At 38.3% G+C, this 57,671-nt stretch carries 46 protein-coding genes and 2 pseudogenes (1 of these 48 running past the window's edge); 33 read left to right on the forward strand and 15 right to left on the reverse strand.

The genetic code is table 11. The features are described from left to right. Positions 1 to 415, forward strand: a pseudogene (locus HMPREF9455_RS03855) (ATP-binding protein); the annotation flags it as partial. Between the two features lie 65 nt (positions 416 to 480). Further along, positions 481 to 1,926 (forward strand): annotated as a pseudogene (locus HMPREF9455_RS03860) (glycoside hydrolase family 15 protein); the annotation flags it as partial. A gap of 69 nt (positions 1,927 to 1,995) precedes the next feature. On the opposite strand, the gene HMPREF9455_RS03865 reads toward HMPREF9455_RS03860, so the two are convergent. The 7 genes from HMPREF9455_RS03865 to HMPREF9455_RS03895 form a co-directional block, all read right to left on the reverse strand. After that, complete coding sequence (locus HMPREF9455_RS03865; protein ID WP_006798294.1) at positions 1,996 to 2,616, reverse strand: class I SAM-dependent methyltransferase; 621 nt, start codon at positions 2,614 to 2,616, stop codon at positions 1,996 to 1,998. 16 nt (positions 2,617 to 2,632) lie between these two features. Then, positions 2,633 to 3,547 (reverse strand): phospholipase A, encoded by a 915-nt coding sequence (locus tag HMPREF9455_RS03870; protein WP_245532164.1) that lies wholly within the window; start codon positions 3,545 to 3,547, stop codon positions 2,633 to 2,635. 68 nt (positions 3,548 to 3,615) lie between these two features. Next, positions 3,616 to 3,804: a YgaP family membrane protein gene (locus HMPREF9455_RS03875; protein ID WP_006798296.1), complete on the reverse strand. Its 189-nt coding sequence runs from the start codon at positions 3,802 to 3,804 to the stop codon at positions 3,616 to 3,618. A 2-nt stretch (positions 3,805 to 3,806) separates the two neighbouring features. Further along, positions 3,807 to 4,118, reverse strand: coding sequence for a P-II family nitrogen regulator (locus tag HMPREF9455_RS03880; protein ID WP_006798297.1), 312 nt, complete (start codon positions 4,116 to 4,118; stop codon positions 3,807 to 3,809). Between the two features lie 2 nt (positions 4,119 to 4,120). After that, positions 4,121 to 7,327: an efflux RND transporter permease subunit gene (locus HMPREF9455_RS03885; RefSeq protein WP_006798298.1), complete on the reverse strand. Its 3,207-nt coding sequence runs from the start codon at positions 7,325 to 7,327 to the stop codon at positions 4,121 to 4,123. A 4-nt stretch (positions 7,328 to 7,331) separates the two neighbouring features. Beyond that, positions 7,332 to 8,414 (reverse strand): efflux RND transporter periplasmic adaptor subunit, encoded by a 1,083-nt coding sequence (locus tag HMPREF9455_RS03890; RefSeq protein WP_006798299.1) that lies wholly within the window; start codon positions 8,412 to 8,414, stop codon positions 7,332 to 7,334. Between the two features lie 22 nt (positions 8,415 to 8,436). Continuing rightward, positions 8,437 to 9,747, reverse strand: coding sequence for a TolC family protein (locus HMPREF9455_RS03895; protein ID WP_044215541.1), 1,311 nt, complete (start codon positions 9,745 to 9,747; stop codon positions 8,437 to 8,439). A 191-nt stretch (positions 9,748 to 9,938) separates the two neighbouring features. On the opposite strand from HMPREF9455_RS03895, the gene HMPREF9455_RS03900 reads away from it, so the two are divergent. Genes HMPREF9455_RS03900 through HMPREF9455_RS03910 form a run of 3 tightly spaced genes read left to right on the forward strand, consistent with a single transcriptional unit; the run spans position 9,939 to position 11,032 of the window. Continuing rightward, a complete protein-coding gene (locus tag HMPREF9455_RS03900; RefSeq protein WP_006798301.1) occupies positions 9,939 to 10,340 on the forward strand; it encodes a DUF134 domain-containing protein in 402 nt (133 codons plus the stop codon). Beyond that, the gene (locus tag HMPREF9455_RS03905) at positions 10,341 to 10,667 is read left to right on the forward strand and encodes a NifB/NifX family molybdenum-iron cluster-binding protein (protein ID WP_006798302.1); all 327 of its coding nucleotides are present in this window, start codon (positions 10,341 to 10,343) and stop codon (positions 10,665 to 10,667) included. It abuts the gene before it with no gap. After that, on the forward strand, positions 10,664 to 11,032 hold the full coding sequence (locus HMPREF9455_RS03910) for a NifB/NifX family molybdenum-iron cluster-binding protein (RefSeq protein WP_006798303.1): 369 nt from the start codon (positions 10,664 to 10,666) through the stop codon (positions 11,030 to 11,032). The genes HMPREF9455_RS03905 and HMPREF9455_RS03910 overlap by 4 nt, the downstream gene beginning before the upstream one ends. 54 nt (positions 11,033 to 11,086) lie before the next feature. Here HMPREF9455_RS03910 and HMPREF9455_RS03915 read toward each other — a convergent pair whose 3' ends face one another. Then, positions 11,087 to 12,115, reverse strand: a complete 1,029-nt coding sequence (locus HMPREF9455_RS03915) for a TQO small subunit DoxD (protein ID WP_006798304.1) — start codon at positions 12,113 to 12,115, stop codon at positions 11,087 to 11,089. Between the two features lie 922 nt (positions 12,116 to 13,037). On the opposite strand from HMPREF9455_RS03915, the gene HMPREF9455_RS03925 reads away from it, so the two are divergent. The 13 genes from HMPREF9455_RS03925 (at position 13,038) to HMPREF9455_RS03985 (ending at position 27,807) form a co-directional block, all read left to right on the forward strand. Then, a complete protein-coding gene (locus tag HMPREF9455_RS03925; protein WP_006798305.1) occupies positions 13,038 to 14,042 on the forward strand; it encodes a tyrosine-type recombinase/integrase in 1,005 nt (334 codons plus the stop codon). A gap of 362 nt (positions 14,043 to 14,404) precedes the next feature. Next, positions 14,405 to 14,992, forward strand: a complete 588-nt coding sequence (locus HMPREF9455_RS03930; RefSeq protein WP_006798306.1) for a DUF3575 domain-containing protein — start codon at positions 14,405 to 14,407, stop codon at positions 14,990 to 14,992. Positions 14,993 to 14,998: 6 nt separating this feature from the next. Beyond that, entirely contained in the window at positions 14,999 to 16,471 is a 1,473-nt protein-coding gene (locus HMPREF9455_RS03935; protein WP_006798307.1) for a DUF3868 domain-containing protein, read from the forward strand. Positions 16,472 to 16,553: 82 nt separating this feature from the next. Continuing rightward, positions 16,554 to 18,215, forward strand: a complete 1,662-nt coding sequence (locus HMPREF9455_RS03940) for an Mfa1 family fimbria major subunit (protein WP_006798308.1) — start codon at positions 16,554 to 16,556, stop codon at positions 18,213 to 18,215. Between the two features lie 93 nt (positions 18,216 to 18,308). Further along, a complete protein-coding gene (locus HMPREF9455_RS03945; protein WP_006798309.1) occupies positions 18,309 to 19,292 on the forward strand; it encodes a FimB/Mfa2 family fimbrial subunit in 984 nt (327 codons plus the stop codon). Positions 19,293 to 19,328: 36 nt separating this feature from the next. Continuing rightward, positions 19,329 to 20,639, forward strand: coding sequence for a fimbrial protein (locus tag HMPREF9455_RS03950; protein ID WP_006798310.1), 1,311 nt, complete (start codon positions 19,329 to 19,331; stop codon positions 20,637 to 20,639). Positions 20,640 to 20,649: 10 nt separating this feature from the next. After that, complete coding sequence (locus tag HMPREF9455_RS03955; RefSeq protein ID WP_006798311.1) at positions 20,650 to 21,591, forward strand: fimbrial protein; 942 nt, start codon at positions 20,650 to 20,652, stop codon at positions 21,589 to 21,591. A gap of 47 nt (positions 21,592 to 21,638) precedes the next feature. Beyond that, a complete protein-coding gene (locus HMPREF9455_RS03960) occupies positions 21,639 to 25,115 on the forward strand; it encodes a T9SS type A sorting domain-containing protein (protein ID WP_006798312.1) in 3,477 nt (1,158 codons plus the stop codon). A 415-nt stretch (positions 25,116 to 25,530) separates the two neighbouring features. Continuing rightward, on the forward strand, positions 25,531 to 25,974 hold the full coding sequence (locus HMPREF9455_RS03965; protein WP_006798313.1) for a hypothetical protein: 444 nt from the start codon (positions 25,531 to 25,533) through the stop codon (positions 25,972 to 25,974). A 137-nt stretch (positions 25,975 to 26,111) separates the two neighbouring features. Beyond that, a complete protein-coding gene (locus tag HMPREF9455_RS03970) occupies positions 26,112 to 26,300 on the forward strand; it encodes a hypothetical protein (protein ID WP_006798314.1) in 189 nt (62 codons plus the stop codon). A gap of 443 nt (positions 26,301 to 26,743) precedes the next feature. After that, positions 26,744 to 26,989 (forward strand): hypothetical protein, encoded by a 246-nt coding sequence (locus tag HMPREF9455_RS03975; protein WP_006798315.1) that lies wholly within the window; start codon positions 26,744 to 26,746, stop codon positions 26,987 to 26,989. Between the two features lie 38 nt (positions 26,990 to 27,027). Further along, positions 27,028 to 27,366 (forward strand): RteC domain-containing protein, encoded by a 339-nt coding sequence (locus HMPREF9455_RS03980; protein ID WP_006798316.1) that lies wholly within the window; start codon positions 27,028 to 27,030, stop codon positions 27,364 to 27,366. Between the two features lie 120 nt (positions 27,367 to 27,486). Continuing rightward, positions 27,487 to 27,807 (forward strand): helix-turn-helix domain-containing protein, encoded by a 321-nt coding sequence (locus tag HMPREF9455_RS03985; protein ID WP_006798317.1) that lies wholly within the window; start codon positions 27,487 to 27,489, stop codon positions 27,805 to 27,807. A 50-nt stretch (positions 27,808 to 27,857) separates the two neighbouring features. On the opposite strand, the gene HMPREF9455_RS03990 is transcribed toward HMPREF9455_RS03985, so the two are convergent. After that, a complete protein-coding gene (locus HMPREF9455_RS03990) occupies positions 27,858 to 33,524 on the reverse strand; it encodes an N-6 DNA methylase (protein WP_006798318.1) in 5,667 nt (1,888 codons plus the stop codon). Continuing rightward, a complete protein-coding gene (locus HMPREF9455_RS03995) occupies positions 33,514 to 33,957 on the reverse strand; it encodes a DUF1896 family protein (protein WP_006798319.1) in 444 nt (147 codons plus the stop codon). Before HMPREF9455_RS03995 ends, HMPREF9455_RS03990 begins: the two co-directional genes overlap by 11 nt. Before the next feature lie 337 nt (positions 33,958 to 34,294). On the opposite strand from HMPREF9455_RS03995, the gene HMPREF9455_RS04000 reads away from it, so the two are divergent. Continuing rightward, positions 34,295 to 34,945 carry a GNAT family N-acetyltransferase gene (locus HMPREF9455_RS04000; protein ID WP_006798320.1) on the forward strand — a complete coding sequence of 217 codons (651 nt, stop codon included), beginning with the start codon at positions 34,295 to 34,297 and terminating at the stop codon, positions 34,943 to 34,945. A gap of 1 nt (position 34,946) precedes the next feature. On the opposite strand, the gene HMPREF9455_RS04005 is transcribed toward HMPREF9455_RS04000, so the two are convergent. Continuing rightward, positions 34,947 to 37,055 (reverse strand): type IA DNA topoisomerase, encoded by a 2,109-nt coding sequence (locus HMPREF9455_RS04005; RefSeq protein ID WP_006798321.1) that lies wholly within the window; start codon positions 37,053 to 37,055, stop codon positions 34,947 to 34,949. Between the two features lie 56 nt (positions 37,056 to 37,111). Then, positions 37,112 to 38,671 carry a DUF3945 domain-containing protein gene (locus HMPREF9455_RS04010; RefSeq protein ID WP_006798322.1) on the reverse strand — a complete coding sequence of 520 codons (1,560 nt, stop codon included), beginning with the start codon at positions 38,669 to 38,671 and terminating at the stop codon, positions 37,112 to 37,114. Positions 38,672 to 38,982: 311 nt separating this feature from the next. Between HMPREF9455_RS04010 and HMPREF9455_RS04015 the strand changes: the two genes are divergently transcribed. Genes HMPREF9455_RS04015 through HMPREF9455_RS04030 form a run of 4 tightly spaced genes read left to right on the forward strand, consistent with a single transcriptional unit; the run spans position 38,983 to position 46,258 of the window. Further along, positions 38,983 to 41,001 carry an ATP-dependent nuclease gene (locus HMPREF9455_RS04015; protein ID WP_006798323.1) on the forward strand — a complete coding sequence of 673 codons (2,019 nt, stop codon included), beginning with the start codon at positions 38,983 to 38,985 and terminating at the stop codon, positions 40,999 to 41,001. Further along, positions 40,998 to 42,986 carry a UvrD-helicase domain-containing protein gene (locus HMPREF9455_RS04020; RefSeq protein ID WP_006798324.1) on the forward strand — a complete coding sequence of 663 codons (1,989 nt, stop codon included), beginning with the start codon at positions 40,998 to 41,000 and terminating at the stop codon, positions 42,984 to 42,986. Before HMPREF9455_RS04015 ends, HMPREF9455_RS04020 begins: the two co-directional genes overlap by 4 nt. Before the next feature lie 57 nt (positions 42,987 to 43,043). Then, on the forward strand, positions 43,044 to 45,140 hold the full coding sequence (locus HMPREF9455_RS20600) for an AAA family ATPase (RefSeq protein ID WP_006798325.1): 2,097 nt from the start codon (positions 43,044 to 43,046) through the stop codon (positions 45,138 to 45,140). Further along, a complete protein-coding gene (locus HMPREF9455_RS04030; protein ID WP_006798326.1) occupies positions 45,137 to 46,258 on the forward strand; it encodes a hypothetical protein in 1,122 nt (373 codons plus the stop codon). The genes HMPREF9455_RS20600 and HMPREF9455_RS04030 overlap by 4 nt, the downstream gene beginning before the upstream one ends. Positions 46,259 to 46,327: 69 nt before the next feature. Here HMPREF9455_RS04030 and mobC read toward each other — a convergent pair whose 3' ends face one another. Beyond that, a complete protein-coding gene (gene mobC / locus HMPREF9455_RS04035; RefSeq protein WP_006798327.1) occupies positions 46,328 to 48,340 on the reverse strand; it encodes a conjugal transfer protein MobC in 2,013 nt (670 codons plus the stop codon). 192 nt (positions 48,341 to 48,532) lie between these two features. On the opposite strand from mobC, the gene HMPREF9455_RS04040 reads away from it, so the two are divergent. Then, positions 48,533 to 49,426 carry a DUF5677 domain-containing protein gene (locus HMPREF9455_RS04040; protein WP_006798328.1) on the forward strand — a complete coding sequence of 298 codons (894 nt, stop codon included), beginning with the start codon at positions 48,533 to 48,535 and terminating at the stop codon, positions 49,424 to 49,426. A gap of 3 nt (positions 49,427 to 49,429) precedes the next feature. Here the strand turns inward: HMPREF9455_RS04040 and mobB are convergent, their stop codons facing one another. Further along, positions 49,430 to 50,683, reverse strand: a complete 1,254-nt coding sequence (mobB, locus tag HMPREF9455_RS04045) for a conjugal transfer protein MobB (RefSeq protein ID WP_006798329.1) — start codon at positions 50,681 to 50,683, stop codon at positions 49,430 to 49,432. Between the two features lie 2 nt (positions 50,684 to 50,685). Beyond that, positions 50,686 to 51,105 (reverse strand): conjugal transfer protein MobA, encoded by a 420-nt coding sequence (mobA, locus tag HMPREF9455_RS04050; RefSeq protein WP_006798330.1) that lies wholly within the window; start codon positions 51,103 to 51,105, stop codon positions 50,686 to 50,688. A 64-nt stretch (positions 51,106 to 51,169) separates the two neighbouring features. On the opposite strand from mobA, the gene HMPREF9455_RS21310 reads away from it, so the two are divergent. The 9 genes from HMPREF9455_RS21310 to HMPREF9455_RS04090 form a co-directional block, all read left to right on the forward strand. Continuing rightward, on the forward strand, positions 51,170 to 51,352 hold the full coding sequence (locus HMPREF9455_RS21310; protein WP_148401841.1) for a hypothetical protein: 183 nt from the start codon (positions 51,170 to 51,172) through the stop codon (positions 51,350 to 51,352). A 539-nt stretch (positions 51,353 to 51,891) separates the two neighbouring features. After that, on the forward strand, positions 51,892 to 52,644 hold the full coding sequence (locus HMPREF9455_RS04055) for a ParA family protein (RefSeq protein WP_006798331.1): 753 nt from the start codon (positions 51,892 to 51,894) through the stop codon (positions 52,642 to 52,644). A gap of 6 nt (positions 52,645 to 52,650) precedes the next feature. Then, on the forward strand, positions 52,651 to 53,085 hold the full coding sequence (locus HMPREF9455_RS04060; protein ID WP_006798332.1) for a DUF3408 domain-containing protein: 435 nt from the start codon (positions 52,651 to 52,653) through the stop codon (positions 53,083 to 53,085). Between the two features lie 31 nt (positions 53,086 to 53,116). Then, positions 53,117 to 53,482 carry a DUF3408 domain-containing protein gene (locus HMPREF9455_RS20940; protein ID WP_006798333.1) on the forward strand — a complete coding sequence of 122 codons (366 nt, stop codon included), beginning with the start codon at positions 53,117 to 53,119 and terminating at the stop codon, positions 53,480 to 53,482. Between the two features lie 3 nt (positions 53,483 to 53,485). Next, a complete protein-coding gene (locus HMPREF9455_RS04070) occupies positions 53,486 to 54,232 on the forward strand; it encodes a hypothetical protein (RefSeq protein ID WP_006798334.1) in 747 nt (248 codons plus the stop codon). Between the two features lie 168 nt (positions 54,233 to 54,400). Next, entirely contained in the window at positions 54,401 to 54,703 is a 303-nt protein-coding gene (locus HMPREF9455_RS04075) for a DUF4134 domain-containing protein (RefSeq protein WP_006798335.1), read from the forward strand. Positions 54,704 to 54,748: 45 nt separating this feature from the next. Then, entirely contained in the window at positions 54,749 to 55,084 is a 336-nt protein-coding gene (locus tag HMPREF9455_RS04080) for a DUF4133 domain-containing protein (protein WP_006798336.1), read from the forward strand. Continuing rightward, positions 55,077 to 57,569, forward strand: coding sequence for a TraG family conjugative transposon ATPase (locus HMPREF9455_RS04085; RefSeq protein ID WP_006798337.1), 2,493 nt, complete (start codon positions 55,077 to 55,079; stop codon positions 57,567 to 57,569). Before HMPREF9455_RS04080 ends, HMPREF9455_RS04085 begins: the two co-directional genes overlap by 8 nt. A gap of 12 nt (positions 57,570 to 57,581) precedes the next feature. Beyond that, a protein-coding gene (locus tag HMPREF9455_RS04090) for a DUF3876 domain-containing protein (RefSeq protein ID WP_006798338.1) crosses the window boundary here: on the forward strand, positions 57,582 to 57,671 show its beginning. 225 nt of this gene lie beyond the right edge of the window; 90 of the gene's 315 nt are visible here — the first part of the coding sequence; it begins with the start codon at positions 57,582 to 57,584; its stop codon lies beyond the right edge, outside the window.

Below are 57,671 nucleotides of genomic sequence, written 5' to 3' on the forward strand. Positions count from 1 at the left end.
CATATGTCCATAGGGCTGGGGATTAAGCTTGCCTGGAGGGCTATACGGTCTTTTTACTTCCGTACCGCGACTGCTTACACAAATCAGGGAATGCAGGTCTCAAAAAAGTCTCAGGCAGCTTGAAATGCGCTTCCAGAGATACGATATGGTCATCTGTGACGAGTTTGGATATGTCTCTTGTGATAAGGAAGGAGGAGAACTGCTCTTTAACCATCTGTCCCTAAGAGCCGGTAAGAGGTCTACAATCATTACAACAAATCTTGCTTTTGACAGATGGGGGGAAATAGTAAAGGATAAAGTTCTCGTGGCTGCCATGGTAGACAGACTCACGCATAAAGCATATCTTATCAATATGAATGGACAATCTTACAGAGTTAAAGAAACTAAAAAAATGTTACAATCTAATGAGGAATAAATATCTTTAACCAATCTCGTCCGAGACACTTAGTGGTATACTTTTCAATTACTAAGTGGACTACTTTTCAATTATATTATACACCTGTAATGAATTACGCCAGAGATTCAGTCATACATAAAAAGTTTACTGATTTTATAAGAACATTTTCTTTAGTAGATGGGACTGATAACATCTATTTATATTCAAGTATTGACTTTGATTCCATATTAAATCAAGAAGAAATTATTCTGGAGCAGGATCAGTACATGCTATTGTCGTATAGTCAGAAATTAGCAAATATAGATATCGACCGTGCTTATCTAGAATATCAGCGTACAAAAATTTACTGGTTGAACTGGAATAACCGTTCCCGAAAATTTGTAGAATATAATGACTATATCTGTCGTAGCTTGTTGGCTCTTAAATTGATGTGTTATGAGTCATCTGGAGCTATTATGGCAGCTCTGACCACCAGTATTCCGGAGACAATAGGTGAAGTCCGCAATTGGGATTATCGATTTTGTTGGATTCGTGATGCATCTATGTCTATAGAAACGCTCATAGAGCTTGGACATCATTCGACAGCGAAACGGTTTATGGCTTTTGTAAAGGATATATTGAAATCTAAATCAGATTCTTTACAAATTATGTATGGAATAGATGGTAGCCGTACGTTAAAAGAAGAGATATTACCTCATTTGGCAGGATATGAAAATTCCCAACCGGTAAGAATCGGCAATGCTGCATATTTTCAAAAGCAAAATGACACCTTCGGATATCTGATGGATGTTATACATAGCTATTATTTCCGTTTTCCAGGGACATTGGGCGAGTTGGAAGAGATGTGGGAAGTCGTAAAATCGATTATTAGAACAGTCTATATGGTTTGGCGAAATCCAGATCAGAGTATATGGGAGTTCCGTAACATCGAAAAGCATTTTGTCTTCTCTAAGGTAATGTGCTGGGTGGCTCTAGACAGAGCAATAGCGATAGCTAAACTTTTAAATCAGATCGACTATGTATCAGCATGGCAAAAAGAAGCGATGGCTATAAAAGAAGATGTGATGCTGAATGGATGGAACGATCAGATTCAAAGCTTTACTCAAGCCTATGACAATACGCATATGGATTCATCTTTACTTTTGATGGAACAGTATGGTTTCATAGATGCAGGTGATGATCGCTATATAAAAACGGTAAAGCGTATAAAAGATGAATTATATCATAATGGATTGATGTATCGATATAAAGTCGATGATGATTTTGGTTTACCGTCTTCTGCTTTTACTATCTGTACTTTTTGGCTAACTCGTGCATTGTTTATGATTGGTGAGAAAGAGGAGGCTAGAAAAATATTTGATCAGCTACTGACATATTCTAATCATCTGGGATTATTTAGTGAAGATCTGGATTTCGAAACCAAACGTATGCTGGGGAATTTTCCTCAGGCGTATTCCCATCTGGCGTTGATAGATACTGCTTTATTATTCTCAGAAGAACGAAAATATATTAATTTTATTAAACCTTAAGACTGAATCAGTAGAGTTTAATAAGCTATACAATAGAGGCACAGGTAATGAGAACCTGTGCCTTTGTTTTTATTTATATCTTTTCCCTACAAAGCGTATAACAGAAGCTTTCCCATTATGGCCTATACCTTCTGCCAGTTTTATTTCTTTTTCTTCTAAAAGATCGATCTCTAAAGAGCCAAAGATTGAGATAATTTCTTGCTTCGAATACATCATATCCACATGTGGAGGACCTCCAGCCATCGGGTTTTGTTGCTGGTATTTTACATGCTCTTTACTGAATCCTTCGATAATAATATACCCTCCAATTTTCAAAAAAGGTAATAATGATCTGTGATATTTTGTTTTTAACTGTTCCGGTAAGTGAACATAGGTAAGAGCGATTGCATCATAAGAGTCTACACTATAATTTTCATAGATGTCTTCGAAATCAATCACTTTGAATGAAATATCCACACTATTTTTTTGAGCCAAACGCAAGGCTTTCTCTTTAGCTTGCAGGCTTTGGTCGAAAGCGTCTACACTCCAGCCCCTTGTCGCTGCGTATACACCATTTCGTCCCTCTCCATCAGCCGGAAGAAGTATCTTTCCTATTGGAAGCGTATCGATGATTTGCTTGAAAAATAGATTCGGAGCTTCTCCATAGCGATATTCTTCCATATTGTAACTTTCGTCCCATTTATTATTCATAGTTATTCATTTTTAATTAATATGCACTGAAGAAATCGGGCTTTATGGTAAATCCTAACCTTACCTGATTTGTATATTTTTTGTAATTCAGCAACCCTTCTCCATAACCGGCATAATAATCCAAAGTTAGGTATTGGTTTGAATTTTTCGATACTCTAAATGATAAAGATGTGTGTAAATTAGGGTTTATAAACTTATCCCGTGGGATTATATTAAGACTGAACCACCATAAATTTTTACTATCAATATAATTAACCGAAAAGATACCATAACCTTTATAACGTAACAAATCTTTATTATTACCTCCATCCACATAAGGTAGATACACTTGAGCTTTAGCCGATAAGCGCATATTATAGAAATATTTGGCTGACAGATTCAGATAGTTCCAACTACGAGAATCTTCTCCTGCTTTTCCATTCGATTCATGTTCCAGAGAAACCATTACCGCTCCTTTCAGTTTGTTATTTTTGATAATGTAACGTCCGACTCCTATTCCGGGATTGTAATTCGTATCGCGGAAAGGGCTCGATTTGTCATAAATATCCCAGAATGACTTTTGAGAATAAATAATGTACAAAAACGAATTGAATGGCAAGACGCTTCTGGTAACTCTGTGGCGAATACTAAACTGGAAGAATGCATCCGCTGTTTTACGGGTTACCGATTTGTTTAAAGGGATTCCCGTTACCATATAATTATCCTTATACACCGCAAAAGGAGCCTGCTTGTCTAGTACAGACCTTACAAGGTCTTCTGAAACTTCAATCGGTCTATGTTTCAATACATTTATTGACTGCATCTCATTCAGATAGTTATTCCGAAGTGAAATACTATCTACCTGTAAGATCGTATTTTCTTGTGAGTAGACCCTGGGTATGTGTATAATGAGGATAAACAATACGATTATTATATAAAATATTGTTTTCATATCTAAAAAAGAGAGCAAAAGACGATTTCAGAATTCGGTTTTGCTCTCTCAGAAACTTATTAATCAATTCACCGTTTAATGTTTAATTTATCGAGCAGGATTTCCAACGGACAAAATTTAGTAAATGAAGACTGTATCAGATTCACTCCCACAAATGCAGGCAACAACAGCCATCCGATGGAAACAAAATAAGCCAACGAAATACCTATCAAAACCATTGTACCGGCTACTATACGGATAATATATTCACGTTTCATAATTAAATCAATTTAGAGAAGTTTTCTACATCAAGGACAAAAGCATGTACAGGAAAAGGATTATTCGTTTCAATATTACAACTGTCAATCTCTGTAATAGCCTTATCTGCAATTTCTTTTGAGACAAAGCTGAAAAGCATGATCGAATTGGTTTTAGCATTGCTGGCATTGGCTGCAAACCAACCCAAATTTTCCTCTTTTTTCTTATATCCGGTTATATCAGTCACGCTGAACCTTTTTATTCCGGCATCGTGGAGCAGGCTTGCCACCCGCTCCTGATATTCTTTTATGCTTAATACAACTAACAATTTCATAATCATTTTACTTTCTTTTTCAACATTTTGAAATACAACAATGGTACAACAATCAGCGTCAACACCGTAGACGTTATGGTTCCACCCATCAACGATATAGCCAGACCTTGAAATATAGGGTCGAACAGAATGACTATCGCACCGAGAACGACTCCTCCGGCAGTCAGGATAATTGGCGTTGTTCGCACAGCCCCTGCCTCGACAACAGCCTGTTTCAATGGTATGCCATCTTTTAGTCTAATATCTATAAAGTCAATCAGCAATACTGAATTTCGCACCATGATCCCGGCAAGAGCGATGAATCCTATCATCGACGGAGCACTAAAATAAGCTCCCATAATCCAATGCCCGAATATGATACCAATCAAGGATAACGGTATAGCTGCCAATTGTACCAAGGGTGTAATAAAGTTTTGAAACCAAGCCACAATCAGCACATAGATAATGATCAGTACAAATAGAAAAGCCAGCCCCAAATCACGGAATACCTCATATGTTATCTGCCATTCTCCATCCCACTTTAAGGAAAAGTTGTCTTCATACTTGGGTTGCTCACTATATTCTTCCGACAAAGTATATCCTTCGGGTAGTTTTACCTGCGATAACTTACCCGACACCTCGGTAATAGGATAAATAGGGCTTTCTAAACTTCCGGCAACCTCGGTTAATATATAAACCACTCGTTTTTGATCTTTGCGATGTACGCTCTTTTCTTTTTCTCCTTTAGTAATCTTCACTAAATCGCTAACAGGAATAGCTATGCCTTGCTGGTTCACAACTTTCATGCTTAATACATCTTCTATACTCGATTTCTCTTTTTCTGACAGTTGAAGTACAATACCTACTTGATTGACTGACGACGGTTGATGCAACACACCCACGGACATACCCGACAAAGCCGCTCTCATATTCTGAACCACTTGCGCATTCGGAATGCCCAATTTCATCGCTTTGTCTTTATCCACCTCAAATTTATATTCGGTCTGAGCATCTTCTACCGACCAATCCACATCGACTACATTGTCAGTTTGCGCCAACAGATCTTTCACCTGTTTGGCTACAGCTATTTGTTGTTCATAGTCAGGGCCATATACTTCGGCTGCAATGGTAGACATGACAGGAGGACCCGGAGGAACTTCCACCACTTTTACATTGGCATTGTATTTTTTACCGATAGCTTGCAAATCGGCACGCACCGATGTAGCTATATCATGACTCTGTTCACTACGTTCTCCTTTATCAACAAGGTTGACTTTTATATCGGCCACATTATCACCCATGCGCATATCATAATGGCGAACCAACCCGTTAAAGCTGATAGGAGCGGATGTTCCCACATAAGTTTGATAATTCGTTACCTTATCATTCCGACTGATATACACAGCTAATTCTTTAGCTACGGCGGCAGTACGTTCCAATGTCGTTCCCTCCGGCATATCTATCACTACTTGAAATTCATTCTTATTGTCGAAAGGCAACATTTTTACCGGAACAGATTTTGTATAAAACAACACAAACGATCCTAGTAAAACGACAGTTAAGCCAATCATAAATGTCCAGCGGCGTTTTCTGCTTTCCAAAAACGGTGTTACTATTTTAGCATATAATTTGTATATTTTCGTTTCGTGCAAATCTGTTTCTTTTTCTTCACTTTCGTGTTCTTCTCCTTTTTTATCTTTATGTCTTAAGAATAAATAGCCGAAATATGGAGTCAATGTCAGAGCTACCAGTAAAGAGAAAATCATGGCTATGGATGCACCTATAGGCATCGGACTCATATATGGACCCATCATTCCCGATACGAATGCCATGGGCAGTACGGCAGCGATAACAGTCAGCGTTGCCAAGATAGTCGGATTCCCTACCTCATTGATAGCATATAGCGCAGCTTGTAACGGTGGTAGTTTTTTCATCTTGAAGTGACGGTACATATTTTCCGCAATCACAATGGAGTCATCCACAACAATACCTGTAACAAACACCAAAGCAAACAGTGTAATACGATTGAGTGTATATCCCAAGAAGTAATAAGCAAAAAGAGTCAGGGCAAACGTTACAGGCACGGAAAGAAATACTACCAATCCGCCACGCCAGCCCATTGCCAACATCACAAACAGGGTTACTACCACAATGGCAATAGACAAGTGAAAAAGCAATTCGGATACTTTATGTGATGCCGTTTCTCCGTAGTTACGGGTAACGTCAACATGTATATCATTAGTGATAACATCTTTTTTCAGATGCTCTACTTTGTTGATCACTACCTCTGCCAGCTTCATGGCGTCTGCACCTTTTTTCTTAGCAATGGAAATAGTTACGGCAGAATAGTCATCGGGCATATCCGCTTTTTTATCGCCCGACGCAGCACCATATCCAAACGAAACATATTGTTTAGGGACTTCGGGGCCGTCTTCTACTTCTGCGATTTGATACAGATAGACCGGTTGATTATCATTTGTTCCGACAATCAGATTTTTCACTTCTTCCACATTGGTGAAAAAATTGCCTGTTTGCACTGAATAAACCATATCGCCTGTTACGATATTTCCGCTTTGCATTTGGGCATTGTTCGCTTGTAGAGTTTGGGTTATAGCTCCAAAGTCTAGTTTACTCTGTGCCATTTTATCCTTATCGAGCATGACCTTTACCTGACGGCTCTGTCCTCCTACAACATTGACTTGTGCTACATCCGGTATTTTCTTTATTTCGTTGCCAACCACTTCTGCTACCTGACGTATCTGATAATCGCCCATCTTATCACTCCAAAGAGTGAAAGCTAATGCAGGAACATCGTCTATGGCTCGCGATTTCACCAAAGGCATAGTTGCGCCTTGTGGCATACGATCCATATTCTTCATCATCTCATTGTAGAGCTTAACCAACGAACGCTCGACATCTTCACCCACAAAGAATTGTACAGTAAGCATACCCATACCATTCATAGAGGTAGAATATACATGCTCTACCCCTTTGATATTCGAAATGATCTTTTCGATAGGTTGTATTACTCCCGATTCTACTTCCTGAGGTGTTGCCCCGGGATAACCAATCATAATATCCGCCATCGGAACTTCTATTTGAGGCTCTTCTTCGCGCGGAATGAAATATATGCTGAACAGTCCTAAGAGCATAAAGGCAAACATGAGCAGGATACTCAATTTTGACTTGATAAACGCTCCGGCTATTTTTCCTGAAATTCCGTTTTCCATAATTTTACTTATTTACAGATACTTTTACTCCGTTATATAATTTGCCTTCGGCTTTAGATACAATTCTGTCATTTTGGCTCAAGCCGGAAAGTACTTCTACCTGATTGCCGATTGTCTTACCTAAACGTATCCAGCGAAGATTAGCTTGATTCTGATCGTCTATTACATATACTCCTGTCAGTTGGTCACGATAAACAATTGAGTTTTTATCCAACATAATTTTAGAAGAGATATCCTCTCCTGTTTTATTCGGTATCAAAATATTGACATACATGCCGGAGCGGATATTAGTTTTATCTTTTGCGTCGATAGCTAACTTCATCGAATATTGTCCCCCTGTACGGAATGCCGACGGACTAAGCTCCGATACTTTTCCATCAATAGTTGTGCCTAATGATTTCAACTCTATTTTGGCAACATCTCCTATTTTGACATACGGTATATAGTTTTCGGGAATGGATGCTACGATTTGTAATTCGCCACTCTGCTCAATCGTCAGAATAGGCATTCCCGGGTTTGCCATACTGCCTTCGTCCAGCATTTTTTGTGTTACCACTCCAGAGAATGGTGCGCGTATATTGGTGTAGGAAAGCATTGCATTTATTTCGTTCATCTGCTGGCGAGCCATCTGCACTTTGGCATTCATCGATGTGTTTTGCAAAGACACATCTTCGAGTTCCTTGTCTGATACACTGTTTTGGCTGCGCAGTGTTTTGAAACGCTCATAATCACGCTGCGCATTCTTTGACGCGGCTTCAGCTTCGGTAATCATAGCCTGTACCTGTGCTTTTTTTGCCAGAATATCATCGCTGCTAATAGATACGAGGAGTTGCCCTGACGCTACTTTGTCGCCTGGTTTCACATATATTTTGGTTATATAACCCATCATACGAGTGCTGATATTGGCCGTTTGCTTGGCTGTGACCTCACCACTAAGATAAAAGCCTTCGTTAGATGACTGAGTTGGAGTGTAAACTTCGACTTTCACTATGGTTCTATCTTTATCCTCGGGCTTGTTGGATGAAGAGCAGGAATAGAAAGCCGAGATACCTACTATTACTAAAAATACATTTCTTAAAGTTTTCATATCTATTTATAGGTTTTGTTTATTATTTCGTCTTTGATAAAAAATTGAGGTATGCCTCTGCGATATTATATGACATGATGGACTGTGATAGCAGGAGTTTCTGTTGCGAAAGTTGCGCTTGAGCCATCAACAGGTCAGTGGTGCTGGCTAAACCTTCATGATGGCGATTGGTTAGAATACGTAAGGCTTCGTCGGCTTGCCCTACACTTGTATTTTGCTTGTTTATCTCTATTTGCAAATCGGTCAGATCTCGCTTAGTTTTATTTAGCTCCAGTTCTTCTTTTTTGATGTGCAGATTGAGCTCTTCTTGCATTTTATCACGTTGAAATTGTGCAGACTTCATCTTACTCCGATTCTGATTGCCGGAAAATATTGTCCAGCTTAGATTTATACCTACCAAATAAGAATCATTACGGAATTTGAAGGCTTTAGAATCATTCAGTCCATACGAACCGAAAGCATTGATACGTGGCAGGAATGCCATTTGTGACGATTTTACCATCATATCAGTTGCATTCACAGCCTTGTTTAACGCCATTATATCGGAACGAAAAGATGAAAGTTCAGCGGCTTGATACAGGCTGATCTGTTGGGACAAGGAATCTGTTGTATACACTTCATCGTTAGCATCCTGTCCCATCAAAAGCCGTAGCCCGTCGGAAGCATTATGTATATTACTTTCAGCTTTTGCCAGGGCTGCCTCAATCGTATTCACCTGTACCTGAGCATTCAACACATCCGATTTTTGAACTAATCCTTGATTATAAAAATTGGAAACTGATTGATGTATTTGTTTCACATCATCTAATGATTTTTGAAGAATGTTTCGAGCCTGATACGACATTTGTAATTGAGTATATGCTTTTCGCACTTCAAACTCAATATATTCTTTAGTTCGTTCGACCTTATATTTATAGACTTCTTCGTTAGCTTTTGCCCCTTTCCGTGCATAAATCATGTCCATATTCAGCAATGGTAGCTTAGCCTCTACCTGCGTACTGTAATTTTGGCTGGCTCCCGGATTGTTTAGCTTGGCAGGATCGAAATCCATAGCTGTAACAGATTCTTGTTGTAGCAAAAAGCCAAATGCATTCAATGGATTATTGGTACTTAAAGCGGTATACCCTACCGTAATTTGAGGAAGGAATACGGCATCTGTTTGATGATAATTTGCATTCGCTACTTTGCCATCTAAATCGGAAATTTTCACATTACTGTTATTTTTCACTGCTATTTCTACAGCTTTATCAACGGTGATGTATGGTGAATTTTGCGCCTGGATAGAGAGGCCAAGCCAAATCACACTTAATGTAATAATTATCGCTCTTTTCATTTTTATCATGTTCTTTATTATCGTTTATTTTATTTTCCATTGGAAATATACAGCAAAGGAAAATAATATTTTCCAAAGAAACAAATTTCCATAGGAAAATATGTTATAATATTATTTATTATTTTATTGTGAACATATGTTCATAATAATATTATCTTTGAATGTTCTAAAACCGCAATCAAATAATATTTATGGCTCGAATAAAGAAAAAGAGGTTTGTACAAATGGCACCTTGTTATGGAGGATTTAAGCCATTCGGAGTACTTAACGAAAAACGTGGTAAAGTCATGATAAATATTGAAGAATACGAGGCCCTCAAACTATGTGATTATGAACATTTGACTCAAGCAGAAGCGGCAGAATTAATGAATATCTCACGCCCTACATTTACCCGTATTTATGAAAGTGTTCGATCTAAAATTGCACGGGCATTCATTGAAGGCTTAACCATTACTTATGAGGGAGGAGATAGCTTGATTGCAGAATGGTACAGGTGCGATAAATGCGAAATTATATTTACTCTAAAAAATATAGGTGGAAAGAGCTGTCCTCTTTGCAAGAGTAAAGAAATTACATTAAATAAATTTGAGTAGATGATTATTGCGATTTCAATAGATAAGGAAGACAATTTGGATCAGCCAGTTTCGGAAAACTTTGGACGTAGTCAATGGTTCTGTTTGTATAATACGGATACCAAGATAGTGCGGTTTATTGAAAATATAGCAGGGGCTGCAAAACAGAATGCGGGAATAAAAACTATAAATTTCTTACTTGAACTAAATGTTGATATTGTCGTATCAGGCCGTTTTGGTACAATAGCAACAGTACTGTTACGAGAAAAAAACATCCAGATAATCATTCCACAGAAAACAAAAATATTAAGTGAAATTATCAATCAATTAAAAAATCAAAAGTTATGAAAATTGCAATACCAACAAGAGCGAATGCTGTTGATGATCATTTCGGTCATTGTGAATCCTATTCTATATTTACCATCGGAGAGAATAAAGATATAGAAGGTACTGAGACATTAGCTTCTCCTCAGGGCTGCGGCTGCAAAAGTAATATTGCTTCGGTTCTACAAGACAAGGATGTAACAATTATGCTTGCCGGTAATATGGGAACAGGCGCATTAAATATCCTGACAAAACATGGGATAAAGGTATATCGTGGATGTTCCGGAAATGTAACAGAGCTAATCAATGACTTCTTAGACGGTAAAGTGACTGATTCGGGAGAGGGATGTAATCATCATGAGGAAGGCCATCAGTGTGAACATCACTAATACAAGAATGTAAAGAAAGTGTTAGTCTGCCGATAAGCAGACTAACACTTTTTATTAGTAAATAATTAGTTGAGACCATGTTATTCCACTAATATCAGTAAGGGTCAGTTTGTATTCACCCTTTTCTAAGACATGAAGACGCTCATCATCTATAGTCAATACGGCTTTGCTACCTAAAGGTATTACCAAACTGTGTTTTCCCGGAATAACTTTTGCAACGTAATAATTGCTGATGTTCGTCTCGGGAAACATCGATAATTCTGATCCGTTTTTATTGAAAATAGTATTACCGTCTTTATCCTTCAATTCAATACCAATCAGGAAAGAACCGTATACATCCGCTCCTTCTACCCTGAATATAGTAAAGGACAATTCCTTGTTTGTCAATTTAACATCTGATATCTCTACAATGGGTTTAACCGATTTGTTGTGAAGATTCCCCCATACTCCATTATGAAAATATTGATTTGTGAACAAAGTCATAAAGAATATAACGATCGTTCCCGAAATTGCTATTCGTTGTATCGTTTTCATATTTAAAGGGAGGGACCCAGATCCAATCCATGAAAATAACTTTAGTCTAGACTCCGGCATCTTTTTTTGTAAATAATTATCGAATGAATATTTCCCTCCACCAGTGAAAAACAGTGCAAATCCTGTGGATATGCCCAATATTCCGATCTGCCACTCATCCAGACATGTTGTCCCCAACCAACCCGAACCAAGTAAAATACCTGTTGCTAGAGATAATACGCCAATACTCATTAGCCGGGTCATTAGCCCGAGCATAATAAACAGTCCAACAATTGCTTCTATTATAGTAAAGATAACCATCGCCCACCAAAGAGTATCGGGATTAGATACTAGATATTCTATCATAGGTTTTATTCCTAGAGCATTTGGCAGGAAGTGGTTAAATTTTTCTCCGATATATCCCGAAACTTCGGGATCTAACTTGTTGTCAAGAATCAATCGTCGCCAAAAAGCAGAGAAGTAAGTCCACCCGACAACCAATCGGAGTGCTAGCGTGAAAGTCCCTGAAAGACTATATAGTTGAGATAATGCTTTATGATTCTTTTGCATAAGAAAGTTGTTTAATTATTAAATACTCGAATAAATGAGAAACCCAATAAAATGAATTTCATTTTATTGGTAATTTTAAAACATATTTTCGGGATTTAAATAATTAACTTTCGAAAGAGGAGAAAAATAGGAGCCTCTTTGTATATACTGCGGTTGAAATAGCCAATATGGGAAATGACTGAAGTGTTTGAATCAGAAGAGGGACTATCTGAATCTTTCCGTAAAAATTGAACTTTAATATTAAAATATTGTTTGCTTTTTTGCGATTCTTTATCCTTAGTTAATACAGCTAGGCATGCTTTGGAAGATTTGTAATTGTCAGTTTGAGCAGATGTATTCACCGGAATGTCCAATAATAATCTAACTTCCTGTTTAAGTGGGCAAGAAAGGCTTATGAGGATTGCCAATGGCAATAGAGCCAAATATGTGATAATACTTTTATACATCAACTCGAAAACTTGTACAAATAGAAAGTAAAACAAAGACGAAGCAACAATGTTTGTTTATTTTGTTTATTTTAAGATTCCGTATTCCTCTTTAATTACTTCGGAGTGTCTCCTATATAGCTTTGAAAATTATAATTTGAATGTATATTTAGAATATGACTGTCTGCCATTTATAAACAAATGTCTATCCTTAGTTATTTTATTCTATCCCATAAATCCTAATTAGTAATTATCAATAGTTACCTCATTATTTTTTCTATAAGTTAAAGATGCTTCTTTCATATATGACCTAATCTTATGATAAGTAAGGATATTTATCTATTCTGAGATCACTACAAATATATTATCACTTTCTTTTTGATTCAATAAGGCATTACTTATATATATCCTACGATATAATTTGAGTTAAATGTTTGTTTTAGAGAATACGATAATTGCTAATCTTTGTATGTCTAAAATTGTAAAATATTATTTATATGAAAAAAAAGAAAATTCTTTTAAATAAGAATTCGGTGTTAATAGCTTTTCGGAAAACCCTCGAAATGAAAAAGCTGAGTGGTCGATATCACACGGTTGCGAACTATGTGAGCTTTATTAATAAATTAAGTCTGTATCTTGGGAAACAAAGCGAATCTTTTTCTCTATATGAGCTAAACAAAGGGTGGGTTGAATCATATATTGAATGGCTACATGAAAGACATCCGGATAAACCCCAAACTGTAGATTTCTATTTTAGAGGACTCCGCTCCTTATTTAACGCTACAATTAAGACCAAAGAATATGCCGATCTTAATATTATAAATCCATTTATTGGATTGTATGTGAAGAAAGGATTAACGCCTAAAAGAGCACTTTCCGTAAAAATGTTGTCGAAACTGCTAAATCCGGAATTAGGTTCATCTCTAACCGTTAGTCAAAGAGAATCCTTGGATATATTATTGGTAAGCCTATATTGTAGAGGTATGGTTTTTCATGATATATATAACCTCAGGTGGGATATGATTAACGATTTCTGGCAAATTGAATACCGACGAAGTAAAACGGGACAATTTATCTGTCTATCCGTTCCTAAAGAAGGACAAGAAATAATGTTACGATATAAGAAAAACAATAATTTGTATGTTTTCCCTTTCCTCAGAGAAAAAAAAAATAAAACTGTATTATGTGAGAAATCGGCATTAAGACGAATCAACCGGCATGCTTTAATTATTGGTAAAACACTTAATTTGCCATGCAAATTAACGACTTATGTTATGCGACATAGTTGGGCTACATTAATGTTAGAAGCTGGAAAATCGGTTGAAATAATTAGCCAATGTATGGGGCATACTTCAATAAGAACAACACAAATATATTTATCGTCTATTTCAATAACAAAGGTAGATAGGGAAGTGAATGATATGCTGAATCGTTTTGTTCGATTGGGTAAGAAGGGAAAAGAAAAATACCCGAAAGATCTTTGTGCTTCAGTAATTCCATAAGACTCTTTCTTTGTGAGAAAGAGTTTTCCAACTGTGTCTTAAATATTTGCAGCAAAGATAATTATATTTTTTTAAGATTCAATAATCATTGTCGATATTTATTTAGTATCAATTATTTCTATCTCCCAAACATGATATATTAAACTATATTTTGTCCATAATTCACATCCTTCCACACCCGATTTTACCCAATAATAAGGTGCTAAAATAATATAATACATTCTTAGACAAATTCATAAGTTTTATATTCTCAGAATATAAGACTTCGCTATAAACGAAATATACAGTTAAGATGAAGAAGTCTCTTTCTCACAAAGAAAGAGACTTCTTGCCGTAAAACACTTTAACAATTGAATTTAAAGATGAATTTAAGCAATCAATTAAACAAAGGTTACGTCGTCATTTTAATCTTTATTTGTTTTTTTCAGCAAGCCCATGCTCAAGAGATTGCAATAAAGACGAATCTGGCTTATTGGGCTACAACAACACCTAACCTGGGTATGGAGTTCGCTTTAGGCAAAAAAAGTACGCTTGAAATCAGTGGAGGTGTAAACCCTTTTGAATTCTCAGATAATAAGAGGTTCAAGCATTGGCTTGTCCAACCGGAATACCGCTGGTGGTTCTGTGAAGCCTTTAACGGACATTTCCTTGGTATCCACGCCCATGGAGCACAATTCAATGTTGGAGGATGGGATATTCCTCTCGGCAGGCTGGATGTCTTTAAGGACAAGCGTTATGAAGGCTACCTCTATGGTGCTGGTATCAGCTACGGCTACCAATGGGTATTAACCAATCGTTGGAACTTTGAGTTCAATATCGGAGCCGGATACGCCCGTATCCATTATGATGAATACCCCTGTAAAGATTGCGGAACCAAGCAGGATGAAGGTAATTATAACTATTGGGGGATAACTAGAGTCGAGCTGTCATTTATTTACTTTATAAAATAGGATGCGATGAAGAGAAATATACTACAAACAATATTAACCGTGATACTGGCAGGAGGATTTTTCCCCGCAGTTTATTCCCAACCGCAACCTGAAAATTTTAAAGTATCCTCCCATCGTATTGCAAAGGGAGGTAATCAGGTATACGTTTCAATAGATTTGGATCTGGATGAAATGAAGGTGAAAAGCAATGAGATGGTTATCCTGACCCCTATCCTGCAATCGAATGAGCCTGACGGAGATTCTTTATTCCTTCCCCCTATAGCTATAACGGGTGGGGTGCGGAATAAAATTGTCAACCGTAAGCAAAATCTGGGAAACCACGATCAACTTCCTTTTGAAACGAAACCACAAACCATCTTAAAACGTAAAAACAACACATCCCAGTCAGTAAATTATAATACCTCAGTGGCTTACAGACCGTGGATGGATAATGCCTCCCTTACAATTCAAAAAATTGTATCCGGATGCGCCAACTGCTATGACCGGACGGAAGATCAGTTAATCGTTCAGAACATCCTGCCAAAGCGTGATCCGGCAACTTACAGGTTGACATTTATCATGCCTGAGGCAGAACCTGTCAAAGCACGCAGCGACCGTCACACAGCGACTTTCAATTATCATGTAGACCGTTATGAGCTGTTGAGGGATTACAGGAACAACGGTGACCAATTTGAAGAAGTGGACAGGATTATAGGCGAAATTAGAGATAACAGTGACCTTGATATAACCGAATTTACCATTGTCGGGTATGCCTCACCTGAAGGCAGTTTTGAGCATAACCGCATACTGGCGCAAAACAGGGCTAACTCCTTTGCTCATTACCTGGTCTCCAAATTTAGTGTGTCGCGCGACAAATTTAGCGTTGAAGGCAAAGGTGAAGACTGGGAAGGTCTGCGTAAAGCCATTTCTGTTTCCTTTCTGGCAGACAAACAAAATATTCTGAATATCATTGACAAAGTTCGAAATCCTGATGCACGGGATGCAGATCTGTTAAAACTTTCAGACGGAGACACCTATAAAACACTGCTTAATAATTATTATCCGCTTTTAAGACGCACGGAATACACCGTAGCTTATGAGGTACGTGCCTTTAATGTGGAAGAAGCAAAACAAATAATAAAGAAAAATCCGAAACTTCTCAGCCTTAACGAAATGTACCTGGTGGCAGAAAGTTACCCATCGAACAGCAAAGAGTTCCGCGAAGTGTTCGATATCGCCGTCAGGTTATATCCCGAGAGTGAAATCGCTATTGTGAACTCAGCAGGAGCGGATATTGAGAGTAAGAATTACGATGCAGCTATTGAACGTCTAAAAAGGATAGAAGATAAACCAATCGCATGGAATAATCTTGGGGTTGCTTATATGCTGAAAGGTGATACAAAAAAAGCGAAAGAGTATTTTGAGAAATCGGCAAACAGGGGCGATAAAGATGCAAAAGCTAATCTTGAAATCCTACAAATCGTAGATCAAGACAATTGACTCATTTTACTGAAAGAAACAATTATTTTTTACAAAACAATAAGATTATAGTCTGCAATATTTTTAATTTAAATTGAACAAAATGAAAGTAACTAAACTATTTTTAGCTGCTGCCCTAGCCCTTGGACTGGGTGTAACCGCATGCAGCAATGATGATGACAATTCATCGCCAGGTGGAGAAGAGAAAGGTAACACGAATGTGAGTGTTACATTGAAAATGTCCCAGAATTCTTCAGGGTTGAGAGCAACGAAATCCTTGCCTGAAGATTACAACAATATTGGGGAATGGGCCGGAAAAGATGATATAAAAACCGTAGCTGTTTACCTCATAGACGGATCATCGGTTACCTCAAAATCGCTTGAGGTCGGAGCTAGTGGCTCAGGGAAAGATTATGAAAAAATCATAAACGGTAATGACATAACACTGGTTCCCAAAACACAAAATGCCGCAATCAAGACTACAGCCGGAACTAAGAAAGTATATGTCCTGGTAAACGGAACAACAGAAGTCGTAAATACGCTGGCAAAAACTCCGGTGGCTGAGTTTGAAGATGCTTACACCCAGGCGGCCTTGTATCTGGCCAACTCGGGTGCCGGAACATTTACTAATACATCTGCGGATAAACTGGCTGTAAAAAATGGGACGACAGATGAAACAATCGTCATGACCAATGTTGAGCCTAAAACAATAGATGTGGAAGCCAATGTTACAGACACCGAAACGTTAGCCACAACTTCACCTAAAAACCGCGTTAGCTTGGAAGTAGAAAGAGCTGTCGCTAGGGTTATGGTTTCTACTCAGGCTTTGACTTACACCGTACCTTCAGCGGGAGGTTCACCCCTGGGTGTGATATCCGATATCAACTGGGTACTGGCACAAGGTGAAAGTTCTTTGTATATCCAACGTAAAGCAGACTGGGCTACACCTTACTATTCATGGGTTCCCGCTTCAGATGCAGCCTTCTGGGGAACTGATGTCACAGGAAGCAGTTCTAAATACGACTATTCGGGTTTGTTTGAAAACTATGACTCTGCTAACCAGTTCGGAGGAACTGCCGTTAAAACAATGACTGACTATGCAACCGATCCTTATGGACAAGTAACCGCAGAGTTGAATTCCGAGTTGTCGGGTAAATTTATCCTACCAAACACACACGCTTATGCTGCAGGTGCTACTTCCAGCTATAAAAAAGGAAATACAGCCTATGTGCTTATCCGTGCCAAATTCACACCTGCGGCTGCGGCATTTGCAGACGGTGAAACGTATACTCCAAATGCCGACTTCTTCGTGGGTGAAAACGGTAAGTTCTATACTACTGCCGAAAACGCACAGGATCCAGCTAAAGGCGGTTCTGTAAATCAAAAAGTCGCCAGATACGTAAAAGGTAAAGTTCTGTATTATGCATGGGTAAATCCGGATGAAGTTCCGGCATGGTATAATTCTCCGGTTATAAGAAATAACGTATACCATATCCACATTACAGGATTCAGAAATCTGGGAACAAACTGGAACCCGTTATTCCCTGAAGATCCGAATAATCCTAAAGGTTCTGAAGACCCTTCTAATCCAGGAACGAACCTACCTCTAAATCCGGATCCGAAACCAAGTGTGCCGGGATACGAAGAACCGGAGAATCCGATTAAACCGACTGATCCGTTAACTACTCCTGAAACATGGATGAGCGTGGATGTGAAAGTTCTTCCTTGGACGCTTCACTCGTATTCTGTATCTCCGGGGATTTAATCCTCAAAAATAAAAAACAATAACTTCGGTAGGGAGCCGTATTTCCCTACCGATTATTCAAATCAAACATTAAATTAATAAAAAGTACAAGGGATGAAGAATTTACGAATCTGGATAATAATGGTATTGTTCGCGACAGGGGCTCTTTTCTGGGGTTGCGATTCCCTTATCTACGATGACCTGAAAGATTGCCCTCAGGGTGTTTATGTAAAATTCTACTCCAAGACCCCGTGTGTAGACGATTCCCTGTTTATAGGGAACGTATCCTCACTAACCGTATTTGCATTCGATCAGGAAGGCAAGCTTTCAGCTACAGTACAACAACAACAGGATGTAACCTTGGATCGTGACTATGAAGTGCTTGTTCCCGTATCTGACGGAAATTATTCATTTATAGCATGGGCCGGGATAAATGATAAATTCAAAAAAAATACATTCACTCCTGGAATAACCACCAAAGAGGATGTGATGATGACTATTAACTCAACAAATAATATAGCGACCACTCTTACTTCTACAGGACGTATATGGCATGGTGAAAGCCCGGTCGTTTTTTTACCCAATCCGGAAGAATACGGCTCGTTATATAAACATACAGCAGTAAATCTGAGGGAACTGACCAACAGGGTCAAGATAATCGTCGAGTTCGATAATGCTACGATGAAAACATATGATCCTACAAAATTGAATGTAGCCGTTTCATCGGCTAACGGTACGGTACGTATAAACGGTACGATGCCTATGAATACTCCGGTACTGACCTATCCGTCGATAGAGACCAAACTGGAAGGAAATACAGGTGAATGGAATTATACCATGCTGGACCTTACTACCGGTTACAGCAACAAACTGAATATTACCTATACAGGAAACGATAAGGAAGAAACCGTCTTTGACGGTGACCTGATTGCTAGCATCCTGTTAAGGGCTGTAGACAAGGGTGTAAACCTCGACTGTGAAAATGACTTTACAATCAAATTCCTGATCAAGGATTATTGTGCCGAGTGCTGGACTCACTTCAGTTGCGCCATTTATGTCAACAACTGGCTTGTTCATAGCTATAGCACTGATTTATAAATTTAAGCCTGCCGGGCTTGAATAATCCAAACGATTATGATATTAAAAATACGATATATACTCTTACTCTGTCTGCCGGTTCTGCTTGTGGCTTGTGACTCTTTTATCTATGAAAATCAGGATGAAACAGACAAGACAACCAAAGGACAGGAGGTATACTTATCTGTAACCAGGGCGCAGGCAGCCGATACGGAAACAATCAATGAAGATGCAGCAGATTATGAAGATCGCGTACACGATCTAGCCTTGCTGGTCTTCGATTCATCGACAGGAGAAAAGATCTCTGAATATTTCGATGAAGCAATACCCTTTACCGATAAGGAAAAAACCTTTACCGTAAAGCTGACCACAGGACAGCGTGATTTTTATTTTGTGGCCAATATGCCGATGGCAGAATTGAAGGTGATAGCTACAAAGTCATTGATGGATAGCTACATGTCTGCTTTCCGCGATATGGATACAGACCTGTATCTTTCAGCCGCAGAAAGTAAGGGCTTCCCGATGTCCAGAACATATCTGAACCAAACAGTAAGTGAAGGTGGAAACATCTACCAGCCGAAGCCTTTCCGACCTGTTGTGGACGGGACAGAAGAAAACCGGGTGAAATTAATCCGTGCTGTCGCCAAACTCGAAGTCGTAATAGAGGGAGCATCTATAGGTTCCGGTGTCAAGAACATTTATTATAAAAATGCATATCGTCAGTTCGGGCTCATACCGGATATGTATCCTGCAACTGTAGGGTATTATGAAGATAAGCTGTTAAAAAAAGTGGGTAATTCATACCTGTACTATATGCCGGAAGCCATGATGATGAATACAAATCCTGTCTGGTCAGTATCAGATCATAAACCGGTCAACTACTTCAGGATTGAAACCCTTAACGGAAAATTCTACGACATACCTGTCATTACAGACGACCGCACCATCACCGACACGGATTATCTGGCCTTTGCCACCGGTCAAAATACGGATAAGCCCGACTATAACATCTACAGAAACAGGCATTACTACTATGTTATCAAAAAATTGCAAACGATAGAAATTATTTATACCATCGATCCGTGGACAGTTAAGAAAAGTGCAACTTATATGGGTTACGGATACAATGTGAACGTTGACGATGACGGGAATGTAACAATCGATAATACGATAGAAGTTTGTGATCCGCATCATGTCATACTGAAAGCTATAAACGGATGTACTTTCTCAGACGATGCATTGACTAAAGACTTTATAAAGACAAGTCCTACTGACAAAGAAGATTATACACTGATAAATATTCCTCAATCCGGGAATTATCTGGAAGTATATTACAATGGGATTCTGGTAAAGACATTCAGTAAATAAATAAAAGAATATGAAAATATATATATACATAATAGGCTTCTTAAGTCTGCTGTTCACCGGTTGTTCAGGTGATGACGACCCTGTGGCTGGCAGTATGGATAATGAAAAAATAATACTCTCTTTTCAAATAAACAATTTCGTTAAAGGGAGTCTGAAAGCAGCTACTGACAATGGCTCTGCCGCTGAACAGACAATTGATAACCTGTATGTGTTTTTATTTCCTACATCAGGGGCACAGACATTTAAATCTTATTACATATCCTCGGCGACCTTTACCGGAGGATCATGGAGTAATGCAGATAGAAAAGTTTTGCTAGACCTCACTCAGTCGGAGGCTGGCAGTAGAGACGTTTATATTATAGCTAACTGTTCCGGCATAAAAACATCACTCGACGCAGTCACTTCAATAGCCGGATTACAATCCGTTTTACAATCAAGTGACACGCCTTGGTCTGCGACGCTAACGACTCCTATCTTGATGTCGGGCAATAAGACACACGATTTTAATTCGAATTACCAGCTTAGCAGTATTCCTCTGATTCGGGCTGTGGCCAAAGTACAACTCAACATAAGCTTGACAGCAGAGCACCGGGGAACACTATTGTCGGGGGAAGGCGCTGCCCAATATAAATACAGGCTTATCGATTTCGATAAGAATACCTATGTACTGAAACCGGCATCGAAAACCGATAACTTGGCCAGTTCACACACTTGGGTGAATTGGAACGATGTTATATCATCTTACACGCTGGATGCAGGCAAAGTAATAAGCCTCACCCTGACTACTTATCTGAACGAACGGGATAATGGAGGAACAAGCATAGAGCTCAGCCTACCTTATTTTGATGGAGGATTCCTGCCGCCACCCGAATTTGGAGACGAGACCTACAAATTGCAACTGCCGGTAAAAATAGAACGTAACAATTGGTATATCTATGATGTGGAAATATAATAATAAAATCAAGACCAGATAGATCTTGTATAAATAAAAGAATGAATATGACCAATCACTACAAACATATAAGAATTCAATTACTTTCAATATTATTTATTAGTTGCTTTTTCTGTGTATCTTCGCTCAAAGCACAATTTACAATTACCGAAAATTTTAAAGGAAGTTCTGTTGGCAGTAATATTATCTTGGGTGGAAATCCGAAAGCATATCTCACATCTGGTAACCCGGATCCGATAAACCAAGGTTGGCTCCGATTAACAAAAGATGATAACTCACAGCAGGGATATGCTTATATAAACAATTCTTTTCCAAGTACATTAGGTGCATATATAGAGTTTGAGTATAAGACTTGGCGTAGTAAATCAGGGAGCGCTGATGGTATTTGTATTTTTTTATTTGATGCTGATACTCCTACATTTAGGATTGGAGCATTTGGTGGATCATTAGGATATGCAGCAAGTACTTTGGGTGGTTATACACCTGGTCTTGCTGGTGCTTACCTTGGCGTAGGATTGGATGAATTCGGCAATTTTGCATCAAATGAAGAGGGGAAAGATGGTCCGGGTTATAGAGCAAATGCAATTACGCTAAGGGGCCCCGAAGCTCCTAAAAACAGTACGAATCCACCATATAGATTCTTGACAAGTCAAACAGTTGGAAATAGCTATGGTGGAAATATCGCTTATGCTACTCAAACTTCTAATAGACCAACTGATTTACAGTTTTACAGAAGAGTGAGGATTTATATTGAACCGGAAGCTAATCAATACCGAATTAGAGTACAGTGGACTACAACTCCTAATGGAACTTTTACCGAACTTATAAACTATCTGACAGAAGACGTTCCTCCGGCGAAGCTTAAACTCGGATTCTCAGCTTCTACAGGCGCATCTGTCAATTATCATGAGATACGAAATATTCTTATTACTACCCCCGGAGATGTCCTTGTACAAAAGAGTGTAAATATGGAAAATTCTTCTCAAAGCGGAGAATTAACCTATACTGTAAATGTGATTAACAATTCGACCTCAACATTGCCCGGCTTAGTATTAAACGATGTAATAAAGGACGGTAATGGTAATAATATTATATACGGCAGTACATTTTCTATCAATAGCGTTACTTTCAACAATGATGGCAATGCAGGTAATACCGCAGTTGGCTTTACCAGTGGAACAGATGTCACCTGGAATAAAAATTCATTATCGGCAACCATGACATTGGCTCCTAACAGTACAGGTACTTTTATAATTAAAGGGAAATTAAATGGAATTCCGGCAGGAGGAAAAATAGTTAATAATGCAGATATTATTCCTCCCGAAATACCAGGTTTAAACGATGATAAAACAAATAATTACTCCACGGTTAGTACTACCGTATATAATCCAAATTTGGACCTTAGTATAGAAAAGAATGCGGATAACGATGGTGTTGCCCAAGCAACCGGAAACACCTTTACTATAACAGTGACTAATCTAAGCGGAAATAATAAAGTCGCAGGTAACACAGTTACTGTAACAGACGCCATTCCTGATGGTCTGATTGTAACTGATTATACCGGTAAATCAGGTGGACTTGCATCCAATGGGTGGATAGCTTCTGTTAATGGAAATACATATACATTTAAGCGTACAGATGCTTTGAATGCATTGTTTTCATATCCGGCAATTCATATCAAGGTAAATGCCAATAATCCTACTGCACAATTGAATAAATGGACAAATATAGCAACGGTTCAATACAACGACGATACAAATCCGGATAACAACTCAGCCAGTGCAACATTGAAATGGTACAACTATTGGTATGGTACGACTGATACTGATTGGGCCAAACAAGTAAATTGGACTGCAAACTTTGTGCCTGCTGAAGGAGAAAATATAGAATTTGCAACAAATACAAATAACGGAATAACCGGTACGGGAAACGGAAAAGGAACAGCCATCAGGGATCTGCATCTTGACAAAGACCGCATAATCGGCGATCTTATCAATAATTCTGATGTAAACTTAGTTATTACAACAGAGAATAAACTGATAATCAATGGAACGGTTAACGACAATAACTCAGACAATGGGACTATTATCGTAAAGTCTAATCCTGATAAAGCATCCGGCACATTACTTTTTTCAGATCCTTCAAAGAACCAGCAGGTAAATGCTACTGTCGAATTTTATAATAAAGCTTACGAATGTGCCACCTGCGGGTTCTATAGAAGACAGTGGCAATATTTTGGCATCCCGGTACAATCTTCCGATTATCCTTACTTGAATCCGAAAGTTGAAACTGTCAATCAATGGGTAGAACCCTATAACGGCAACAAATGGCGTCCGGCGCCTTATACACCGGATACGGAATTGAAGGCCTTCAAAGGGTATGAAATAACCAATACGACAAATACATTACCCACACATATATATGGCTTTGAGGGTATATTGAATGTTGGAGACGCAATAATTGGTCTTACCAGAACCTCAAATGTGAATTATTCAGGCATGAACTTGGTCTCCAACTCATATACAGCGGCTATACCTATAACATCCGCAGCGATCGGTTTGGGTAGTGTACTGTTAAATGAAAATACCGTTTACCTGTTCAATATGGGAACGCGGGATCAATGGCGAAAGCTTAACGGAGGAAGTGCAGACGGGATTGCAGCAGGACAATATCAGGCTGTTCCATTCAACCTTGCTGGACAAGTCGGAATACCTGACAGGATATTATCTATGCATACATTTATGCTGAATGTAACAAGCCCGGGTAATATTACACTGCCATATGACCAGCTGGTAAAAAATGAATTGACTACCTCGACTGTCACCCCTTGGAAATCCGCTGAACTTAAAAGTAGTACAGCACAATTGCCTCATATTGTGATGGATGTTATCAGTAGTGGATCGGCTGACCGTGTCTGGCTCTTCGAAGAAGCTGATGCTAGCACTGGATTCGACAACGGTTGGGATGGCTATAAAATAAAAGAAGGAGACCTTATGCAAGCATATGTTTCAGGCGGTGACCAATCCGATTATCAGATAGCAACTGTTCCTCAAATGACGGGCACAACCATTGGTGTTAGCTCCGGACTGAATGAAACTTATTCTATTAATCTTTCGGTCGCAGCGGAGGTAGAATCCCGTAATTTATACCTGTATGACCTGTCTACGGGACGTAGTTATCCGATTGTTAATGACGCCGAATATGTAATTACAGGAATAAATGTATCTAATAACAGATTTAAGATTACTGTATCATCGTCCGGTTTGATTGAGGATAACACAAAGTCTGCCTTGATTAATATTTATGTTAGAAATAATGTCATAACCATAGATAATCAGAGTGGAGAAGATTGCACAGTTGAAGTTTATGATCTGACAGGAAGACTCATTGCCAATAAAAAAGCATTAAAAAAACAGTCTACAGAACTTACGGAGAGTAGTCAGTATAGGAATGGAGTTTACATTGTACGGGTTATCGGAAAAACGAGATCTATCAACAAGACTGACAGGGTTCTTTTAAAATAAATAATAAAATGCTGCCAACATCTTAATAGGCAGCAGTGTAGTTTTGTAAAGTTTGTGTTAAGTATGAACCGTGTGAGATGCGATATTTCGCGCGGTTTATAAATTATACCGATAAAATAAACATAAGGCGTAATGAATAATTTCTAACCATATGTTTGTGATATATAATCTTAGAATAAAGTTTTTAAGAGAATGGAATAAGAAGAAGAAAGAATGAAAAAATAACTTAAATGATTAAAAAGTTTTCCAAAAGATATGATTGGGAGAAAATTGCAGGCATATTGATAATAATAAGTATCCTGATTATTCTATTAATTTCTTCTTTGTTTTCTACCTGCACAGGAAATTGAATGTACATATACGTAAAAGATATATAAAGGAGTATACAATATATAAAATTAAACATATCGAATACATGGAACGATACGCTAAGCGGATAATAAGAAACTTACAGAACCAGATAATTAAAGGGACTTATAACCCTAAGGAAGGTTTAGTTTACGGATTAAGTGATTCCCCTTTCGGAAATATTTATTGTATATATCGCTTGGAGAAAGATATACTGACAAGTTTTACACTTTTCGAACCTGAAGTATCCGACAAAGCAGAGAAAAAGATTTTGACCTATCTCGAAGGATTAAATAAAGAACCCGGAGGTGGATGTCTTTATATAGATAATATTTTATCCCGGATTATTTTTGCTGTGAATTATGAGATTTCCAGAGGTACTGATACTCCTGCATTTGACAGTTTCTGCACCTTGGGCTTCTATCGCTTCAAGAAGAATAGACAGATATTATACTGGATGATAACAGGGAATATGGCCAAGAACCTGGATGTGAAATTAAATTGGAAGTAATACATATAAAGAAAAAATAATATGAATAATTAGCCTCGGATTTCTCGCCAGTGAATATGATCTTATTGATTCTATTTTCATCGGACGTTATCTGTCAGCAAATATTAAAGATTCTTCTTTTTATAAAAATAAAAAAAATGAAAATAAGCGAATTAATAACAGAGTTACAGAAACAGCAGGATTTATGCGGAGACTATGAAATAAAAGTCCGTACTCATCATTCCGGGGTAAGATATAGTATTGATTACATAACGTATTGGACAAAAGAAAAGGAATATCATATTGGTATTGAAAGAAATGTGGAGCCAAGCCGCTCCTATAAATAAGCTATAAAAATAGATGTGCTAGTATCCTTTCTTTAACAGGCTAATGCCAGTCTCAGAGGATCTGGCTTGACAGTCTAATGAAATTTGAGAAGTTAAATATTATATCTATATCGTGTCAATAATTTCTCTTATTTCAATTAATACGACAAATAGGGAATTACATATTATTTTGAGAATGTTATTGATGACACACATAATTAAAATAGAGAGTCCTAAAATATGAGTAAGATTAAGATGTATGCAGTCGATACTCTGAACATGATAAGCCTATATAACAGTGATTGAAAACGGTTAGCCTAAAAGAAATAAGCAGATTAATAGCATGATATAGCACTTATAATTTTCAGAGAAATAAAGCAGTTGTCTAATAAGAAACAGAAAGCTGAGTAAATACGGTATTGCCACCTGTTTGCTTTTAATAATAACCTAAAAAAATGAGTGATATGAAAAGATTAATAAACACACAGTTATTATGCCTGCTGAAGAAGATGGATGGAACATTCAATCTTGGCAAATATGATATTGAATCAGCGTATGAAGACTTCGTACATAAAGTCACGACTCTTTGTACCTCAGAGAAAGAAAGTATTCCTGCTTATTTTACAATACATTATACCCGCTTAGAATTGGAAGGATTCCAGATGTCATTAAGCGATAAGGGGGCGGGAAAAAAAATGCTCCAATTCTAAGTTGCATAGCCCATAGTTTATCCTTCCTTAATGCTGCTTTGCAATGGATAGAGTATAATCCAAAACCTGTTTCTTCCGATACAAATAACACAACAGAGCCTTCTTCCTCCGGCTATTATATCTGGGGAGGGACAATCACAGATCTAATAGAACTGGCAATAGCTATTTATAACATTAAACTGATTCGTAAAGCATCCGGTAAACTAATCAGTTTTGCCGAAATCATACAAGGACTGAAACTTATCTTCAATATCAAAATACCTAAAAATATTTATAGTCGTAAAGCCCGTACAATGGAACGTAAAAAGAATTCGTCATCCTTGCTAGAACGATTGTTTGCCGTTTATAAGAATGAAGTAGACAAATTCTATAAGTAAAACACTAAGTTTAATAATCAATATGTTACAAACTAAATGGTGGTATCTGCGGTGGTAGATACCACTTTTATTGTTTTCGTTTCCGCTAAACTTGCAGAAGAAATTAAAACAAGCAAATAGATGAACGACGATAACAACCTAAAGGATTTCATGCAAAAGTGGTTTGAGCAATTCATGGGACGTTTTGACCGATTGGATAAATTTATGGATATAATGAGCGGACGACATAACGTACTGAACGGTGAACGACTTTTAGACAATCAAGACTTATGCCAAATGCTGAACGTAAGTAAACGCACCTTACAGCGTTACCGCTCGGCTGGAGAACTGACCTATATAACTATCCATCACAAGATATTTTACACAGAGAAAAACGTAGAGAAATTTATTCGTGATCATTTTAAAGATGGTACTGAAGAAGAAATGATAGAAAAGGAATAAATAAAAAGACCGTAGAATTATTTGAATTATTCTTCTACGGTCATCTTCTTTTAGAGTTTCATACCTCTTTTTTCTTCCTTTGGTGGCGGACTACTACCCACCGATGCAATAACGAACCTGTCTCTCATAACCTCTTTCACTCCTTGCAAAGTATTTGGCATAGGGGCATCTTGAATCGCTGTTGATTTTGAGCTATTCTGAGATTGAATCTGATTCTTCTCAGAAACATTTTCTTGTCCCTCACTTTGCTCGATGGGCTTCAATGATAACTCTATCTTACGCTCCAATGCAGTAAGTTCCGTTTTCAAATCTTTCAACTCGTTCTCTTTCGACCAAATACCTTCTACAACTTGCCTTAGAACGGGTACATCCTGCATCCGTTTATCGGTGTCTGTTTGGTACTTCTCCAAAAGTTTAGGCATACTGTCGAGTGCATTCAGAAAGTTCAGCGAAGCTGTTTTTGGGTCTGCTGCCAAACTTCCATAGTTGTAGTTATAGAGTATCTGCCCCTCACCACGTATAAAAAAACGGTTTTGTATCAGATCGAAACCATCTTTGTTCGTAGTTTCGGATTTTACCAATAAATCAAAACCATATAATGAACCGATTTTTTCGTGTGCCCCGTGTGTACGTGTTTTGTCTGCTATCTCGTTCAACTTCTTGCCAATGGCAACCGGATCGGTGGCTTGAAAACCATCCAATTTTACAGGATTGAGTCGCGAGCCATCAGAAGCAGTTTGCACCCTACTATTGAATGCTTCCACATCTTTGAAGATGCGATCAATATATCCTTTATTGGATTCTACGGTCTGCATGATGTTCTCTAATTTGTAGCGGCTCGATGATTTCCCCCGAACGAAAGCCTGCTTTTCACTATCCAAAGCGGCAATTTTCTTCTCAATCCTTGCTTTCTCCAACAATTCGGTGTTCCCTGATAGAATAGCTACATATTCAGAAAAATTCATGCCGCTTTTCTCATCCATGCTACCCTCGTCAATAGTTCGAGTCCCCAAATTGTTGTTTTTAAGCTGTTTGATAAATAACTGTTTGTTGTGCAATAAGCCAAATTTATAGGCATCGAGTGATTTTTCCACGGCATATATTTTCACATCTACCTTATTATCAGCATACAGTTTGGCTATTTCGTTGCCCTTTCGTATCGCTCGCCCGTCGCGTTGCTCCAGATCTGACGGACGCCACGGTGCGTCCAAATGATGAATGGCAACTGCTCGTTTTTGAGCGTTTACACCTGTTCCCAACATTTCGGTAGAACCGAACATGACACGGATTCTACCTTCGTTCATATCTTTTATCATAGCTTTACGTGCCCTCTCGCTGGTAGCTTCCTGAATAAATCTTACCTCGGATGCAGGGATGCCGTAATCTTCTACCAATTTGCGTTTAATCTCGGTGTAAGGACTCCATTGCCCCGGCTTATAGGTTCCCAAATCCGAGAATACAAACTGGGTCCCTTTCTGGGTATTGTATTTCTGGTAATAGTCCGCTATCGACGCGGCACAATGGCTGGCTTTGTTGTCTATATGGTCGCCGTATTTATCGGGATCTATCATCCGCATATCTAGTGACATCTTACGGGCATAATCGGTTGCTATCAGCATCTTTGCTTTTTCTTCTCGTTCCGATAATGGTGCACGTCCCAAAAGAGTGGCATTACCTGTTTTGGCGAACTCCATCAACTTACCGATAAACTCCTGCTGGTCGGGTGTGGGTGGTATATTGTGCAGAATCTCGTTCTTTTCGGGACGATCTATACCAATATCCTGTGCGGTACGATAGTCGGTAATTTCGGAATAGAAAGAAGCCAGTTCCGGCACTTTAATAAAATAGCGGAAACGTTCTTTCTGTACGATCTGATTGGTAACTGAGAACTCGTAATCTTTGGTTTTCTTGGCAAAGATAGCTGCCCAAGCATCAAAGGTGTTGATACCCTGCCTTTCCAATTCTTTGGGACGTAGGTATTTGAATAATAAATACAATTCTGTCAATGAATTGGAAATCGTTGTTCCCGATGAATAAGTAGCCCCTAAATCCTTTCCTGTGCGTTCCTGTATGGTACGCAGGGCAAAGAGCATATTGAGTGCCCGTTGCGAACCGTCAGTATTTCCCAAGCCTGCCACACGGTCATGGCGGGTGGTAAAAGTCAGATTTTTAAATTTGTGAGATTCATCTACGAACAAATGGTCTATACCGATCATCCGAAAATCCGACATATTATCCTTGCGGTTTTCGATCTGGTGAGCTACCCCTTCTAATTTAGCTTCAAGATTGGTTTTGCGTTTCTCACAACCTTTCAGCATCCCTCTCGATACCTCTTTCCCCTGTGAACGCAGCACTTCGAGATTTTCTTCCACGCTGTCGAGTTCTGCCTGTAAGATACCCCGCTGTATCTCCGGGGATTGTGGTATCATTCCGAACTGTTCATGTGTTAAAATCACCGCATCCCAATTGTTGTTTTTCATTTCGTTGAAAATCCGATTGCGGTTCTGTGGTGTAAAGTCTTCTTTGCCGGGATATAGCACCTTTGCATCAGGGTATGCCGTACAAAAGGTCTGAGCGATTTCATGGACATTGGCTTTCAGTCCTGTGATAAGTGGTTTGTTCACCAATCCGAGCCGCTTCATCTCCATTGCACCACAGCACATAATCAAGGTTTTACCGCCACCCACCTCATGGTCGATTATGCCACCACCATTCAATTTAAGCATCCAGATGGCATCTTTCTGGCTCTTGTATAAATCGGGAATACCTAAACCTTTCAGGTCTAGTCCGGGAAAAGTCTGGTGTGAACCGTCGTATTCAGGACGTACAAAGCAGTTGAACGTGCGGTTATAAATATCGGCAAGTCGGTCTTTAAATTCGGGCGTCTGCTCTCTGAGCCAATCCGAAAAGCCATTCCGCATTTCGTCTATCTTGGTGTTGGCAAGTTGAATTGCTTCTCCGTCCCGTACTTTCGTCTCCTTGCCATCTACTCTGACCGTTTTGGTAATATCGGGAGTGGTATCATGCAGTGCATGACGCATCAAGGCAATACCATCAAAGGTGCGGCTTTCTCCCTTGACAGCATACTGATCGCTAATCTTGGCATTTTTTGTATTGGAATTTATACTAAACTCATCGCGGCTTTGTGCATAATGGATATTGACGTCTGTTTCAAAGAGATGTGAAGCAAAAGCAGCATAGATGCCCGATGGTATCCAACGTTCACCGAAGTTAAAATCCAGATCGTCGAAAGCGATTGGCTTGGGTATAGCATCCTGTAAAGTGGTCAGTGATTCTTTAGCCGCTTCATGATTCGGGTTGCGGTCAATAAAATTCTGTACTTCGTCTGCTTTGGAAATAACATTACCCGCTACAAACTTGTCCGCTACTTCATAGCCTCTCACAAGAGGATTGAAGTAAATCTTGCCTTTCAGTTCGTCAAGTATTCCCTCTTGTGTATTAGCCGTTAGAGAAACCATGTAATCCAAATTGACCGCCCCGTACTTGTTGAGACTGGAGACAAGAGCTTCGTATGCATTATCTACTTTAGAAATCTCATCGGGATTAAAGGCTACGGGACGTTCGAAAATATCAGCCTTCATCGCTTTACCCTCCCGATAACGCTCCAAAGAGAGTATTTCCCGACCTGCGGTATCCATTTTGATAAGGTCGAGGTTCTTTGCATCGTTCAGATTTCCGAATTTTTGTGCAAAATCATCATATAGGCGATTGAGCATCTGCCGTAATGCAGGATTTTCTTTCAGTGTATCGGCTTCGTTGTTATACAGATGGTTATAGGTATCGCGTATCTCAATATAGAGCGATGCCCGTTTTTGTTGATTTGGTGGCAATTCCAAAGGATGAAACATGGGCTGGTGTCCGTCTATATCTCGCAGATAGCCGATGCGATTATCCACATCTGTTACTAATGAGCCATCCTTATAATGTTTGGGCAATCCGTTTTGGGGTATTGCCATCGGAATGGGTTTCAACCGTTCCGCCCTTTCCTTTTCCAACCGCTCCGCACGTTGTTCGGGAGTTTCGATAGGTTTGCTTGCTGTCGGGATTTTAGTTTGTACCTCCTTTTGCTGGATGGCTTTAGGCGGTAGTATAGGCATACGGCGACGGGAACGTTTGGGCTGTTTAATCTGCGAACGCTCTTCGGCTGAAAAACCAAACAAATCGTACAAAGTAACAATCGGCTGTTGCTGTATATCAGGCGGCGACACTTCCTTTTGTTCTATCACTTCTCCCGTGTTTATATTTACAAACAATCCACTGGCTTCATCCTTGATGATTGTATCTTTTTTCTCTGCTGTTGTCGGTACATTTTTCGCCTGTTCTTTTGGTTGATTAATACGTGATTCCATAACTTCTTTGATTTCCTGTTCGGAGAGTTCCGTCCATGCTTTGCGGTTTCTGGCTTCTGCAAAAGGATGGAAAAGGACTAAATCTTCTTCAATAGGTTCATAAGCCGATTTGGAACTTAGTTCTACCATATCCGAAACAGATATTTCCTGTATCGGAGCTACGATTGGTTGTTGTTCCTGTTTTTGCGGAGCATGAGATAAGTAGTGCTCCAGATCGAGATGTTTGGAAAAATCTTCATTCAGCATCCGATATAGTGTGGCAGCGATGGCTTCCGTTCCACCGGTATGAGTAAATTCCATTGCGGGTTTTCCATAAGGATCTGTACCGACTTTTACATCGGTCTGTATCACCCTGTCGAAGTCTTTGAACAGATTATTTACAGATATGCCGTTCGATAACTTGCGAGATTCGATAAAATCTTGCTGTCTTTGGGTTGGTAAAATATTTGCATTCTTGCGTTGCAGAATGATCAGATCACTTCCTACTTCTGTTCCTGCTTCTTCTGTAAACAAGTTATTGGGTAATCGGATAGCTGAAACTACCTGACAGGTATTCATCAGATATTCACGGATTGGTTTGTTCTGTTCCGAATTAAGTACGCCCTGCGAAGTGATAAAAGCTATCAAGCCACCTTCACGAGCAGCCATCACACTTTTGGTAAAAAAGTAATTGTGAATTGCCTTTGTCGATTGGCTGACTGCGGGTATCTCATGTTTGGAGAGCAAGGGGTCAAATACCGCTACATCCCCGAAAGGAATGTTAGAGGCTATAACATCATAATGCTGTGCATAACGACCTTCCATTTTCTCATAGCCTTCAATCCGTATTTTATCCTCTGGGTGGAGGTGCGAGAGAATCTTGCCCGTCAGCAGGTCTTTTTCAAATCCTGTTACTTCGGCATCGGGAACTGTTTCTTTGAACGATGCTATAAATGCTCCGGCTCCTGCACTGGGTTCAAGAAAACGTTGAGGTTTGATACCACTATTATTCAGAGCGAGTGCCAAGGCATCAATAATGGGCTTGGGTGTATAGAAAGCGGTCAGGACCGAATTTTTAAGCGAACTTACATAACGCTTATATTCGGCATCGTCTTTCGCTCCATCCCGTAACACTTGGTTCAATTCAGTTACCAGAGGGAACAAATCATGCTCCGAGGCTTTCCAATATTGTATATCTTCCTGTTTGGCGGCGGGATTCAACACGGCTTTTATCCCTCCGAAACCTGAATAGGCTGCCAGTTTTATTTTTTCATCATCGGTAGCCTGCCTTTTCTCTTTATCGAGTGCGAATGCAATGCGTATTGCCTCGATATTATCCCGAAGATGGACTTTCTTATTATAAGCCATTTTCGAGAAGTATTTGTATTTCGCCAGTCAGCTCCGTGTAAAACTGATTGTACTCAGGTGTATCGGCGAAATCATCAGACAAGGTGTATTTTTGAATCGTATCCGTAAGGCGTGGTAGTAGTTCCTTTGCTATACCTTCGGCTTGTGAGGGGTTGACTTCTTCGGAAAATTCTTCCCAAAGGATAGTTACAAGGGTTCGGAAAGTAGAGAAGTGTAAGTCTTCATAGAGGACTTGTGAAGATATTGCTTCTGCTTCGTCGTGGGTATGACCTTCTTTTATAGCTTGGCTGTAGCCTAAAGCTGCGGCATCGCCACGCACAGCAATAAATTCCTGGTCAGTGGCTTTGTCGGGGTGTGTATCAAGTAGATAAGATAATAGGGATAGTCGGAAATAGGACAGTTCTGTGACTGTCGTCTTTGGTTTTGTTGCCATATCATTGATTTTTTAGTGGGGGTCGCAGACCCTTTTGTTATTGCTTTTGTGAGTGTAGGCACATCAATTAGCTTAACTCTAATGACATATCACAAAGCACTTTCTTTAGCTCATAGTCTGAAAAGAAAAAAGGCATCCAGAGCTTAGCCCCGGATGCCACCACTAAAAAATCAATGTTAAACGACTATTCCGAATCGTAGAACAGAGACCTTTCAGTGGCAAATATAGTGAAATTATTATTTCAATGGTCGCTTCTTTCTTGGTGTCATTGCGTATCCAATCACTTATATTTAAATTTGTATGGTTAATTGAATCGTAATATCAATAAGCAATTGTCATGTCTTTACCTGATGTCCGAATAGATAAATTGAAAGAATCTGAATATGAAGAGGTCGCTGCTATTTTAGTAGATGCTTTTGAATCGAATCTGGCCTATGCTTCAATCTTTGTAAATAAGGATAGATTGCGAGACGGATTGTTCTGGTTATTCAAAACCAATCTATACCTGATAAACAAAAGACAATCTGTGACAAAAATCGTTAGAATGAAAAACTCAATGGAAATAATAGGAGTATTTAGCTTATTACCTCCCAGTGGAGTAAAATCTAAACTTCGCGATTATTTCAAGATCGGATTACCACGATTTATTATGAATTTTGGATTCTCTGCTTTACGCACAATGCTTAAGATGGATTCTCTCAATAAACAGCTTCTGACAAATGCTATCGGAACCAATGACTATTATTATTTGTCGATGGTTGCCGTAAAAGCGAACTATCAGGGCTCCGGAATAGGTTCTTATATCATTGACGATTGCTTACAGAAATTGAGATCTATAAATCGAATATGCCATATTGTTGGTTTAACAACCCAACTCCCGGAAAACGTCACTTTTTATACCCGCTTAGGATTCCAGAAATTGGATGAAGGTGAAATTCAACTGAAGAAGGGCTGTTATTACAACTATAATATGAAATTGGATCTATAATTTACTTCGAACGTTTCTTCTTGTGACCTTCTTTGCGTGGTGGAAACTCAAAAACCGTTTTGTAGTCCGCATCAAATTTTACGATGGCATCAAAGGTACTTCCGGTCTTAGAACTTACGAACCCTTTTATCAGTACAGTCTTGCCATTCATCAAAAGATCATTGAGTTGTCCCTCCGTCAGTTCTTTCTTAGCAATGGTTTTAAATACGGTCAGTCCGCAATTTTCATCCTTACATTTTACCACTTTGGGATAAAATACCACCTGTCCGTTTTTACACTTAGGACAAGAACAAGTATTGTGATTATCCGTGCGTTCGATGACTGTAGAAAGCAGTTCCGTAGTTATCTGCGAGGCATAGATTTCTATTCCTTTGTGGAAGGTAGTCGCATCCATCTCTCCCGAAGCTATTTTGTTTAAGGATTCCTCCCATTGTCCTGTCATAGCTACGTCGGCTATCTTCTTGTCCTTGACCGCCAGATAGACTATTAATCCTTTGTTGGTCGGAACAAGAGATTTTTTCTCACGGACGATATATTCCCGAGAAAACAGAGTTTCGATAATGGATGCACGGGTGGCAGGTGTTCCGATACCGCACTCCTTCATTGCCTCTCGCTGTTGTTCATCCTCCACCTCTTTGCCTGCGGACTCCATCGAACTAAGCAAACTTGCCTCCGTATGTAATGGACGCGGTTTGGTCTGCTTCTCCTGAATCTCGCAATCACGGATAGGCAAGCTGTCGCCTTCCAAAAGGACGGGCAAAGCAACAGAGTCGTACTCATCGTTTGGCTCGTCTTTAGCATCAAATACCGCCCTCCAGCCGGGGACGAGTGTAACGCTCCCTTTGCAGGAAAAGTGTACGCCATCGGCATCGAGTGATACGGTGGTGTTCTCTTTGATGCAAGGTTCGCCAAAGGCTTCGAGCATGCGTCCGGCAACCATATCGTAGATAAGTTGTTCGTCTTTGGCTAAATTGCCTGCCGGTTCTTCCGTGATAATCAGTGCATGATGATCGGTCACTTTAGCATCATTAACCGAACGAGTATTGAGTTTGGCATCAAATCGTCCATCAATATAAGGCCTAAAAAGTGAGTGTGAACGAAGTGTTGCTATCAGGTGCGGTATTTCCTCCAGCACATCCTCGGAAATATAACGGCTTCCTGTTCGGGGATAGGAGATTTTCTTTGCCTCATACAAGCTTTGAGCTATCGTCAGCGTTTTATCTGCCGAAAATCCATGCTTGCTATTAGCTTCCTTTTGAAGTGAGGTGAGATCGTACAGCAATGGTGGTTCATGTTTGACTTCCTTTCGTTCTACTGCTGTAACGGGTATCTTTCCTGTGGCTTTTACCTTTGCTGTAATCTCTTCAGCCTGACTTTTGGTATCAAATTTATCTACCGAATGAGTCCAAAACGATGTTGCTTCTTTTTCTGTCTGCAATTTCAAACGAAAATAGGTCTGTGGCTTGAAATCTTTATTTTCCAGATACCTACTGCAAATAATCGCCAGTGTCGGAGTTTGTACTCTACCAAGTGACCAAACACCGTATCCTGCCGAGATAGAAAGAGCCTGACTGCTATTGATCCCTACGAGCCAGTCAGCGGTACTGCGGGCTTTGGCGGAAGCATACAGATTGTCGTAGTCTGCTCCGGGACGAAGCGTTTTAAAGCCGTCTTTGATAGCACGGTCGGTAAGAGAACTGATCCAAAGTCTTTCGAACGGAAGGCTGCATCCTATATATTCGTATATATGACGGAATATGAGTTCCCCTTCTCGTCCGGCATCGGTTGCCACAATTATAGATTCCCCACGATGGAATAACTCGCGGATAACCTTTAGTTGTTTCATCACACCGGGATCGTTTTTGTACTGCTTACCCTCTTTGACTTGTCGGGGCAATAGTTTAAATTCTGGTAAAAGTATTGGCAGGTTCTCTTTCTGAAAGCCTGTAATACCATAATGCTCCGGCATGGCAAGTTCTACCAGATGCCCGAAAGCCCACGTAACGGCATATCCGTTGCCTTCTATATAGCCTTCTCTTTTATTGTTTGCTCCGACTATGGCTGCTATACTTTTAGCCACAGAAGGTTTTTCTGCTATTATTATTTTCATTGTAACATTGATTTTTTAGTGGTTGGGGTCGCAGACCCTTTTATTATTTTATATTTCTACATTTTTCGCCCTTTGCTTTTCTTGGGAGCAGCAGGAGATTGTTTTTGTTCCTGTTGCTGCTCCTTCTTTTCGACTTGCTTGGCGGTGGGCTGTATCTGACCTTGCTTTAGCGGCTCTTTGGAATATTTGGTTGCCTCGTTGGTCTTGCCCTCATTATTGACAGCCACTTGTGTCTTACTTTCGGCAACAGGAGTCACTTTCTGAGAATCCTTAGCAGCTTGCTTGGCTTCGATGGCTCGTACCTGATCGGGATGCTTAGAGGTATGACGAATTTTATCTCTGTTTTCGTCAACCCATACCCATGCATTGTACTTCTGTCCTTTCTGGTCGGTAGCCTCTACTTTCTGGGTACCTGAAGCATCAGCTTGTTGTTGTTTCGGACGGGATTGCATACCTTCAACAAAGATTGGTTCTTTGTTACACAGCTTGGTAAATTCTTCTTTACTAAGCTGTACGCCACCTTGCTTAGAATAAATCCATACCTCATCAACTTTACGGGCTTTGGGCAATGGCTTTTCCTGTGTTTGCCCTTCACTCTGTTTGGCTTGTCGCTGTTCCTTGTGCTGTTGTCGTTGCTCGTCGCTGAACTTAAAATCAAAGTTCTTATTGACGGCATTGAACTGTACAAAACGGTCGATTTTTTGTGGTTCTTCTCCCGGTTTGACCTTTTTATCCATGCCCTCAACCCATACAGCTTTACCTTCTCTCAATCCTTGTTGTTGTTCGGGAGAGAGTGGAGCATTTTTTAAGGTTTGTGGAATATTGATCTCAGAGAGGGGTACGGCTTCGAGTCGATTCGTTATTTTGTCAAGAGATACAAGCGAGGGGATTTTATTACCTCCGCCTACAGGTTCAAGTTCGTAGACACGTGCCCCGTGCCCTGTCTTTTGGAGTTGCTCTTTGTCCTGTTCGGAAAAGACTATTCCCATAAATGGTTTATCAAAATCGGGTTGTTCCTGCTTGGGATGGGTTACTAGCTTGATGCTTCCATCCTCCTGTGGCTCTAATGATAAACGAGCTTGCATCGGAAACTCATTGCCATCAACGGTAGGTTTAATATCAACCAAACCGGGAGACTTATGTCCGTAAACCATTGCTTTGAGGGCATCCTGCAATTTGTCACCTGAAAGTCCTAACTTCTCAGTCTCTTTCCAATTGAGTTTATTGAGATCTAAAGGCTGAAACTTACCTGTTAGCTCAATATGTACCTTTACCTTACCATCAAATTTAAGGCGATACGGATCGAGTGCTTTGTCTGTGTGGTCGATACGGATAAGTTTGTCGAGAAAGGCAGCTATTTTATCTACGGCTGACATCCCGACGGCATATACACCCGTATGTGACGGGTGATTGAACTGTGCCGACATCTTCTTGAAGAAATTTTCCAGAAAGTTGCTGTTGGTATCAACTTTCAAAAACTGGTCGGCATTCGCTTTGGTGGGTTCAACGGTTTTGAGTTTACCGTCCTGCTCCCCTGTGATGACTTTGAGTTTGCCATCTTCGCCTTGTGTCAATAAGACTTTAGGCTCTTCGGATTTTACTTTGTTTTGATCCATAATAAATTGATGTTTTTATTCTGCATTACTATTAATGCAGAGCGAAAATACATCTTGCTAATGGATTGATTGCAAGGTTTTAAAGAGGTGGATGCTTGTGTCTGCGGTTGTCTAGGAATTATAGATAATCGGGGTGTATTTACCTCCCTATTTGAGTATCCTATCTCGGTATCCTAAATGAGAGACTGAAGATATTTTCAGTAGTAAAAAAAAATAATTTTTCATCCAATATAATAGGATGAGAACATACATTAACAAACTAAATAAGTGTATATTTACAGAAGCTATGAAGTATTCTAATCTATGATTCTATGTACATAAAAACAATTTCAGTTAAAAATTTCAGATTACTACAAGATTCGACTTTACAACTGGATCAAGACAAAAAACAAGATTTGTCATTATTGATAGGTAAAAATAATAGCGGTAAAACGTCATTTATTGTATTATTCGATAAATTTCTTAGACCCGAACACTACAAATTCAATTTTAATGATTTCCCTATTTCATTGAGGAATGACATCTTGAACACTGGTACAGAAATTGATTTAAGTCATTGTTCAATACAAATGGTATTAGAAATTATATATTCAGAGGAAGATAATCTGGAAAATCTTTCTGAATTTATTTTAGACTTAAATCCTGATGAACATATTGTGAAATTACTATTTAAGTGTGATATTAATCGAAGCAAATTGGAGTCTGATTTATCGAAAATTGAAGACGAAAAATATAAGAGAAAGCATATAGAAAAGAGTCTAACGGATTATCTCGAAACAAAAATATACACTTTTAGTAAAGATGATGATTTAAGCGAAGACAAAAATAATCAAATGATTGAAAAATCTATTTCAGATGTCAGGAAAGTAATTAATTTCCAAGTAATTCATGCAAAGAGAAATGTTTCAAGTTCAGAACATCAAGGAAGTGGCAAAACCGCGTTATCAGAATTAACTACAAATTATTTTAATAAAGAGAATCTCTTCTCTCAAGATGCTTTCGGTAGTATAAATGATACTATTTTTAAGATGGATGAAGAATTAAATAAGCAATATGAAGTTCATTTTAAGGATTATTTTACCAATGTAAGGCAGTTTGTTGATGAAGGAACAGGGCAGTTAAACGTGATATCAGATTTAGAATCTAAGCAAATCTTATCTAATTATTCCAAAGTAGTATATGGTAGCTCTGATACATATTTGCCTGAAACACTAAATGGTTTAGGACATTTGAATATTCTGTTTTTATTGTTGCAAATCGAAATAAAAAAGAGATTCTTTGAACAAGAAAAGAAAGATATTAATCTACTGTTTATTGAAGAGCCAGAAGCTCATACACACCCTCAAATGCAGTATGTATTTGCGAAAAAAATAAAGGATATATTAAAAACGATTCAAAATCTTCAGGGATTTATAACAACTCATTCTGCTCACATCGTTTCTCAGTGCGAATTTGAAGATATAAGGTACTTTAAGTTAGATAAGAGTAATGTTATTATTAAGAATTTCTATAAGGAGTTAGAAGTTAAATATACATCAGAGCCTGAATATTTTCAATTTTTAAAACAGTATTTAACTCTATATTCATCAGAATTATTTTTTGCGGAAAAAATAATTTTTATTGAAGGAGTTTCAGAAAAACTATTGCTGCCTTACTTTATTAAGAAATACGATCAATCAAGGGATAGTGAATCTGACTATATCCCCTTAACTTCTCAAAACATATCGTTTATTGAAGCTGGCGCTAATGCAAGGGTGTTCTGTCATTTTTTGAACTTCTTAGATATTAAGACTTTAATATTTACAGATTTAGATGGGTGCAAAATAGGAATATCAGATACTAAAAAGAAATATTGGGGAGGATGTTCTACGGAAGAAGCCATTAATACAACCAATGTTACGATCAAATATTATCTGAATGCTCCAGAACTTCCCAAAATTGAAGAACGTGAAACTAAAACTAATGAACTAAAATTGTTTGATGATTGGTTTAAAAATATAAAGGAAAATAGCGTAGCGTCAATTACCCCCAATATTAAAATCTCGTACCAAGTAAAAGAAAACGAGTATCACGCAAGAAGTTTTGAAGATGCATTTTTAAGTGTTAATTTGAATACTATAAATAGCAACAAAAAAGATATAAATGGCTTAAAAAATAAATCTGAGATTAAAACTGAAAGAACAGATTTTTTTGATTTGACTAAAGCAATTTTAAAGTCTGATGGAAAATCAGACTTTGCCTCTTCAATTCTATACTTAGCATTGACAAAAGATGTCGAGTGGAATATACCTAAATATATTGTAGATGGATTAAAGTGGATTTCAGAATGAGTAATACAGCGTTAGACAAAATAAGAGAGATTATTGATAATAATCAGAATCCAAAAAAAGAATTTAAGAATTTTGTTTTACAAGGGGGAGCTGGTAGTGGTAAGACAGAATCACTTAAAGAGGTAATATCGTATATAGCGGAGAAATACCCTAAAAAGAAAATAGTTTGTATAACACATACAAATGTTGCTGTTGATGAAATTATTGCTCGTGTTGGAAATAAGTATGAAATTTCTACAATTCACTCATTTCTAAATTCTCTGATAAAAGATTATAAAAAGAATTTGAAGGAGATTATACATCATATATTTTGTATTTCAGACGTAACTGAATTGACTCATTCTGAATATAAAAAGGTTTATGAAAAGTATTCTGCGAAACTATTTCTCTTGAAAGAAGAAAACTGCGATAAAGTAATAGGAAAAAGAGAGTACGATATATCTCCATCTATTTACAATGCACAACTAAATGAAAAAATAGCTATTCTCAATGAGAATATAAAGGAGATTATTTCGTCAAAAGACCATAATTTGATTGCATATAATGAAACAAGATTCGATTCTTTTAATGAACTAACGTTTTCCCACGATTCATTACTTTTATTGTCTTACAAATTATGTGAACGATTCAAACTATTACCAAAAATAATCAGTGATAAATATGATTTTATTTTGATTGATGAGTATCAGGATACAAATGAGGATATTATCAATCTATTTTTAAATTTACTGCCAAAAAATAAGAAAACCACCATTGGATTATTTGGAGATTCAATGCAAGGCATATATGATGATGGTATTGGGGATGTAGAAAAATATATTGAAGAAAAAACAATAACAAGAATTGATAAAGAGGATAATTATAGATGTTCCGAAGAAGTGATTCGTTTCATTAATAACATTAGAACTGATGGCATTGAACAAAAATTGGCTCTAAAAAAAGATGAAAATTTAGATGCCCGAAAGGGATTTGCTAAATTATTCTACAAGAAAGTTGACAAAAAGCCTAACATATTCAGTTCTGTTGAGGACAAGCAACTGTATTTAGAAAAACTAAATAGCACTATAAAAGCAATAAAAAAAGACATAGTTCCTGAATGTAAAATTCTTATGTTGACAAATAAGTCAATTTCAAGCGAGATAGGATTTTCAAACTTATATAATATATTTAGTGAAAGATATTCTGAAGTCAAAGAAGAGATTGAGAAAGAATTGGATAGAATACAAATAAGTACTATTGTTGAATTATGTCGATTATATCAAATCAAACAATACAATTCAATTCTTGTCTATTTAAAGCGTAATGGTTTCCAAATCAAAACACTAAAAGATAAAAAAACAATAATCAGTCATTTTGATTATCTGCTGTCTACCAAACATAACCTGCAACAAGTTTTAGATTACTCTTTTGAGAATAAGATACTAAAAAAGTCTGAGCGGTTTAACAACTACCTTTTGCGGAGAAGTGATTTTCTTGAAAATTACAATAAAAATCAATCATATAAAGATTTAGAATCGTTATATCTTAGTGGAAGTAACACAAAGGTTCGGCTAAAGAAAAATCATAATATAGAAATTTCAGATGAAGAATTTTCAACATTTGAGAGAGCTCTGAAAAAGAAAACATTTTATATTGATTTATTTTCCGACAAAATAAAGTTTGATGAAGTCCTTAATTACTATAAATATCTAAATGAAGAAACTGGCTATATCACAATGCATAAAACTAAAGGTTCCGGAATAGAGAATGTTATTGTTGTATTAGATGAATTTTTTTGGAGTAAATACAATTTCAAAAGTATATACGACGAAAGTGTAGATTTGGAAAAACGGAGTAAAAATCAAAAACTTTTTTATGTTGCTTGTTCTCGTACAATTAAACATTTGACAATAATCAGATTAATTGAAGATGATGAAGAAGAAGCGATGTTAAAAACATATTTTAAAAACATCGAGTTGGAATTGTTGCCTGCCGCATCCTCTTGAAAAGATAAGCAAAAAGAAGCAATATAAAGAACAAGAAACTATAAAAATTGATAATACATGAAGATTATAGGCGTTCAAATATTAGAAGGTACAAATCCTAGTATAAGAAGAAGTTTAGAATTAGGTTGGTATCCTTTAATTAAGTGTAAGAATGATATTAAATTGAACGACAAAGATATACCCGTGCTTGATGAAGATTCTTGCCCAGACGAATATTATAAAATTAACAAGGAGTTACCATCTATCTCCGTAAGTGCCGTTGTCGGAAAGAATGGATCTGGAAAATCTTCTCTGTTGGAAATAATTTACCGTATCCTTAATAATTTTTCGGTCATTCTTTTAGCTCCGATGCAGAAGAATGATGATGTAGAGGTACTGTATACTGGAGGATTAGAAGCACGACTCTTTTTTGAACTTGATGGTCAATTAAAATATATCTACAACCATAATTCCGTTGTGAATTATTATGAAGTAGTAGATTGGAAATCAAAAGAAGTAGTGATTGCCAATTTATCTCAGACAAAACGCAATGATATATTGCGTGGTTTTTTCTATACTATTGCTGTTAATTACAGTCTTTATGCATTAAACAGTGCCGATTATGACCCAATTATTTCTAGGCAAGAGGAACAGGTAAAATCAGGCCAATGGCTAAACTACATGTTTCATAAAAATGATGGATATTATATCCCAATTGTTTTAACTCCCTATCGTAATAATGGTGAAATCAAAATAAACAATGAAAACCACTTGGCTCTTCAACGATTATCTGTCTTTTCATTACTTTTTCAATCTCAAGATAAAAATTTCATCGAAGGATATGATCCGATTGAACTACATTATAGGTATATTGAGAATTATAAGGAAAATAAAACAGAGAGTTTTCGCAGAGACTTAAAAAATAACTATCCAGTACTTACAGATAGTATAGATTTGTTAATAAGGCACTTTGAGTGGGAATGGGGCAATATGATTCAAGAAGAGTTAGGCTATGATCTCGCGGATTATTCTGATTCGCGTAACGACACAATTGTATTTTTTCTCGCCTATAAGAGTATAAAAATTTGGCTAACTTATCCATCTTTCCGTGAGAAGATTAATTTAGAAGCTCTTCTTTCCTCAGCAGAAAATATGAAAAAAGGAGGAGATCGAGAAGTTCAAATGGTCAGAACTGAAGGAATGGAAAGTTGGATTAAGAAAGAAAGCCCTAAGATTAAAAACATTATTGGCGAGCTTTATAAGGAGAAAAGCCATATTACAATGAAAATTCATCAGTGTATCAACTATATCCGAAATGGGAGGTATAAGGATGACAATTTGCATTCCATTTCGTATAATGAGTTAATAGGTGAAAAAAAACACAAGACATACGATGACGTTTTTCTTCTATTACCACCAGCTTTCTTTCAGATAGACTTAAAATTGCGTAAGAAGGTAAGAAGCCAACAGCCAAATAGTAATTCAAAGCCGGACGTAATAACTTTGCAGACAATGAGTAGTGGAGAAAGACAACTACTCTATAGTATGAGTTACATATTTTATCATATTAAGAATATTGCCAGTGTACAAGAAGATGGAAAACGAGTGGGTTATCACCACATAAATCTTATCTTCGACGAAGCAGAGTTATATTATCATCCGGAGTTTCAACGAGTATTTGTGAAACGATTGCTTGATAATCTTGCACTCTGCAATATAGACCAGCGAGTAATTCGTTCTATCAATATTATAATAGTAACACATTCCCCTTTTCTTTTATCTGATATTCCGGAAACAAATATTCTTTTCTTAGGTGATGAAGAGCAAGAAGCAAATCAGAAAACCTTCGGTGCCAATATATATGATCTCTTGAAAAGTGGCTTCTTTATGGAATCCGCCATAGGTGGTTTTGCTGAACAAAAATTGAATGATTTGATGGATATTTATTATAGTAAAGATACAGAAAAACAAAAGAAAGAATTTAATGCCAAATATGATGAGTTGAAGTTTACTGCCGAACATATAGCTGATGCATATTTAAGTAAGTCATTCCTTTTTATGTTTCATGAAATGGAACATAAATTTAAGCCTGACAATTCAAATTCACGTATGGAAGAAGAATTGCGGAATATGGAGGCTAAGATTGAGATTTTACGCAAAAATTTAAAGAAATGATTCCATTTAAATACCCCCAAGATACAATAGAGTTTGATCAGCTTAAATCTGATTATGTATTATCATATTCTGATTTAGCTGACATGCAAACAGAATGGACTCGTTTACGAAATACTTATTTGCGTTTGAATGTATTTCCTCAAAATATAGAAGACATAATGAAGGCAGATTATCGGGGACTAATACTTATTTATCGAGGTTATCATCGTATTCCGAAAGCGGAAAGAGAAAGAATGAAAACGGAATTAGATGCCCTTTTTAATTATGATGATGAATATCGCGAAGTAATTAAAGGCTTCTTGATGAATTCTGCCAATGGATTTGAGATAAATACTTGTCATTACTGTGATATGGCGTATGTTAATGTATATAGTATTGATGCGACGGATGATGGGATATATTTTATGAATACGGCATCTCCTGATGAATTAAAAAGTAAACTAAAAGTCTCCATTGATACTAAATTAAGGGAAGTTATTGCTAATAGACCATATAAAGATATAAATGACTTTAATCGTGTAAGAAAGAAACTTAGGTGGGGAAATAATAAATTTGAAAAAACGTTTAAACCTAACTATAAAAATCGCAGCAATTTTGATGTAGAACATATACTCGATAAAGGTTCATGTCCTATAGTCGCTTTATCGTTAATGAACTTTGTTCCTTCTTGTCAAGTTTGTAATTCCAGATTAAAAAAGACCCGGATACTTGGCAAAGATGGCATTCCGGAAGGAAAACTTAGTCCTACAAGTCCTCTCTATGATTTTGACAACGGAGTGACTATTCGGATTCTTCCAAAAACAGGACAAATAAAAATCAACCCAACTCAACATCGTGAGGATTATAACCTAGTCTTTGATATTTCTGATAATGATTACGAATATTTTGTAAATTTGTTTAAGTTAGAAGAAAGATACTCTTACCATAAAATCGAAGCATTGAGATGGGTTGAACTGAAACAGAAATATACTGATGCTCGAATAACTATGATGTCTAATGCACTTAGTGGTAACCCTGATTTTACTGTAGACAAAATCCGTGAAGATATTTTTGGCTCTGATTTCACTAATAATGAACATCGTTGCTTTAGTAAAATGAAGAGAGATATACTTAAATAGCATCTATCAAATATGAAGATAAAAAATAGAGCCACTCGCACATCAATCGGGTGGCCCTAACATTTTTTATTATCCCTCCTCCTTCGGCAACAGATACCTTAAGTTCTCATCGTTACGAATCCTCTCCAATTCATCAGCAACTATCTGTTTAGCTTCCGCTTTGATGCGATCGTAATTATCCTTAATCATTTCCTTCATGCGATCAACGCCGTTTTCATCTACAAAATTGGTGATAACGGGTATTTTCTTGTACTCCTTTGTCTCGGCAGCTACTCGCTCGTTATCTACCACAATTTCGCAGTGAAAAATCTTTTGTTCTATCCGCTCGTCGAAGTTATCCGCTATCGCACCCACAAACATACCCTGTGTCAGATTGGATATTTTGGATGCTGGTATCAAGCTATCCATTTGGGTAGAAATGGAAGTCGATTTATCGTTGCGGTTGATGGTCATAGACTGGCGTTTCTGTAATACTTTTCCGAATCGGTCAGACAAGGTTTTTGCTGTATCTCCGACCACCTGCCCCGAAAAAATATTACCTACTGTGTTCATTACTACAGCAGCTTCTTTGTCTCCATAGTCACGTTTTAGTTGAGAGAAGTCTTGAAACCCCAATAATACAGCAACCTTATTGCTTCGGGCAGTAGCGATCAGATTGTCCAACCCTTTGAAGTAGATAGTCGGCAACTCGTCAATAATAACCGAAGATTTGAGCTGTCCTTTTTTATTGATCAACTTCACAATACGGCTGTTATACAATCCGAGTGCTGCCCCGTAAATATTTTGTCGATCAGGGTTGTTACCTACTGCCAATATTTTAGGGTCATCCGGATTGTTGATATCCAATGTAAATTCATCTCCCGACATCACCCAATATAATTGTGGACTAATCATACGGGAAAGAGGTATTTTAGCACTTGCAATCTGCCCTTGGAGCTGATCGGCAGCTCCAGATTTCCACGCATCCATAAAAGGAGAAAGATAATTTTCGAGGTCTGGATATGAAGTCAGAATAGGGAAAATGTCTTCATAACTCTTGTTCAAAAACTCTATGGCATGAGGGAAAGTACAGTATTTACCATCCTTGTAGATACGCAAATACCATATAATAGCTGCGAAAAGAATAATCGGAGATTCTACAAAGAAGTCCCCTTGCTTTTGCACCCACGTCCGATTCAAATTTAACATAATTGTGTATGCACTCTCATACGCGTCCGAGATGTCATCCATGAAAGAAGGATTAATCGGGTTGCAACGATGCGAACGGCTCGGATCGTCAAAGTTTATCACATAGAAAGTCGGTACTTTCTCATAACCTTCTCTATTGTTTAACAAGTGGTTATAGGCAATAGTCGAAAGGTCTGGAAACTTGAAATCGTAAATATAGCCTGTATAACCTTTCTCAATTTGCTGTTTGATGAATTGATTTACAACGGCGTAGGATTTGCCGGAACCGGGAGTACCCAATACAATAGCTGCCCGAAAAGGATTTACTACATTTATCCATCCTTTCCATTGCTTCTTTTTGTACCAGAACTTTGTTGGAAGATTTATCGAATAATCATTTACCATCAACTTGGTTTCCTGCATAAACGATTCATTTTCGTTATTAAACGGATCGTCCATCAGGTTGTTTTTGAGTAAGCGGCTCATCCATGTACCCGCCATCAAAAGCAATATATATCCTACTGCAATGGTAAAAATATAAAAACCTGCATTGGCGATTTTGGGCAGAGGCAGATAAAGAAGCCTCCAATTCAAAAAGAAAAATACAAAACCAAAAATAAGACATACATAGATATGATTCCATGTAATCTTTTCTTCCTTCACTCCCTTTGTACCCAAACAGGACAGGGCAAGGAATACCACGGTAAAGATTTTCGTCCACAAGATTGAGTTGAACAATCCTGCGGTACGATTAAAATTCATCAGAATTTTATCCACTACCCCGATATTAACTCCCCACTCATGTATTGCCTGATAACAGAACCAATAAATGTTCATCAGCACGAACAAAATACTAATCGCCCTCATAAACTCCATGACTTTGGCAAGTCCTCTTAAATCATCTTCTTGTTGCATAATCGTTGAATTTAGATCGTTTCTAATTTGTTAAAAATGCGAATGTAAGTAGATGATTGTGATATAAAGCAAGTCGTATAGAGGGTGGTAGCTTGTGGCTAGGAATGGCTATTATCTTTTTGAAAATAAACAAATAGTAGAATTATATTTTATCTTTATGGAGAAAAAAATACACTTAAATTGAAATCTATAATGTCCACAACTCATTCTCTTGAAAACTTAAAACATTATCATAACGAAGCAATACAATTCTTTGGAGCAGAACTAATTCTTTTACAAGAAGCAATAGCAAAGATTACGGATGAACGTATAGCAAAAACAGCTACACTTTTAATTAGTGGCAAGCAAACAGGAGCTGCACTTATTCAATTAGCTACTCAAGTGGAATGCTTTTCGAGTGAAGTTACTATGCTTGCCCGATCGTTTATGGAAACTGTCACAAACTTTTGTTACGCCAGTGTATGTGATGCAAAAGAGTATCGTGCATTTATTCTACATCCCATCTACAAATACTATTTCAAAGTAGGCACTAGCTTAAAAGAAGGAATAGATAACTATGAAACATATAGAGAACATGCTGATGCAATAAAGAAAAAAAGAGAAAAATTAAAAGAAATTCCAATTGTGCAAGAAGCATTAACAATATTCTCAGAAACAAAGCCCAATTTAAGTTGGAGTAAAAAAAGCCTAAATGAAAGAATCAAAGTTTTAGAAGAATGGGGTAAATTCCTTGATGTGTTTTTTAGTTTGAATAAAATAGAATATTATTCGGATGCCTCGGAAGCCCTTCATGGGTCCTTATATGGTTGTACTTACGATATAGGAGCGTTCGATCCTGATTTTGATCATACCAATAAAGAGGAATTATATAAAAAACTATATAAAGATGAGGCCTGTATGATATTATACCTCGGAACACTTATACATGAATCCCTAACACTTATTAAATACTCAAATGACATATCTGACATCTGGGATTATTCATATAAAAATCGAGGATTAGCATTAAATCTTTTATCTCATATTCAAGAAATAAATCCTACAGAAGTCTTAGATACATATTTTCAAGCTAAAGTTAGCAAATAATAACTACATCTGCCTTCCATACCTACGTTTCTTCTTTTTCTTACGCTTCAGGCTTGGCTGCTTGTTGTCTGTCCCTTCGACTTCGGGAGTAAAGACAGAGAATAAACTCCCCACCGGATCGTTCGTCTCGGAGTGTGTTAATTGTGGTTGCTGATTGGTGGTTGTTTGTTTATTGTCGGAATGTTTCGGTGCTGGTGCTTGCTGGTTCTCGCGAGGTGAATTGTCTACAAAACGTTCGTTAAAAACATTAGCCGAAAACTCCTTACCCAGACGAGAACCGTTAAGAACTACTCTCTGTTTATGATTGATAAATGTAGCCCCATAGATGCGTCCTTCATCGTTGCGACGTAACACAAGGTCGATACCTTTCTCCCGCAAAGCTGCTCGGAACTCGCTTTCTGTGCGGGTGTTTGCAAAGGACGCTGAAACGATAGCACGGGTTTGTTTAGCTATGCCGTTTGTCTTGATTGTTTCTTTTGATTTCTCAAATTGCTTCTCCAACCTATCTAAACCGTGTTCTTTACCAAACAGAGAGGATTTTAAAGGTGTACCAACACGATTGCCATCATCGTCCAATGCCGAATAAACCAATCCCCGATACGCTTTGCCCTTGTTTTCTCCTTTGATTTCCTCTACTCCTATATTGTATAAGGAGAGTAAAGCACGATATTCTCCCAAAGTCTGAAAAGAATACATTTCAGAGAGCGGTTTTATGACGTTTGCCACCTGTTTTTTTAAGTTCCCCTGGCTAGCGTCTATTGGAGCAAGCTGCCATGCCTCACCCTGATTCTTTTCTTTTGATTGCAGACAGTACTTTTGTTCTAAAGAGTCAGTAATCTTTCTACTGCGTTCGTAATTATTGTTGTCTCTGATTATTGAGCCATCCGTGCGTACACGAGTCGAAACGATGTGTATATGTTCCCTTCCAATGTCCTCATGTTTGAAAATCATATAGGGTTGTCCGCCATACCCGAACTGTTCCATATATTCACGCCCGATGTCGGCAAGCTGCTGATCGGTCAGTTTATCGTCCGGATGTGGGTTGAGTGAGATATGGATAACAGGCTTCGATGTACGAATATGCGAGGGCATAAATCGCTCGAAGTCTTCCATACAAGAGGCAACATTGAACACTCCATCACTAGGTTCAATGACCAGATTGGTAGCCAAAACTTTTCCTAAACCCTCATTTACTTTCTCTTGATTGTAGGAAAGTGCACCATACAAACTGCTTCCGTGACTAAATTTCGCAACCATTTTTAGAGATGTTTAGCCTTAAATTGCTCGCACAATTGTATCACTTCCCGCCCGATTCCTGCCAGTTCAATGGTTGCATTTTCCAATTTATAAAGTAATGCCAATGCTTTTTTCTCTCCAAAATTGGAATGTAATTCCTTTACAACTTGATTGTAATTGACTCCAATACTTCGTATTTGTCCGTGTAAAGCAGTGAGTTTTGTAATAAATCTCACTGCTGAAGCATCGGTTTTCACTACACGAAATTCATCACCAAAGATGCGGGCAGCGATAAATCCGGATAAGGATTGTACGCCCGACTGTTCATACAAGGCTAAAAAATCGACGTGTTGCTGATCTGTCAGGTTTACAGTCAGTCGATGTTTCGCTGGATCGTTCTTCGGGGGTCTGCCCCCTTTTCCCCGTTTTTTTTCTTCGTTCATAACATGATCTTTTTAGTGCGGTCACAGACCGTTTTATTATTTAATTTCTGCACATGATGGACTGTTGTGCGGATTATGTTTTCCCGACTTCGGAGAGGAAAATACCCCTCTGGAAGAGCAAGGGTTGTGTGCTGCAAAAATCATTTTGCGATGCACTCAACATACCTTGCTATTTGCCCAAATGCAAATACTTTTTGCCCGTAAAGGGCATCATCCTATCCCCGAAAAGTTCGGGATAGAAGCCTGACCTGTGTCAGGCATTTTTTGAATGCCGGAACAAACTTAAAACCGATATGAATCCTCTTTAGCATTTCATGCAGCAAAGTTATGTTCTAAAATAATCAACTGAAAATCAATAAGTATAGACAACCCTAGACACAAGCTGCCACCTCTCGAAAACATAGTGTAAGTATGAAAAAGATAGATTTTATTTGTTGTCAGAAAGCGTTTTAGAAAGATTGAACATAGGCAGAAACATCTGCGAAAATAGATGCGTGTTCAGATATATTAATGCTTGAATATATAAATGCATAATCGCTTGTCTGATTAAAAATAAGAATATGCAGAATTTAAAATGTACACGATTTAATCTGAAAACATAAAATCGCAAAAAATTAAAAGCGTGTTTGTGCTTTTATGATTTTAAAAGCATACGATTTCAAAAATAGATGACTTCTATCAAAAGAATAAACAAATATACATGCAAGATAAAGTTTGCAAGAATAGAAACAGGTACAGATAAATATTTTCAAAATCAGTTAAATGTCTAATTAAAAATTTGTCAATATGAAACAAACAATGTATGTAGCGTTCAGTACGCAAAAAGGAGGAGCAGGAAAAACTACCCTTACCGTTTTAGTAGCATCCTATCTTCATTATGTAAAAGGTTATAAAGTCGCTGTGATTGACTGCGATTACCCACAACACTCCATTGCCGAAATGCGTGAGCGGGATTTTAAGATGTGCGAAAATGACGAGTATTACAAAGGGATGCTGTATGAACAGTTTATCCGTCTGGAACAAAAGAAAGCATATCCGGTAGTTGAAAGTAATACAAAGGATGCTTTGGATGATGCCGAAGATTTGACCAAAGAGGGAGATTATGATTTTATTTTCTTCGACCTTCCCGGAACGCTCAACAATGAGGGTTTGATACTGACTATTGCCAGTATGGATTATATAGTGGCTCCCATTGCCGCTGACCGTCTTGTATTAGAAAGTACGCTGGATTATCTCATTTCTGTAAGAGATAACATCGTCAATCCTGGAAAATCCAATATCAAAGGCATTTATCTCTTTTGGAATATGGTGGATGGACGTGAAAAGTCCGAATTATATGAGGTATACGAAAATGTAATAAGAGATTTGGAGTTTCCATTACTTAGAACTTTTATACCGGATAGTAAGCGTTTTCGTCGTGAACAGTCGGTTAGCTACAAAGCTCTGTTTCGTTCTACACTATTCCCTGCTGATAAATCTCTTGTGAAAGGTTCCAACTTGGACATCTTGACAGACGAACTATTAGAATTATTGAAATAATCGACTATGAGTAAAAAAATAGATACATCAGGCATAGATACGACAATGGTTATTAGTCAATCTAAAAAGGGGAATAGAGAGAACCCACCTGCACCTATATCGGAAGCGAAAGATGTACAGCAACCCCCACAGACGCTCGTTGAAGAAAACGAGACAGAGAAAGAAGATAAAGTCTCTCGTGAAGAGCCTAAGCGACGCGAAACTAAAACTCAAGAATATGAAAATCTATTTTTCAAGGCTGCTTCCATAAAAACCCGAAATGGGAAAGTCGTGTATATCCGGAAGGAACACCATGATCGCATAATGAAAATTGTCCGTGTAATTGGTGAAAATGAATTTTCCCTATTCAACTATCTGGATAACATATTGGAAAATCATTTCGCTACCTATCAAGACGAGATAACGAAGTTATACCGTAAAAGAAACACAGATGTATTTTAAGATATTATTAATCAGTAAAATAAAATTATTTATGAAAAGAAATAGTTTTTTGAAACGTAATAAATGGTTCTCCATTCCGAAAATCTTCAAAAAAGCGAACCCGGAACAATCGAAAGAAATAGAAGTACCCAAACAGCGTATCGGCAATGTACAATCCGAACAAAAATCTTACGAATCGCTCTTTATTCGAACCGCACCCACGACAGCCCGTAGCGGAAAGACAGTCTATATAAGGAAGGAGTTTCACGACAGAATTATGCGGATTGCACAGACCATCGGAAATAATGAACTATCGCTGTTTAGTTACATAGACAATGTCCTGGAACATCATTTCAACACCTATCAGGGCGATATAACAGAACTGTATCGTAAACGCAGACCCGACGATATTTTTTAAGCCATGAAACAATATATTATTTCAGCTATCGTGCTGTATGCATTGTTTGTCATCCTTTACCTACTTCGGGAGCGGATGCAAAAACGAAAAAAGAATGCAGCTAAAAAATCGGTATTAAATCCGTTTCGTGCAGCACCAAAAGAGGATATTATCGGCAAAAGTAAATTTGACCTGAGACAATCGCGGACAGAAGCTACCACTTTGATTAATAACGAAAAAGAGAAAGAAAATGCTTCTATATTTGTCGAGAAAGAAGAGAAAAAGACCTCGATGGCAATCCCTTTGGATAAACTCGATGAAGTTTTTTCGACAGACAATAAAACGGAAGAAAATTCAGATGAAATCAATTTAGAGATTGAGAACACTCCCCCCGAATTGGAGCCGGACTATGACGACGACAGTGATTTAGACGAAGAAGAAACAGAAGATGCAGATACCGAAGGGAGAGCCGGGGTTTCAATGGCATTGGGACTTGACTTCAATAATTTGGCGAGTATGGTGCGAACGGTAGAGACTCCCGACAATGCAACATCCGAAGAAAAAGAAGAAGCCGGTCGGGTATTGATCGAGATACGAAAGACGGATATGTTTGAACAGGTTGTTTCGGGAGAACCTAAAAAGAAAGTGGTCGTATCCTCATTGATGGATGACTATTTTGCAGCCTTTCACCGCAAACAACAAGAATCGGGAGTATTGAATGAACCGACAGTCAAAGCGCCTAAAGAATTTGATGTACGCGGATTTGCGTAAAGTAGATAACGATTAAAACAAAGAGCATGAAGCAAAGAGATTACGGTTAGCGTGCGTCAGCCAAACAAAACGGTCTATGACCGCACCACTAAAAAATCAAAGTTAAACAACAATTATTCATTCAGTACAGGGAACTATTCCACCCCCTGTACTATTATCAAAAATCGTATGACAAAGAAAAAAATTCTTCTGTCAGCAGCCTTTATCATGGTTGCTGTATCATCTGTATTTGCACAAGGCAACGGTATCGGAGGTATTACCGAAGCTACCAATATGGTGACTTCGTATTTCGATCCCGGCACAAAACTCATCTATGCTATCGGTGCAGTTGTAGGACTCATCGGAGGTATTAAAGTCTATAACAAGTTCTCTTCGGGTGATCCCGATACAAGCAAAACAGCCGCTTCGTGGTTCGGTGCGTGTATCTTCCTGATTGTGGCTGCTACCATTCTACGCTCTTTCTTCCTGTAAGGGTCTCAACCCCCCTTTATTATTCATTAAATACGAATAAGAAAAATGGAGCATAATATTAACAAGGGCATTGGCAAGAGCGTAGAATTTAAGGGTTTGAAAGCACAATATCTTTTTATTTTTGCAGGTGGCCTACTGGCTGTATTCATCGTATTTGTAGTGATGTATATGGCCGGAGTAGATCAGTGGGTATGCATCGGCTTCGGTGTTATCGCTGCTTCTACATTGGTATGGCTGACTTTCAACCTGAATGCGAAATATGGAGAACACGGGCTTATGAAATTGCTCGCCAAACGGCAACATCCCCGTTTTCTGATTAACCGCAAAAATTCCCGTCGCTTGTTCCAATACCCCAAAAAGAAGGAGGTGAGCAATGCGTAATACACTCAAAGCAGCTACCATCGAAAGTAAGTTTCCCTTGCTTTCAGTTGAACATGACTGCATCATCAGCAAAGATGCGGATATAACGGTAGCCTACCGTGTCGATCTGCCAGAACTGTTCACTGTTACGGGTAGTGAATACGAAGCCATACACTCGGCTTGGACGAAAGCGATCAAAGTATTGCCCGACTACTCGATTATTCACAAACAGGACTGGTTTGTCAAAGAGAACTACAAGCCTGCTACCAATAAGGAAGACATGAGTTTCTTGTCCCGTTCTTTTGAACGACACTTCAACGAACGCCCATTCCTGAATCACACTTGTTTCTTATTTCTGACCAAAACAACCAAAGAGCGGATGCAGATGCAAAGTAACTTCTCATCGCTTTGTCGGGGAAACATTATTCCTAAAGAAGTCAATAAAGAAACAGCCTTACGGTTCATGGAAGCGGTCGGACAATTTGAGCGTATCGTAAATGATTCGGGATTTATTACGCTGAACCGTCTTACTTCAGACGAAATCACAGGAACGGAAAATGAACCGGGATTGGTAGAGAAATATTTTGCCCTCTCATTGGAAGATACCACTTGTCTGGAAGATCTGGAGCTGGGAGCGGACGGCTTACGAATTGGAGATAAAACAGTATGCCTGCACACTATTTCCGATGTGGAGGACTTGCCGGCAACAGTTGGAACAGATATGCGATACGAAAAGCTATCGACCGACCGAAGTGATTGCCGTCTGTCATTTGCTGCACCCGTGGGCTTGTTGCTCTCTTGTGACCATGTATATAATCAATATATTTTCTTAGATGATTCAGCTGAAAATCTTCGCAAGTTTGAGAAGTCAGCCCGTAATATGCAATCATTATCAAAGTACAGTCGTGGAAACCAAATCAATAAAGAGTGGATCGACAAGTACCTGAACGAAGCTCATAGTTTCGGATTGACCTCTGTAAGAGCACATTTCAATGTGATGGCATGGGGTGATGACGAGGAAGAACTTAAGTCTATCCGCAACGATGTTGGTAGCCAATTGGCTCTCATGGAGTGCAAGCCCCGCCATAACACGGTAGATGCTGCCACACTCTATTGGGCTGGGATGCCAGGCAATGCGGGTGATTTTCCGAGTGAAGAAAGTTTCTACACGTTTATAGAACCTGCCTTGTGTTTCTTCACAGAGGAAACGAACTACAAGAGTTCCCCTTCACTTTTTGGTATCAAGATGTGTGACCGGGTTTCGGGAAAACCCATCCATGTGGATATTTCCGACCTGCCCATGAAGCAAGGAATTATCACGAACCGCAACAAGTTTATCTTGGGACCTTCGGGTAGTGGTAAGTCCTTTTTTACCAATCATATGTGCCGCCAATATTGGGAGCAAGGTACTCATATCGTGCTTGTAGATACAGGAAACTCGTATCAGGGGCTATGTAATTTTATCAACCGTCGTACCAATGGTGAAGATGGGGTGTATTTTACCTATACCGAAAAAAATCCTATCTCATTTAATCCATTTTATACCGATGATGGGATCTTTGATATTGAGAAAAAGGAAAGTATCAAAACCCTGATAATGACTTTGTGGAAGCGGGATAACGAGCCTCCCACACGTTCGGAAGAAGTTGCTTTATCCAATGCAGTGAGTTTGTACATAGAACGTATAACAATTGATGAATCGGTTATACCCTCCTTCAACTCGTTCTACGAATTTGTCAAACTGGACTATGCCGCTATCCTCGATGCCAAACAGGTAAGAGAGAAGGACTTTGACCTTGCCAACTTCCTCAATGTGCTTGAACCTTATTACAAAGGTGGCGAATATGACTTTCTGTTAAACTCCGAAAAACAGCTCGATTTATTATCTAAACGATTCATTGTCTTCGAGATCGATGCGATTAAGGATCACAAAATTTTATTCCCGATTGTAACGATCATTGTTATGGAAGTTTTCATCAATAAGATGCGTCGTTTACAAGGAATCAGAAAGATGATATTAATTGAGGAAGCGTGGAAAGCGATTGCTAAAGAGGGTATGGCAGAGTACATTAAGTACCTTTTTAAGACCGTTCGAAAGTTCTTCGGCGAGGCAATCGTCGTCACTCAGGAGGTAGACGATATTATCGCATCACCTATTGTAAAGGAATCCATCATCAACAACTCCGACTGTAAGATTCTTTTAGACCAGCGTAAGTACATGAACAAGTTCGATAGCATCCAAGCTCTGTTGGGGCTGACTGAAAAAGAAAAAAGTCAGGTGCTATCCATCAACATGTCCAACAATCCGAACCGAAAATACAAGGAAGTCTGGTTTGGATTGGGTGGTGTTCAGTCGGCTGTATATGCCACAGAAGTTAGCAGCGAAGAGTATCTGACTTATACGACAGAGGAAACCGAGAAGCTGGAGGTAATGCGGAAAACCGAAGAGTTGGATGGTAATATTGAGTTGGCTATAAAACAAATAGCCGAGAGTAAACGCAAGTAAAAACGAAAAGCTATGTTCAGTAAATGTAATATAACCGATTCTTGTTCCACTTCTACAGACTTTTCTATGCGGGAGATTACGGGGCGTTGGGTAAGTAGAGAG

It is taken from the genome of Dysgonomonas gadei ATCC BAA-286 (assembly GCF_000213555.1).
In the GTDB taxonomy this organism is placed as follows: domain Bacteria; phylum Bacteroidota; class Bacteroidia; order Bacteroidales; family Dysgonomonadaceae; genus Dysgonomonas; species Dysgonomonas gadei.

What these genes read in the sequence shown, in the direction of transcription:
- HMPREF9455_RS03865 (WP_006798294.1), bottom strand. Translation starts at nt 2,616, where the DNA reads ATGAATAATAAATGGGACGAAAGTTACAATATGGAAGAATATCGCTAT.
- HMPREF9455_RS03870 (WP_245532164.1), bottom strand. Translation starts at nt 3,547, where the DNA reads ATGAAAACAATATTTTATATAATAATCGTATTGTTTATCCTCATTATA.
- HMPREF9455_RS03875 (WP_006798296.1), bottom strand. Translation starts at nt 3,804, where the DNA reads ATGAAACGTGAATATATTATCCGTATAGTAGCCGGTACAATGGTTTTG.
- HMPREF9455_RS03880 (WP_006798297.1), bottom strand. Translation starts at nt 4,118, where the DNA reads ATGAAATTGTTAGTTGTATTAAGCATAAAAGAATATCAGGAGCGGGTG.
- HMPREF9455_RS03885 (WP_006798298.1), bottom strand. Translation starts at nt 7,327, where the DNA reads ATGGAAAACGGAATTTCAGGAAAAATAGCCGGAGCGTTTATCAAGTCA.
- HMPREF9455_RS03890 (WP_006798299.1), bottom strand. Translation starts at nt 8,414, where the DNA reads ATGAAAACTTTAAGAAATGTATTTTTAGTAATAGTAGGTATCTCGGCT.
- HMPREF9455_RS03895 (WP_044215541.1), bottom strand. Translation starts at nt 9,747, where the DNA reads ATGAAAAGAGCGATAATTATTACATTAAGTGTGATTTGGCTTGGCCTC.
- HMPREF9455_RS03900 (WP_006798301.1), top strand. Translation starts at nt 9,939, where the DNA reads ATGGCTCGAATAAAGAAAAAGAGGTTTGTACAAATGGCACCTTGTTAT.
- HMPREF9455_RS03905 (WP_006798302.1), top strand. Translation starts at nt 10,341, where the DNA reads ATGATTATTGCGATTTCAATAGATAAGGAAGACAATTTGGATCAGCCA.
- HMPREF9455_RS03910 (WP_006798303.1), top strand. Translation starts at nt 10,664, where the DNA reads ATGAAAATTGCAATACCAACAAGAGCGAATGCTGTTGATGATCATTTC.
- HMPREF9455_RS03915 (WP_006798304.1), bottom strand. Translation starts at nt 12,115, where the DNA reads ATGCAAAAGAATCATAAAGCATTATCTCAACTATATAGTCTTTCAGGG.
- HMPREF9455_RS03925 (WP_006798305.1), top strand. Translation starts at nt 13,038, where the DNA reads ATGAAAAAAAAGAAAATTCTTTTAAATAAGAATTCGGTGTTAATAGCT.
- HMPREF9455_RS03930 (WP_006798306.1), top strand. Translation starts at nt 14,405, where the DNA reads ATGAATTTAAGCAATCAATTAAACAAAGGTTACGTCGTCATTTTAATC.
- HMPREF9455_RS03935 (WP_006798307.1), top strand. Translation starts at nt 14,999, where the DNA reads ATGAAGAGAAATATACTACAAACAATATTAACCGTGATACTGGCAGGA.
- HMPREF9455_RS03940 (WP_006798308.1), top strand. Translation starts at nt 16,554, where the DNA reads ATGAAAGTAACTAAACTATTTTTAGCTGCTGCCCTAGCCCTTGGACTG.
- HMPREF9455_RS03945 (WP_006798309.1), top strand. Translation starts at nt 18,309, where the DNA reads ATGAAGAATTTACGAATCTGGATAATAATGGTATTGTTCGCGACAGGG.
- HMPREF9455_RS03950 (WP_006798310.1), top strand. Translation starts at nt 19,329, where the DNA reads ATGATATTAAAAATACGATATATACTCTTACTCTGTCTGCCGGTTCTG.
- HMPREF9455_RS03955 (WP_006798311.1), top strand. Translation starts at nt 20,650, where the DNA reads ATGAAAATATATATATACATAATAGGCTTCTTAAGTCTGCTGTTCACC.
- HMPREF9455_RS03960 (WP_006798312.1), top strand. Translation starts at nt 21,639, where the DNA reads ATGACCAATCACTACAAACATATAAGAATTCAATTACTTTCAATATTA.
- HMPREF9455_RS03965 (WP_006798313.1), top strand. Translation starts at nt 25,531, where the DNA reads ATGGAACGATACGCTAAGCGGATAATAAGAAACTTACAGAACCAGATA.
- HMPREF9455_RS03970 (WP_006798314.1), top strand. Translation starts at nt 26,112, where the DNA reads ATGAAAATAAGCGAATTAATAACAGAGTTACAGAAACAGCAGGATTTA.
- HMPREF9455_RS03975 (WP_006798315.1), top strand. Translation starts at nt 26,744, where the DNA reads ATGAAAAGATTAATAAACACACAGTTATTATGCCTGCTGAAGAAGATG.
- HMPREF9455_RS03985 (WP_006798317.1), top strand. Translation starts at nt 27,487, where the DNA reads ATGAACGACGATAACAACCTAAAGGATTTCATGCAAAAGTGGTTTGAG.
- HMPREF9455_RS03990 (WP_006798318.1), bottom strand. Translation starts at nt 33,524, where the DNA reads ATGGCTTATAATAAGAAAGTCCATCTTCGGGATAATATCGAGGCAATA.
- HMPREF9455_RS03995 (WP_006798319.1), bottom strand. Translation starts at nt 33,957, where the DNA reads ATGGCAACAAAACCAAAGACGACAGTCACAGAACTGTCCTATTTCCGA.
- HMPREF9455_RS04000 (WP_006798320.1), top strand. Translation starts at nt 34,295, where the DNA reads ATGTCTTTACCTGATGTCCGAATAGATAAATTGAAAGAATCTGAATAT.
- HMPREF9455_RS04005 (WP_006798321.1), bottom strand. Translation starts at nt 37,055, where the DNA reads ATGAAAATAATAATAGCAGAAAAACCTTCTGTGGCTAAAAGTATAGCA.
- HMPREF9455_RS04010 (WP_006798322.1), bottom strand. Translation starts at nt 38,671, where the DNA reads ATGGATCAAAACAAAGTAAAATCCGAAGAGCCTAAAGTCTTATTGACA.
- HMPREF9455_RS04015 (WP_006798323.1), top strand. Translation starts at nt 38,983, where the DNA reads ATGTACATAAAAACAATTTCAGTTAAAAATTTCAGATTACTACAAGAT.
- HMPREF9455_RS04020 (WP_006798324.1), top strand. Translation starts at nt 40,998, where the DNA reads ATGAGTAATACAGCGTTAGACAAAATAAGAGAGATTATTGATAATAAT.
- HMPREF9455_RS20600 (WP_006798325.1), top strand. Translation starts at nt 43,044, where the DNA reads ATGAAGATTATAGGCGTTCAAATATTAGAAGGTACAAATCCTAGTATA.
- HMPREF9455_RS04030 (WP_006798326.1), top strand. Translation starts at nt 45,137, where the DNA reads ATGATTCCATTTAAATACCCCCAAGATACAATAGAGTTTGATCAGCTT.
- mobC (WP_006798327.1), bottom strand. Translation starts at nt 48,340, where the DNA reads ATGCAACAAGAAGATGATTTAAGAGGACTTGCCAAAGTCATGGAGTTT.
- HMPREF9455_RS04040 (WP_006798328.1), top strand. Translation starts at nt 48,533, where the DNA reads ATGTCCACAACTCATTCTCTTGAAAACTTAAAACATTATCATAACGAA.
- mobB (WP_006798329.1), bottom strand. Translation starts at nt 50,683, where the DNA reads ATGGTTGCGAAATTTAGTCACGGAAGCAGTTTGTATGGTGCACTTTCC.
- mobA (WP_006798330.1), bottom strand. Translation starts at nt 51,105, where the DNA reads ATGAACGAAGAAAAAAAACGGGGAAAAGGGGGCAGACCCCCGAAGAAC.
- HMPREF9455_RS04055 (WP_006798331.1), top strand. Translation starts at nt 51,892, where the DNA reads ATGAAACAAACAATGTATGTAGCGTTCAGTACGCAAAAAGGAGGAGCA.
- HMPREF9455_RS04060 (WP_006798332.1), top strand. Translation starts at nt 52,651, where the DNA reads ATGAGTAAAAAAATAGATACATCAGGCATAGATACGACAATGGTTATT.
- HMPREF9455_RS20940 (WP_006798333.1), top strand. Translation starts at nt 53,117, where the DNA reads ATGAAAAGAAATAGTTTTTTGAAACGTAATAAATGGTTCTCCATTCCG.
- HMPREF9455_RS04070 (WP_006798334.1), top strand. Translation starts at nt 53,486, where the DNA reads ATGAAACAATATATTATTTCAGCTATCGTGCTGTATGCATTGTTTGTC.
- HMPREF9455_RS04075 (WP_006798335.1), top strand. Translation starts at nt 54,401, where the DNA reads ATGACAAAGAAAAAAATTCTTCTGTCAGCAGCCTTTATCATGGTTGCT.
- HMPREF9455_RS04080 (WP_006798336.1), top strand. Translation starts at nt 54,749, where the DNA reads ATGGAGCATAATATTAACAAGGGCATTGGCAAGAGCGTAGAATTTAAG.
- HMPREF9455_RS04085 (WP_006798337.1), top strand. Translation starts at nt 55,077, where the DNA reads ATGCGTAATACACTCAAAGCAGCTACCATCGAAAGTAAGTTTCCCTTG.